Below are 57,671 nucleotides of genomic sequence, written 5' to 3' on the forward strand. Positions count from 1 at the left end.
GAAGTTGGAGCCATGGCTTTTACACAGGAGCTGAACAGACTGCGATACTCGCCGTTTATTCTGGATGTTCTGTTGTATTACAGCTACGATTCAGCCAGTGCGGAGACAATAACCCGTGATGTACTAGGAGTGAGTTCAGGGAAGGTGTAGGGAAGCCGTTGAAGATTATGAATAACAGTAATTCACTGAATGATGTAACTTACAATAGAATAAAAGAAGACATCATGAATATGACGCTCGAGCCAGGAATGGATGTCAGTGTGCAGAAGCTGTCTGAACGCTATGGCGTCAGCCGCACACCAGTGCGGGAAGCAGTGGTCCGTCTTCAACAGTCAGGACTGGTGGAAATATATCCTCAGCGCAAAACGGTAGTCTCCAAGATCGATCTGCAACGGGTCCGTGAGGAGTGGTTCATCCGCACCTCGCTTGAATCTGCGGTGATCGATGAGTTCATCCGTAAGTGCAGCGAGCTGGTAGCAGATACGATGCAGGAACTGATTAATAAGCAGAAGAAATATATGGACAAGAAATACTTCAGAGAATTCTATATTAAGGACAACCGGTTCCATCAGCTGATCTTCCAGACGGCCGGGGAAGAATTGTCCTGGTTCACCATTGAAGAGGTAGCATCCCATTACAACCGTATCCGTCTGCTCTACGGGAAGATGGAGGGGGTGCAGCCGTCTGATATCGATAAGCATGTGAAGATGGTAGCGGCTACCCGCAAGCGGGATGTGGAAGGGATGCGCAAGGTCGTGATGGAGCATTCCAATACGCTGCTGGACCGGGTCCAGAGCATGTCGAAGCAATACCCGCAATTCTTCTGATCATACAAATGACAAGCTTAAAGGCGTATACTGAAGTCTTCTCCGCATGGAGCAGAACTTCCGGTATAAGCCTTTTGTTGCGAAAGCACTAAGCTGTCTCTACTTGTGCAGGGCCTTTGCAACAATAGCTATTGCTGCTTGAGCCGCCGGTAATATAGCCAGGTTCGGCCCGCGAACGAGCCGAAGAGCAGAATGGAAAGAAACATAATTGAAGTGTTCCACGCCTGGGAAGCGGTAAATTCATCCCGCAGGATGCTATCTATGAAGGCCGACACATTCAGGCTGTAGAGCAGAATCATGGGCAGGAACAGCAGGGTATAGCTGATGGCGATTTTACGTGCGTGCTTCAGGCGGTGTAACGGATCGCTGTAGAGCTCCGGGTATTCTGCATGCTCCGGGTTCTCCCGGCTCCACAGGGTCCATTTCTGCAGAGAGAAGGGAGAACTGTAGAGTCTGGTCCAGCCTGCCTCCTGATGCAGCTCGAAATACCCTTCACCCGCAACGACCTGATAGTCAGCGTGATATTTCATACGGCGCGGACGGCCCTTGCTGAAATGGAACAACGTTCCTCCGAAGCCTACTTTATAGAGATTCCAGCCGTCCAGCTCCTTGTCCTCCAGCCATTGCTCCAGCCGGTCTGGGGCATACATCCAGCCTAACTTCATCCGCGCCATCGTAGTGCCGGCAGGCTTAGGCGTTGCGGGAGGCTTCTTCATGTCCGTGTGCCCTTGAAGAAGTTCCCTGTTGGCTGCCCGGAGCTTGATAAGCGAATAAATGGCAAGTACCAGCAGGAGTACTGCCAAGGCAGCGGCCGTCCAGGTTGCCGCCCACATTGGGCTAGGCTGAATGCGGATAGGAGTATCGTTGGAGTAGGTTAAGCCTAGAGCAAGCAGGGGAATCAGTGTAATGAGCAGCAGATACACTAGAATTCCCGTGAAAACATAGGAGATGATGCGGTTACGCCTCAGGACATCCTTACGTGAAGGATAGGCGCTAATCTGTGACGGGGACCGATCATTCTCGTACAGGCTCCACTTCCCTTGCTGTAGCCGCCTGCTCCATCCCTCTGCGGACAGATAAGGAGATATGGATGAATGCTTGGATGAATGATAAGCCAGCTGATAAGTTAGCAAGGCGGGCTCAGCCTGCCGGAAGGTAAAGCGCCTCAGCAGCAAGTTCCACTCCTCGATTAGCCATCCCTTGCCGGCCATATCGGCCAACCAGGCTTCTGTCCCCGGCAGATCGTAGCTCCAAAAGGGCCGAAATACAGTTCTCATTGAAATTCCTCCTCACTGGTGACGGCGTTGCGGTGAAGTTCCTTTAATCTGCCGATTTCTGCGCGCATGACTTCCTTCCCCAGCTCAGACACCTCGTACACCGTCTTTCTCTCTTCATCGGCAAATACGGTAATTAGCCCATCCTTATTCATCTTGGTCAAGGTTCCATACACCGTACCGGAGCCCAGCCGTAGCCGTCCTTCCGACAGATCATCCACATGCTTGATGATTCCGTATCCGTGGCGCGGCTTGGTTAAGGACAATAGAATATAGAAGGCCGTTTCGGTCATGGGGACGTACTTTTTTAGAACCTTTTGTGCTGCGGACATCGCGTTCACCTGCTTCGTCAATTCGTTGTGCCAAGTCATGGCTATAAAAGAATGTGTCATGCTGTGACTATGTCATATCATGACTATATCACGTTGCGACATATTATTCAACGATAAGTGAGCGAGCTGAGGCAGCAGAGTTACATTGGCGTAAGAAGCAGGGGCTGACACAATGGCTGCCAGAGCTGAGGTACAAGCTGGGGCTGTGAACAGTAGACCGTCTGTAGATACTGGCTGAGTGGGGCCAGCTTGTCCTGGGCCAGCACCTCCTTAATCTCGGACGGCTTGACGGGGATAGCTTGTCCGGTGGAGGACATGAATTCGGTGAGAGGGAGCAGCATGGCGCAGCTCTTGCGGTATGACATGCGGTGCGGGAACCTTGGGGAGCTGCCGGAATCGTATTTGGACAGTCTGATGCGGGTGTAGTGATCAGCCAGGACGCTGCGGGCATCGAGCTTCAGCACAGCGAAGACCTCGCCCGGCTCTCTGCGCGAATACATTGCAGCCATTGCGAGGCAATCGCGCCAGGTCGGCCACAGGAACACATGGCGGTCCAGGCAGCGGCGGAATTCCTCCGCCGTTGTGCCTGGGTCCATGGCTTCGGGGGTAATGCGCAGATGGGCATTTAGAATCGCGGCTTGCCCGGCGTAGCTTACCCGGTGCGCGACAGCCCGCCGCTCTCCGGCTGCATGGGCGGGACTTAGCACGGCAGAGGAATAGATGGTGTCAAAGGCAGCCATGGCGGGCAGATTCACTGCCCGGGTGAAATGATAGAAGGAGGTGCGGAGCGGGCTTTTGGTAATGGCGTCAATCAGTGAGGGGTTCATGGGAGCTTTTGTCCTTTGAAGGAGCTGAAGGGCATACTCTTCACCTTGCGGTTCAGCAGGACCGCATTGATCTCGCCTCCGGCCAGGATGATAAAAGAGCTGATATATAGCCAGATTAGCAGCACGGTTACACCCCCGAGACTGCCGTAGGTTTTGGAGAAATCACTGAATTGATTGACGTATACCGAGAACAGAATCGAGGTCGTAATCCAGCCGATGGTGGTGAACAACGCCCCAGGCATGACCTCCCGCAGCGCCAGTCTCCGGCTGGGAGCGATCCAGTACAGCAGGGTGAAGACGATGAACATCACGAGCAGCGGAATCGCGTATTGGAGCAGATCCCAGAGCTTTTGGAATCCATAGGGAAGATCAACCAGCAGGAAGACCTGCGTCTTGAGCCAGCTGCCAAGGACCAATAGCAGAATGCTGAGCAGTACGACGAACCCGATCGTCAAGGTAGCGAGCAGGGCGATCCCCCGGATTTTCCAGAACGCTCTGCTCTCGTCAATCTCGTAGGCACGGTTCAGCCCCTTGATGATGGCATTGATTCCTTTGGAGGCGGCCCACAGGGTAGCCAGCATCCCGAAGGACAACAGCGTCTGGCTGCGTCCGGCGGACACATCCTGCAGAATCTCTTCTATAATAGAGATGGCTTCGGCGGGCATGATCTGCTCCAGCTGCCCTATATTTTTCTCCAGGGAGATATTCGCATACCCTATCAGGGTCATGATGAAGATCAGAAAAGGAAACAAAGACAGGATTAAATAATAGGTCAGCTGCGCAGCGATGCCCTGGACATCATCGTCGTTGATTTTCACCCATAGCTGCTTGATGAACTTGAAAGTGCCTCTTGTACTGCCGGAAGTGCTGTTCATAAGACCCTCCTTCATGAATTCCCGGATAGACTGACGTGGTAGCCAAATCGTTCCATATATATGTATACCCGTTATAATATCCTTTAGTCCGCCGGGGTAGTTTTTATTGTAACATACCGGGATTAGTTGGATCTGAGGCAGGGAAAATTCAAGCAGGAAATTCCCTTGTATTATACTGGAAAACTCTTAGAATAGTATTGAAAGATAACAATATAAGAATATAAGGAGAGTGTATATGAAGCTGCTGCTGGAGGAGTATGAGGGAATCAGGCGCTGGATGTACCGCAATGCCCGTCCGCTGGACCTGGCGAGATGGAGATTTCACTTTGAGGGGGGCGGGTCTGCGCCGGTACTGGAAGCGCTATCCGCCTATCAGAATGAGGATGGGGGCTTCGGCCATGCCCTGGAAGCGGACGCGTGGAATCCGAATTCCACGCCCATCCAGACCGCTACGGCGGTAGAGAGGCTGCTGGAGCTGGAATTTGCAGATCACGGGCATCCGCTGGTGCAGGGAATTCTGAAATACCTGGATAGCGGTGTGGATATGGATGGCCGCACATGGAAGAATGTCGTAGCTTCCAATAACGATTATCCTCATGCCCCCTGGTGGCATACAAGCTCTGACAGTACTTCCCACAGTATGTATAACCCGACAGCTATTCTGGCCGGATTCATTCTGAAGGCTGCTCCCAAGGATAGCGGGCTGTATGCCAACGGACTAGGGATTGCCCGTGAGCTGACGGAGCTTTTCCTGCATGACCCTGCGATTGAGATGCATCCGTTGAAATGCGTGGACACCCTGCTGGAATGTATCGCTTGGGCAGAATTGCAGGAGGAGTTCCCTTACGCTGCACTAAGAGAAGCGCTCAAGGTGCAGAGTGTGCAGTTAATCAGCCGGGATGCGGGTGGATGGAACGGGTATAGCTGCAGGCCGTCTGTGTTCATCCATTCGCCGCATAGCCCTGAATATGCAGAGCTTGGCGGGCTGCTGCATCAGGAGCTGGATTATCTGCTGGAGACTCGGAACTCCGAAGGAATCTGGGACCTGACCTGGGGCTGGGCGGGGTATGAACGGGAATTTGCCGTCAGTGAGAACTGGTGGAAGGCGCATATTGTCATTGAGAACCAGCGGCTGTTGCAGGCTTTCGGGCGGATGGCGGAGCTGCCACAGGAACAATAGTTTACAGTTACAAAATAATGCAACGCATGTAAGCCACAGCTCTCCGGATGGCGGGCTGTGGCTTAATTTCGCACCGGATGCTTGCAATGGCAGCAGACAGTATCTGTTATAGTGCGCTGTTCGTCTGAACGAATTCCCGCTGATATATGGCCTGCACGTTCTTCAAAATGGTGCTGCCGTGCTCAGAGAATTTGAGCGGCGTGACCTGGTTCTTGTGCAGGAACACCCCAGACCTGCCGCTGTGTTCGCCAAGGGCCGCCTGATACAGTAAGCCTGCGCCGTGGGCTGGAGCCGGGAAAAACATGCGCGTAATCGGCCGCAGCCAGAAGGGGATGCCTGATTTTTTGCCGCTGCGAAGGGTGTTGTTGCCTCCGGGATCCGCGCTGCGGATAAGGATGCCTTCTGCTGCAAGCTCAGAGGCCACCGCCTCCGTCCACAAGGACATGGCCCGCTTGGTGTCGGCATAAGGGCCAGTCAGCATCTGAAATTTCGCCGGGCGCTCCAGCGAAGCCGGGTCGAAGCTGCGCTTCATCATAAAGGCGTTGGAGGACGTATTCACGACCGTGCGGAGCGTGCCTTTCAGCAAGAGCGGCTTCAGCTCCATCGTAAGGATATACGGAACCACCGTCTGCAGCTCATAATGCAGCTCGCGTCCTTGCTTAGACAAGAGTAACTCGGGGAAGCTGCCGCCGGCATTATTGAACAGGATGTCAATATGTGATTCGTGGCGGTTAATGTCCTGCAGGGCACTTCGCAATTGGCCAAAATCGCTTAAATCTGCCTTATAGATTCGTAGCTGCCTGCTGCCGAGCGCCTTATGGATGAGTGGGTCATCTTCAGCAAAAGCTGAGCGGATCAGTGCGAGCACCTCCCAGCCTTCGTCCAGCATTCGGCGGGTCAAGGCTAGCCCGATGCCGTGATTGGCTCCGGTAATCAGCGCGGTGCGCGGGGGATGTGATCGTCTCATATTGGTTACTCCTTTACATGGGAAGTGGTGAATGGTGCTCATTGTATAACTTGGAGCCAAGTCCAAGTCAAGCGATAAAATGTGTCATTGACTTGGAGCCAGCTCCAAGTTATATAATAGAACGAAGGCCCATTAGACCAGTGAAACGGAGTGATTTCTATGAGTCTGGCGGAAACAGATCTCCAGCAGGGATATTCGATTAAGGAAACGGCGGAGCGGACAGGAATGCCGGAGGATACGATACGCTATTACGAGAAGATAGGACTATTGCCCCGGGCGAAGCGTAAGGGGAACAGCCACCGCATTTATAGCGATGCGGATCTGGAGATGATGCAGATGATCTCCTGTCTCAAAAAAACAGGCATGTCACTCGACGATATGCGGCCCTATCTGAACCTGTCACTTGACACGGACTTGTCCGGCTATCCCGAGCTCCACGTGATGATTCTGAATCACCGGCAGAAGATTATCGAGCAGATCGCTTCGCTGCAGCAGATTGTAGACTTCATTGATGTCAAAATAGAGCAGGGAAATCTGGGCCCGCAGACCTGCGAGCTGACCGGAGACCGTAAGCAGATGCCAAGAGGACGTAAAGCCAAAGCTAAAGCGTGAGGGTTAATGCGAAGCAGGAGGGGATTCAGGTGCTGAAGGCTATGCTTGATGCTGACAGACGGGGAGCTAGAGGAATCGCATAGCTGACAGGCCGCCCGTGCCGTATCCGCATCCCATTGTTAATAATTGCGTAAGCGCTCCGTACATATTTACCCTTCGTGAGCCAAACAATGAGTACAATTGTTCAATCACGAAGGAGGTGTTCCAGTATGAATACAAGCAACCACAGAATAAAGCGTGTCCTTCTATATCCCTTGGCTGCAGCTGTGATTATGTCAGCGGCGCTAATCCCGTCAGCCCCGCTTGCCGTGTCTGCTGCACAGGCAGACACGGCACTTTCAGCACCCGCACCTGCGGATAGCAGAGGGAGCAGCGTATCGGGCAACCGGACAGCTGGGAATCAGCAGCAGCAGGCGCTCAGCCGTGTGGCGGTCATTATCGATGATTTCGGCAACAGCATGCGCGGGACAGAGGAAATGTTCAAGCTGCCCGTCAAAATCACCGTCGCAGTCATGCCGTTCCTGCGCTCCAGTGAGCAGGATGCCCGGCGCGCCCATGAGCTGGGCTTCGATGTGCTGGTTCATCTGCCGATGGAGCCGCGCCAGGGCAAGCCGGAATGGCTGGGACCGGGGGCCGTGCTGACCAGCATGAATGACGCCGAGGTCCGCCAGCGGGTGGAGGCAGCGCTCGATAATGTCCCTTATGCGATTGGAATCAACAATCACATGGGCTCCAAGGTGACAGGTGATGAACGGGTCATGGGTATTGTGCTGGAGGTCTGCAAGGAGCGCGGTCTATTCTTCGTAGACAGCCATACCAACTACCGTTCAGTCGCGGGACGGATAGCCCGGGAGCTGGGAATGCCGCCGGTGGAGAATCATATTTTCCTGGATGATGTACATTCGGCAAGTCATGTGGCGAAGCAGATGAAGCTGGTGCAGGAGCGGGCCTTGAGCCAAAAGTTCTGCGTTACCATCGGTCATGTCGGCATCCAGGGCAAAGAGACCGCCGCGGGTATCCGCAGCGGCATTGCCGAAATGAAGGACAAGGTGCAATTCGTCGGCATCTCCGATCTGGTCCGTGAGGAATGGAAGTGGAATTCCCGGCTTACACTTCCATAAGGTAGGCAGCGATCCCGTTCGCAATGGCTTCGGCGATCTCTTCCTGGCCCTTCGGTGTACAGAGCTTCTCCCGGTCAGCCGGACTGCTGACAAATCCCGCCTCAACGATCACCGTTGTGGCGGTTATTTTGTTGAGCAGGTAAAAGGGCTTGCCTCGGATAGGATCATTCTTCATCCCGTAGAGCTGGTTGAGCTGATCCTGAATGGTCCGGGCCAGCAGGAAGCTTCGCCCTTCCTGGCGGTACAGGACGAGCGGACCATGCTTGGACGGGGATTTCGCCCAGTTAATGTGGATGCTGACCACGACATTGGCCGGAAGCGTCTCTGCCAGTTCCTTGCGCTGGGCCAGATCGCGTAAATGCCGGGATCTGTTCCTCAGCCACAGATTCTCATCGCTGGGCGCATAATCGCCAGTCCGGTTCAGAATCGTATCGAAGCCATCTGCACGCAGCAGGAGAAAGAGGCGGCGTGAGATGGCAAGGGTGATGTCCTTTTCCAGAATGCTGCCGTAGGAGGTTCCGCCGTCAATCCCCCCATGCCCGGCATCAATCAGAATGATCCGCTGGTCATGGCCGAGCATATGCTGGCGCTGTCCGGGCTGCTCTGCCTGCGGATTAGTGCGGGGGGTAGCCGCGTGAATCACTGCGGTGTCTCCTGCCGTTAGCATGAGCAGAACGCTTGCTGCGGCTATGATCCGCTTAAGCCGCCGCCCGGATCTCAGCACAGGCTGCTCTTTTGAATGATGGGAATGTGTAGCCGTATGGGGCTTTAATGCTTCTGACTGTCTCAAGTGAATAACCTCCCTGCCGGAATAATCAACAGCTACTTGTACTTAATGACGGTTTATACAGGTGTAGTCTTGTTAGATTGTGCCTTAACGGCCTAACCTATACGAAGCTTCGGATTCCGGTTTAGAGATCGGAGGATTGGAGCACACTATAGGCATAAGGTCAAGGGGCGGGAACCCGCCCCGGCACTCACCTGGGAGGTGTATGAGATGGCATCCGGCGGAGATGATCTGGTGAAGTATATTACGGAGAAGGTAGTCGTCTACATTGAGAATCCGCGCGCTGTTCATGCCAGACGGAAGGCAGAGAAGCAGCCGTGGGCGGAAAAATGGTTCGGCACGCTGCCGCTCGCCTGGTCCGTGTGGCGCAGTAAATGGAGCCGGGGCGGGGAGAGTAAGGAGTAGGAGTAGCACTTCAGCGGAAATCGGTCGCTGTGTGAGCATGAGGTGCATAAATGCACCTGAATTCGGAGAAAGCGGACGCTGAGTAGAATTTAGGTGTATAAGCAAACAGCCTTCCCAAGTGGCGTCGTGCAGGCGGCACCCGGGAAGGCTGTTTCAATATCGAGCAGGAACTGCCAGTGCCAGTCTACCGGCTTGAACCGGGTAGAGCAGCGGAGCCCAGCGTGGCTCCCCCGGGCAGCGGCACCGGCAGCTTATGGAAGGTTCCGGCCTTCTGAAGGGCGTTAAGCGGGAGATAACGGATGCCACCGGGACCGGCAGCGGCATAGACTACGGCAGCTTCTGTGCTGCTTTGGTCCCGGGAAGCACCGGGCTTCAGCCAGCTCTGGCTGCCTGTAATCATGAATGGCGCGCCGAGCGTGTCGTTGTGCCCCGGGGACTGGAAGGCGAGACTGCCCCGCTCCTGAAGCAGAGCACTTAGGCTTGCTCCGTTCAACGTCTTCAGCCCGGGTGCGGTCAGCCACAGCAGATCGGCATACGGGTCATCCTCTCCGCCGCTCCGCAGAGCGGGCTGAGGAGCGCGCGCCTGGCCGGGGCCGGAGGAGAGCATGGCTGAGGCTTCCGGCGCAGCATTAAGAATATGCTCAGCCTGGCTCTGACTCCAGGGCAGCGTCTCCAGAACGGTAGCATTCAGATACAACGTTCTGTTCTCTGTAGTGATTTTCCAGACAGGCAGCATTGGAGCATAGAGTGCCGTAACCCCGATGGCACCTGAAGAATTAGAGGGTATCAGTCCTTGCTGCGCCAGATACTGGCGCAGTTCAGTCATACTATAAGGGAGACCATCGGTTCCGGCTCCGTATTCGCTAAGCAGATAGCCGCCCTGATCCGCAGCCGAGATAATGAGATAGCCGATCCGCTGGCCGCTGCTCATCACATTGACCAGCCAGCTCCGCGTTCCCGGACCAAGAGGGTAGACCTCCGTGCCGGCATCCTTCCATTCCTTAAAAGGAGCATCCGCCGAGAGCTGGCTAATCGTCTGCCGGGTGAAGGCCTGCAGCGTTTCCGGCGCTGGAATCGGCTTCATCTCCAGTCCCGGAAGAACTTCCTGCGTGACGGCCTGCATCACGGTCGTTCGGCTGGCTTGTGACGCTAGCGCCTGGGGAGAGGAGGCGCTAGCAGCCAGCAGAGTCAGTCCAAGAATCAGACAGAGGAGCATGCGGCCACGCCGCCGGGAGCCCTTCCGTCTTGCAGTGATATTCATAGGTTCAGTCACCTTTCCTGTTTAGAGGGAATTTACGCTTCTTACAGTTCATTGTAGGGGACAAGCCCTGAAAAGGCTGTTGCTTGCTGTCGCGGCAGGCGGCGGGAGTTTCGCTGTTTTTTTGCCTGCTTTTAGCGGACCAGGTCGCATTCTATGTGCTGCGCAGATGAAACAATCCGTACGTTACGGCAGAAACTGCAATCTGCGGCTCATACTGCCACGAGGTCTCCTGGCGGCGGCGGTTGTACTGCTCCAGGATGGCGAGGCGCTTCTCTTCTTCCGGTTCTTTCAGCAGCTCTGCGTAGTAGATGTCCACGATGCTAAGCTCCAGCTCCAATCGTTCGCGCGCTTCTTCCGCCCAGGTGTAATCCAGCAGCGCCAGCTTCGAGGTCAGATATCCCTCCAGCCGGTCGGCCCCGTCCGTAATCCCCAGCTCGAACGGCTGGACATGAATGTTCTCCGGCAGCCGGGGCGTCAGCTCCTTGCCGGCCAGCCGGGCCTCGAAGTCCGGGACGATCAGCCCGGAGGTTAACGACACCGCGATGAAATGCAGCTCCTCCCGCTTCAGGTCACAGGTCATCTCGACCTTGTAGCAGACCGCCAGCCATGGCTCGTAGGCGGCCGAGAACAGCGTGGTCCGCTGCCTGAGGCCAGGGTCCTCGAACAGCTGGAGGCACCGGCCTTCGTCCCGTGCCGCCGACCAGATCTGCCGCAGGCGCTTGCTGCCGTAGGTCACATCCTCGCGGCGGATCATGCCCGGTCCGAGGCGCGGCAGCGCCGGAACGATGCCGAAGTACCGCGCGAGGATGCTGTCCTCCGGCGCAGCAGATACCCCGGGCGGCAGCGCAGCTCCCGGCGCCTGCGCTGCGCCGAGCGGCTCCGCAGCAGCTTCGGCATCCGCCGCCCCAGCCAGCCCCGGCGGCGCTCCCGCCCCTGCCGGGCGGCTTGCCCCGCCGCGCGGGCGGGCCGCAGGCGCCGCAGCCTGCACGGCCAGTTCATCGTACTTCTGCGGGTCGAAGACGAAGCTGAAGGACAAGGTCTCGGGATCTACGCCGGTGCGCTCCACGAAGCCCCAATAATAAGGGCGGTCCGTCAGCATCCGGTCCGCGCGGGGGGAGAGCTTCACCGTCACATGCAGCGGCGAGGATTCAAGAATGGTGCATTCGGTCGCTTCCAGATAATCCATGACCTGCTTGCGCACTTCTGTAGGCGTCAGCATCAGTTAGGCACCCCGCTATCATCCAGCTTGGCGTGGGTCAATTCACTGAGCGAATCGCCGATTGTATCCAGCCCGCTGCGCAGCTCCTCGTCGCTGCCCGCTTCGAGAACGATTTTGTACAGGCTTTTCTCAAGCGAGCCCTTCTGCTCGAAGCGCTCCAGAATGACATCCAGCCCGCCGATGACCATCTCGAACATGTTGATTTTCTCATGCAGCAGGTGGAGGATATGCTCTTCAATTGTCCCTTCGGTGGAGAGGTTATAGATGACCACATCATTCTCCTGACCCAGCCGGTGGACCCGGCCGATCCGCTGCTCGACCCGCATAGGATTCCAGGGCAGATCGAAATTGATCATATGGTGGCAGAACTGCAGGTTAATCCCTTCGCCGCCGGCTTCGGTGGCAATCATCACCTGGGCGCGTCCGCGGAAGAGGTCCATCATCCAGTCCTTTTTGCCGCGGTTCATCCCGCCCGAGTACGTCACACATTGCAGTCCATGGTCACGGAAATACTGAAGCAGATACTCCTGCGTGGCCCGGTACTCCGTGAAGACGATTACCTTCTCGTTCATTTCACGGATTAACTCCATCGTCTTCTCCGCCTTGGTATTCGTCTTGACCGTACGGATCGTCTGGAGCAGCCCCATCATCCGCTCGCGCTTCGGCGAATCGGCCGGCAGCTTCTTGATCAGATTCACCAGCGTTACGAACACCGCATCCCGGCTGCTGCACACCTCACGTTGAAGCGTGACCAGGGAGAGCATACTGCTGAGATTGCCGCCTGCCTCCTGATACTGTTCCTTGACAAAAGCGGTCACGCCGTCATACAGCGCCTTCTCCTCAGCGGAGAGGGTAAGGGGGATATTGCGCACCTTGCGCTTGGTGAAATTCACCGGGCCTTCGCCCCGGCGGTTGCGGATCATGACCTTGGACAGCTCGCCCCGAAGCTGGACCTCGTTCTTGGGCTGGCGCTTATCCACTACGAAATTGGTAGCAAAATCACCCTGATTCCCCAGCTGGCCCGGCTTCAGAAGCGTGATCAGATTGAACAGCTCGCCGAGATCATTCTGCACGGGGGTGGCGGTGAGCAGCAGACAGTACTTTTTGCGGAGCTGCTGGACGAACAGATAATTCGTCGATTTCTTATTCTTCAGCTTATGGGCTTCGTCGATAATCAGCATGTCGTACTCCTGGCTCAGCAGCATTTCCTTATGCGGATCACGCTTGGCCGTATCCATCGAGGCGACGACAATGTCATTGCCCCAGGAATAGGCTTTCTTTTGCGCTACGGCAGAGATTCCGAACTTCGTATTCAGCTCCCGCACCCATTGCAGGACAAGCGAGGCCGGCACCAGAATCAGAACCTTGCCCACCAGCCCGCGCACCAGATACTCCTTCAGCACCAGCCCGGCTTCGATTGTCTTGCCAAGTCCGACTTCATCGGCCAGAATCGCCCGTCCCGACATCTCGAACAGCACCTTGTGCGCCGTATCCAGCTGATGGGGTAGCGGAGACAGCCCGGACAGATGCTTCATACACTGCAGCTCATCGAAGCTGGTAACCAGGCCCGACTGCTCTCCCTGCACAGCAAGGCGGGATAACCGCCAGTCGCCCCACGGCCCCCCTTTATCCAGTCTCGATTCCAGATCATGCAGCCAGTTACGCTCAAAAGATAGAGGAACAGGCAGCAGCGGCGCAGAAGTTACCTTCTCTTGGGGCAGGGAATTGCGGAATAATTGCGTCATGTTGCAGCCTCCTCCGTCGCAGTTTCATATCGAAATGCGTAGCAGTAGTATGCTCGTTTCAGAGAGATTTCATAACCAGAGGGGCATGGAATTGACAGAGGAACGCTGTAATCCGCCTTGAAAGCTTTCAGTTCCAGTGCCTGCAAAAAAGCGAGAAAGAGGGAGGAAATAAGCCTTTCTTTTCCTGTTTTTCCGTTATTCCTGCCTGGGGCTGCTTTTTCAAAAAAGACCTCTATCCACAACATGTGGTATAGTTTAAAAGTTAACGCACACCATATATTGTTACAAAAGCATGAAATTTAGCTGGTATGCGGATTTTTTTGGCTGTTTGTTATTGACAAGAGGAGCTTCCGCCGGACAAGCAGGCTGCGGCTGCCCGGCCGCCGGAAGCATGACCTATTATATCCTGGGAGGTTTTGCTATTGAGTACAGTGGAACACAACAAGCGTCTAGAGGGTCTGAGCGAGAAAATATTCCTGGACCGTTATGCCTGGAAGGACGCGGACAGCAATAATGCCAAGGTAGGCGATGTAGTACTTGTCCTGACGAAGGATGATCCGAAGTTCCCAACCAAGGAGGTTGGCGAGATTGTAGAGCGTACAGGCCGGATGGTTACGGTAAAAACCCGCAGCGGCGAGCTGGTGCAGTCGGATGTGGAAAAGCTGACGCTGAACATTGAGAAGACGCCGGAGGAGATGTGGGACCGTCTTGCGGCAGCGATGGCTTCCGTGGAGAAGACTCCCGGACTTCAGGAAGAATGGACAGGCAAATTCCGCTCGATTCTGGATGACTGGAAGCTGGTTCCCGGCGGACGGATTGCGGCTGGGGCCGGAGCCAGCGAGGAGCTTACACTGTTCAACTGCTATGTGATTCCATCTCCCAAAGACAGCCGGGGCGGCATCATGGAGACACTCTCCGAGATGACCGAGATTATGGCCCGCGGCGGCGGGGTAGGCATCAATCTGTCCTCGCTGCGCCCGCGCCGTGCCATTGTCAGAGGGGTGAACGGTTCCTCCAGCGGCTCCGTGTCCTGGGGCGGCCTGTTCAGCTATACCACCGGACTGATTGAACAAGGCGGGAGCCGCCGCGGCGCGCTGATGCTAATGATCAACGACTGGCACCCGGATGTGCTGGACTTCATTACCGTGAAGCAGACGATGGGCCAGGTCACGAACGCCAACCTGTCCGTATGCGTCAGCAATGGCTTCATGAAGGCCGTCAAGGAGGATCTGGACTGGGAGCTGGTCTTCCCGGATACCACTGACCCGGATTACGACGCCCTCTGGGACGGCGATCTGGATAAATGGAAGTCCGACAACCGCCGCGTCATCCCTTACCGCACCGTCAGAGCACGCGATATCTGGCATACGATTATCGAATCGGCATGGAAGTCCGCAGAGCCGGGCGTTGTTTTCATGGAGTATTATAATAAGATGTCGAATAGCTGGTATTTCAATCCAATCATTTGTACCAATCCGTGCTTCCACCCGGACACCCGGATTGCAACGGAATACGGTCTCTTAACCATTGAAGAGCTGTATAAGAAGGTCGGAACGGAATCCTTCCTGGTGGGAACCGATTCGAGACTGGTGGAGCAGGCCAAAGTGGTTGGCGGAAGAAGCTATGAAGTTCCAGGTCTACAGATGAGACGGGCGACAGTGTTCCCAACCGGCACCAGAGAAACCTTGAAGATCTCGCTGCAAAATGGGGTGGAGCTGTCCGTAACGCCTGAACACCGCTTATTTACTGACTCCGGCTGGAAAGAGGCTCAGACTCTGAGTGCAGACGATTGCGTTTATTTGCAGTCTGGTGAAGGTGCCTTTGCGGCTGAGGATGAACTTGGTGAGGGTTGGGGCTGGTTCTTGGGCTGGCTCACAGGTGACGGCTGGATTTCCAAACGTGGTGATATCGGCATGGTATTTGGTGAGGCAGACAGCGAAGTTATTCCATTGCTCATTGATGCTGCCAAGAATATCACAGGCGTAACCGCCAAAGTATTCGACAGAACCAACAATACCAAGCAAGCTTATTGGTGGCGTAAGTCGTTCCGTGAACAGCTTGAAGAACTCGGAGTGAAGGCAGTTAGAGCCGCTGAAAAAGAGGTTCCGGCTGCGCTGTATACAGCTTCACGTGCGACGGTTGTGGCATTCCTACAAGGATTATTCTCGGCAGACGGAACGGTATATGAGAATGATGAGATGCACCGTACGGTCAGATTGACCTCAGCTTCCAAAAAACTTCTTCAAGGCGTTCAATTGCTGCTGCTTAATTTCGGAATTAACAGCTCCATCTATAGCCGTCAGAAGAAGAATCAAGCTGTATTTACGTATACGACCATAGCCGGCGAGGAACGGAGCTATGAAGGCAGCGGATTCTATGAGCTTATCTTAAGCGGCAACAACATCCTGGAGTTCAAGAATAAGATCGGCTTCAAGCTGATTACCAGAAAACAAGAAGCACTGGAGCGCATTGCCCGGCCTTCCCGCAAAAATGAAAAGTTTATCTCCAAAGTCGTTGGTATCGAAGCAGGCGAGGTTGTGACGGTATACGATATTACTGAGCCTGTTACACACTCGCTGATAGCTGGTGGTGTTGTTGCTCATAACTGCGGTGAACAAGGCCTTCCCGGCTGGGGCGTGTGCAACCTGTCCGCCGTCAATCTCTCCAAGTTCTACGATGCCGAGAAGCATGATGTGGACTGGGCAGATCTGGCGAGAACGACCCGGTATTCCGTGCGTTTCCTGGATAATGTCATCGACAAGACACCGTATCATTTCCCGGAAAATGAAGCCAACCAGAAGCTCGAACGCCGCGTTGGTCTAGGCACCATGGGTCTGGCTGAGCTAATGATCAAGCTGAATATCCGCTATGGCAGCCCGGAATCGCTGGAGTTCCTGGACAAGCTCTACGGCTTCATGGCCCGCGAGGCCTATCTGGCTTCGGCTGAGATTGCCGGAGAGAAGGGCTCGTTCCAGGCCTTCGACACCGATAAATATCTGCAGAGCGGCTTCATGCGGAATATCACCGAGGTCTATCCCGAAGTGGGGGAGTCGATCCGTAAACATGGTATGCGTAACGTAACTGTGATTACCCAGGCCCCTACCGGAAGCACGGGAACTATGGTCGGCACCTCCACAGGGATCGAACCGTATTTCGCTTTTAAATATTTCCGTCAGAGCCGTCTCGGCTACGATGAGCAGTTCGTGCCTATCGCCCAGGAATGGCTGGAGGCTCATCCGGGAGAAGAACTGCCGGAATACTTCGTCACTTCGATGGACCTGTCCGCCAAGGATCATATCCGCGCGCAGGCAGCCATTCAGCGCTGGGTGGACAGCTCGATCTCCAAGACTGCGAACTGCCCGTCCGACTTCACCGTCGAAGAGACCGCCGAGCTGTATGAAATGGCCTTCGATCTGGGCTGCAAAGGCGTGACCATCTACCGTGATGGCAGCCGTGATGTACAGGTGCTGGAGACGAAGAAGAAGGAGGACAAGAAGGACGCTGCGGCAGAAGTTAAGCCAGTGGAAGCCAAGGGAGCAGAACCGGCAGCTACGGTTAATGTCACTGTAAAGCCAATGACTATGGAAGCAGCGCCGGGTCTGCCGGGGTCCGGTGGAGTAGACAAGCAATACAAGAAGCGTCCGCAGGTGCTGCGCGGCGCGACCTATAAGATCAATACGCCGTTCGGCATGGCGTATATCACGATCAACGATCTTGATGGTATCCCGGCAGAAATTTTCCTGAATGTCGGCAAGGCTGGCTCTGACGTCTTCGCCATGGCGGAAGCCCTGGGCCGCGTCTGCTCGCTGTTCCTGCGCTACGGCGACCACGGCGAGAAGGTCGGCCTGTTGATCAAGCACCTCAAGGGCATCGGCGGCTCCGGCGCCATCGGCTTCGGTGCGAACCGCGTCGAGTCCATCGCCGACGCGGTGGCGAAGGCCCTGGAGACTCATGTGCTGAACAACGCCCATGACGATCATATTCCTGCGCCAATCGCAGCCACGCTGGAGCTTGATTTCAACGAGGCGTTAAGCTCTGAGCTGAAATCTACGGTTCCAGCGGTAGCTACCGATGATGGCCATGGAGGCCATGGTGTGCACAACCACGCTACCGCTTCGCGGGATCTCTGCCCTTCCTGTGGTAGTGCCTCGCTGATTAATATTGAGGGATGCAAGACCTGCGGGAACTGCGGGTATAGCCGGTGCGGGTGAGGGGTTAAAAGGAATTGGGTTGGATTCAAAAAAGCAGCTAAAAAGCGGCTCATGAAAAACGAACATATTATGTTTATTTATTCAAATTGCAGATGGATTTTCCTTTGATTTGTAATGCGTCTTGAAAACAATTTTTGTTCTAAGAACAATGAAAGAACGTGGGAAGCCATAGTTGCTCCCACGTTCTTTCATTTTATATTTATAATGTCAAAAGCAATGTAAAGTTGTAGACTGAGTTGTACTAGTACAGCGTCAGACTTAAACTAGTGAAAACACTCACGATACGTAGAACCAGTGTAGCTGAATACCCCCGCTTTATCGCTTCGTCGGTCAGTTCGAGTTTGTCTTGTAAGCGGGGTTGGCTTTTTTTAAGAGTTAACGCAGCAGTTCGATTTCCAGATCCTTTTCACCCAATAGCTTAATGGCCGTCTCCATCTTCGTCTCTAGGTCTTGGACACGCTCCGTATCTTCAATCCGTTCTTGGACGGACGGAGTGGCCTCTTCTCCAAATCGTTCCTTGTAGAACTTCACCCAGTTGGCAATCGTGCTGGGAGAGACGGATTACTTTCGGGCCAAGAAGGAAACCTTGGACGAGTACATCTTTAAAAAGAAATGAACGTTTATGCAGTTGTTGTTAAAAAAGCAATCAATTCCCTGTCTATAGTTTCAGCATCCTTGCCCAGCCAGATCAGATGTCCCCATGACTCAAGAAGGCAAAGCTTGGAATGCGGAATGAGTGCATGGGCAACCTGAGCATGCTCTGGCACAACAGTTTGGTCATGTTTGCTATGTATAATCAGAGTGGGGCATAGTATAGCCTGTAGACCGGAAAGTGCAAAAGAAGTTGTTTGCTCAAGATCAAGCATGAATCCATGTCCAGAGCGCTGGCGTTGATTCATGGCTACGAATTGTTCAATATCTTCTTGGCTAAACTGCTGCATAACTTGGTTGACAGGAAGAGTACTGAAGGAGGGTAGCATCTGCTTCAGAATGAAGTTTGGAAAAGTGCGGCTGAAGACAGAGAGCAGTTTCCAAGTGTATTTTTCCGTGTTCGGATGGAACAATAGTTTGGCCACTTTATAAGTTGTATCTTTGCGGCTATGCCATCCTTTAGAGACAGCTGACTGAAGCGTGAGGCTGTGGACCCGATGGGGGTAGCGGGAAGCAAAGGATAGGCCACTGGGTCCGCCGGCAGATACAGCGATGACATGCACCTTTTTTAAATTCAGGTAATCCATCAATTGCTTATATGCTTCACAGGCTGCATCTAATGAGCTTCCAAGATCTTTACTGGTCATGCCATAGCCGGGCCGCGAAGGAGTGATTATGGAATACCCCTCCTCCAAGAGTCTTTTATAACCAAATTCCTCTCGACAGCTGGAATGTCCACCATGCAGGACTAAGATAGGAGTTCCTCTTCCCGCAACTGTATATTCAATAATTGCTCCGGTTTCCAGTTTTAATGTTTGAGTGATTCTCGGCATGTTCTGCTCCTCTCTTACAGGTTGCATCATATAGGCAAATCCTTTTTATTAAAAGAAATAACTCCCAAAGTATACAGCACAGCCGCCAGTTCCGCAAAAACACCCATGCCGGGACTTTTAGGCGAATGTTGTGTTGCTGTGGATTGTATCATTCTTTACTCAGCGGTTAGCCGGATTCTTACATATTCCCTGGATTGAAAAGGAATACTTACTGGAATTGGATCAGCAAAATTATAGGAATGCAAAAGGGATTCATTGGATGGAAAAACGGTGGCTTGCTTTCCGGGTGTTAGGAATATCATAGATTGTTCCATTATCCAGCCCAGTAGCAACATAGCAGCGAACAGGGAAGTGCAGCATATTATTTTACGTATTAGCATAAGGAATTCCTCCTTTTTACACAGGCTCCCCTGAGGCTTCCATGATTATTCACCGCAAAATGCCTTTACATTCTCCTTCGGTGACTATATAATTGCAATAATTGTATACGGAGTTACCGGAGGAGCCTGCCAACAGCGGGCTCTTTTTGTGTTTTTTACCTGGAATAAATTTACTGCTGTGGAGGGTTTGAAATGGAAATGGAAATGAACAATGAGAGCATCATGGTGTGTGTGCATTATGGGCCGCACGGGCAGCGGTTGATACAGCGGGGAGGACAATTGGCCAGATTGCTCAATGCCCCGCTGATGGTACTCACTGTAGATGCATCCGGGGACAATGAATACAACAGGGAGAAGCAGCAGTACTTGTCTGGCTGGGAGAATCAGACCAAGGAGGCTGGCGGACAATTTGTGATCCGCAAATGTAACGGCAAAAAAACGGTTGATGTGATTGTGGAGACTGCAAAGGATAACAAAATTACACAAATTGTACTCGGACAGTCAAGCCAAACGCTGTGGCAGGAGATTACACGGGGAAGCTTCATTAATGAGCTGCTGGAGCGGATGGGTCCGATTGATCTTCATATCGTTGCGGTCCAGCGGTATCCGGAGCTGCTCGAGCAGTCCCATGAGCAAGGGTTCTCTGCTTATTTGGTCAAAGAAGGCGACCGCCATATCCTTATGGATGAACCGGATGGGAATGAAGCCATGAAGGGGGTTTTCTTTCGTGAGCTCGATACAGATTTCAATACCGGCCTGTTCAAATTCGTCAGCAACGGTGAAGCGCAATATTTGAGAATTGTACAGAACGAATGGGTGAAGCCCCGTTAAGAGGATTATACCAAAACTAGAAAGGGGGCTTAAGCCTTGCTGCATATGATTATCCTGCTTCCGTTTTTGCTGGCTGCGCTAATGCTGCTGCTGAAGCAAAATAAACGGTTTCACTTGGGCTGGATCGCTCTGCCCCTTCCCGTAGCTCTCTTTATTTATTTCCTGACGAGAATTCCGGCCATCCGGGCGGGAGAGCCTATTGAGAACAGTATCACCTGGATGCCATCCTTTGGGGTGAATATCTCGCTGGTACTGGATGGGCTCAGCTTGCTCTTTGTCCTGCTGATTACCGGAATGGGTGCCTTGGTTGTGCTTTATTCGATTTATTATCTCGATAAGCTCATGGAGGGGATCCGCCAGTTTTATATATACCTGCTCCTGTTTATGGGAGCAATGTTAGGAGTGGTGCTGTCAGATAATCTGATGGTGTTGTATGGGTTCTGGGAACTGACGAGCATATCTTCGTTCCTGCTTATTGCCTTCTGGCACCGCCGGGAAAGATCCTCCTATGGAGCAATGAAGTCCATGCTGATCACGGTGTTCGGCGGTCTGGCGATGCTTGCCGGATTCAATCTGCTATATGTAATGACCGGCACCTATAGTATCCGCGAGATTATTGCACAGGCAGGGACCTTGACAGAAAGTGGAATGTTTATCCCGTCCATGCTGCTTATTCTCCTGGGAGCCTTTACGAAATCTGCCCAATTTCCGTTCCATATCTGGCTGCCTGATGCCATGGAAGCGCCGACTCCGGTCAGTGCGTATCTTCACTCGGCGACCATGGTTAAGGCGGGGATCTATCTGGTAGCGCGGCTCACCCCGCTGTATGCCGGACAATCCGAGTGGTTCTGGCTGGTTTCTGTCACAGGACTGGTAACTCTGATCTATGGGTCGTTCAAAGCCATCCGGCAAACCGATCTCAAGGCCTTACTTGCATACTCCACGATCAGTCAACTCGGCTTGATCATGTCTTTGCTAGGACTCGGGTCGGCGGCAGCCTTCTTTACCGGTACGGGGGATGCGGTTTTCTATACGATGGCTACTACAGCTGCGCTCTTTCATCTCATTAACCATGCTGTATTTAAAGGCAGTCTGTTTATGGTTGTGGGCATCATTGACCATGAGACGGGTACCCGTGATCTGCGCAAGCTTGGAGGGCTTATGTCTCTCATGCCGGTCACCTTCTCTATCGCATTGATCGGGACATTCTCTATGGCCGGATTGCCGCCATTCAGCGGATTCCTTAGTAAAGAAATGTTCTTCACTTCTGTACTCAATATCCGGGAGTTTGACATCCTGAGCTCAGGATACTGGACACAGCTCTTTCCGGTGATTGCTTGGATTGCCAGTGTATTTACCTTTGTATACAGCATGATCTTTGTCTTCAAGACCTTCCGCGGCAAGCTGAGGGAAGACAAACTGGATAAGGTTCCGCATGAAGCTCCACTGGGTCTCTTACTGTCACCCGTGATTCTGATTTCACTTGCAGTAGTGTTCGCTTTCTTCCCTGATCTGGTCTCTGCCACGCTGATTGAACCGGCAATGTCTTCCATTCATTCGGGGCTGCTCGCACCGGAAGAAGCCTTTGAGGTTTCTATTCATTTCTGGCATGGATGGACACCAGAAATCTTCATGACCCTCGGTGTTATAGCAGCAGGTACGCTGTTGTTTAGAATCTATACCCGGTTACGTGTTCTAGACCGTGAAGCCGGCGGAACCAATGCACTGAGCCGTATGTATGACTTCTCGTTAAGACTGCTCGAGAATGGTTCAAGACGCTTAACCGATGCTTATATGACTGGTTCGGGTCGCCATTACCTGCTCTATATTTTCAGCTTTTTCATCATTTCCTTACTCACAGTTCTGTTGCGGCAGCAGGGCATTAGCTTTGGTATGGATCAGTATGCCTCATTGTCTTTTTATGAATTGGCTGTTGTAGCAGCCATGCTGCTGGCTGCCTTTGCAGTTCCATTTGCCAAGTCACGTGTCAACGCGATTCTTTTCACCGGTGGTGTGGGGTATATGGTGACGCTGCTCTTCGTTCTTTTCCGGGCACCGGATCTTGCACTCACACAGATGATTATAGAGACCGTATCGGTCATTCTGTTCCTTCTTTGTTTCCGGTATTTACCGAAGCTGAAGAAGCAGAAGGAGCCTCTGCGCTTTAAGCTGCCCAATCTGATTATTGCGGCTGGAGCTGGTATCACGATGACGTTGATTGCTCTGGCGGCTATGGGTACCAGTCCTTTTGAACCTATCTCCGAGTATTTCTTGAAGGAAAGCTACAACCGGGCTGGCGGAAAGAATGTGGTCAACGTCATCCTGGTAGATTTCCGCGGGTTTGATACTTTGTTTGAAATCATGGTGCTTGGCATCGCCTCACTGGCCATTTATGGTCTGATTCATCTGAGAATGGAGACGGAATTGCCGCCGCTGGAGCCCGCCAAGACAGAACTATTGCCGCTGCGCAGCAATGATGTGATTCTACAGACGATCTCCAAGGGGATTGTCCTTGTCATTCTGATATTCTCCCTGTATCTGTTCTTTGCCGGGCATAATCATCCCGGGGGAGGTTTTATCGGGGCTTTGATGGCATCTGCTGCACTTATGCTTATTGCAATCGCATTTGGAATGGATCAGGTACGTAAGGTGCTCCCAGTGAATTACCGGCTGCTTACAGCTTCCGGGCTCATGCTGGCTATTCTGACAGCGTCAGGTTCATTCCTGTTTGACGCTCCTTTTCTAAGTCACACGTTCGGCCACTTCCATCTGCCTGTACTTGGCGATACGGAGCTGGCGACTGCCGTCCTGTTTGACCTTGGTGTATTCCTGGCTGTAGTCGGCGTGACGATGACCATCATTTTATCGATCGGAGGGGAGAAGAAATGGAACTCGTAATGGCGGTAGCGGTCGGAATTCTTTTCATGATCGGTGTTTACCTGATTCTCTCCAAAAGCCTGCTGCGCATTGTGCTGGGAACCTCCTTGCTGACGCATGGAGTCCATCTGCTGCTGCTCACGATGGCCGGGCTCAAAAGGGGGGCAGCCCCTGTACTAGGCAAGGCGGATACCTATGTTGATCCGCTGCCGCAGGCGCTGATTCTAACCTCCATTGTCATCAGCTTTGGGGTCACAGCCTTCTTTTTCGTACTCGCATACCGGTCTTATCAGACGCGGGGTACTGATGAAATGGACAGCATTAAGGAGGACAACGAATGAGCAATCTATTGGTGCTCCCGATTCTCATTCCGCTGGCTACGGCTGTCATCCTGATTTTTCTCAAAGAGAAAATCCGGCTTCAGCGCGTGATTAGTGCGCTCAGCGGTCTGCTTAACATTCTGATTGCGGTGCTGCTGGTTACACGTGTCCACTCCGAGGGCATACTGACCCTGCAGATGGGGGGCTGGGCTCCTCCGTATGGCATTGTATTTGTAGGTGATATGTTTGCTGTATTGCTGGTAACGATGGCTTCGATCGTCAGTTTTGCGATTCTGTGCTACTCCTTCAGCAGTATTGGAGAGCAGCGGGAGCGGTTCTATTACTATACGTTCTTTCAGTTTTTGCTGGTCGGGGTATACGGCTCGTTTCTTACGGGGGATATTTTCAACCTGTTTGTCTTTTTTGAGGTCATGCTGATTTCTTCTTATGCGCTCATCTCACTCGGTGGGACCAAGCTTCAGCTAAGAGAAACGTCGAAATACCTGCTTATTAATATCGTATCCTCGACACTGTTCGTAGCTGCGGTAGCTTATCTCTATGCAGCGGTAGGAACGCTCAACATGGCGCACCTGTCCCAGCGTATCGCTGAAGCGGGACAAGGCGGCGTGCTTAATGTGATTGCTGTTTTGTTCTTGATTGTATTCTCCCTGAAGGCAGGACTATTCCTGTTCTTCTGGCTTCCAGGATCCTACAGTGCACCTCCGGCGGCTGTCAGAGCGTTGTTCGGTGCCCTGCTGACCAAAGTAGGACTCTATGCAATCATCCGCACCTTCACGTTGTTGTTCGTGAACGATCCCGGCTTCACTCATGACTGGATCGTCTGGATGGCTGCTGCTACCATGATCCTGGGCAGCCTGGGGGCAGTGGCTTATAGGGATATCCCGCGGATTCTGAATTATAACGTCATTATCAGCGTTGGATTTGTAGCCTTTGGGCTCGCTGCAGGGACTGCAGATTCAATGAATGGGGCAGTCTTCTATCTGCTGCACGATATGCTGGCCAAGGGACTTATGTTTATTCTGGGCGGGATGATTATATCCGCAGCCGGAACTGACCGGCTAGGCAGTATGGGCGGGATGATCCGAAAGTATCCGCTCCTCGGCTGGATGTTTTTTATTCTGGCGCTCGCCCTGGTGGGGATTCCGCCGCTTAGCGGTTTTGCCGGCAAAATTATGATCCTCCGTGGAGCGTTGTCCGAGGGGATGCTGACGCTGTCCCTCATCGGTCTGGGATCAAGCTTTCTGGTGCTGTTCTCCCTGATGAAGGTGTTCAGGCTGGCCTTCTGGGGAAATGAACCCAAGGAAGAGCAGCCTAAGGTGAGCTTGAAGGCTGCTTCGGCTGTGGCTGCCGGCCTGCTGCTGCTTGTGATTGCCATGGGGATCGGAGCGGAGTATGTGTATACTTATGTATCGCAGGCTGGCGAGGTTCTGGCTTCACCTGCGCTATATATTGAAGCCATAATGAAGGAGTAGTGAATATGGCCTTACAATTCCTGTTTAATCTGTTGATTGCCTTTCTGTGGATGGCGATAAATAACAATGGCTCTGGCTCAAGCTTCTTAGTAGGTTATCTGCTGGGCATCGGACTTTTACTGTTATTTAGGAAATCCAGGTCCCAGCCCCGGACCTTCTATCTCATACGTATATGGGCTGTACTGAAGCTTCTGCTGATCTTTGCCCGTGAACTTACGGTCTCGAATTTCGTGGTCATTGGCCATATCATCCGTCCAAAACTGGCTATACGTCCCGGTATCTTTGCTTATGAGACTGCCTTGGCCACGCCCTGGGAGGTCACACTGCTCTCGTGCCTGATTTGTCTGACACCGGGAACCCTGACTCTTGATGTGTCGAAGGATGGCAAGACGCTGTACATTCATGCTATTGATATTAAAGATGCTCAGTTGCTGGTCACGCAGATTAGAGGCACCTTCGAACGAGCGATCAGGGAGGTGACCCGTTAATGATCCCAGTTATGCTAACCGTGGCCATGATCATTCTGGCTCTGGCGATGCTGGCCTGCCTGTTCCGTCTCCTGAAAGGGCCAACCCGCTCCGACAGGGTTGCCGCACTCGATACGATCGGCATTCATGTACTCGCTATGATAACCGTCTTCAGTATGCTGCTGGATACCCAGGATTTTATAGAAGTCATTCTGGTTATCGGAATTCTGACGTTTATTGGTACTACGGCACTGGCCAGATATATTGAACGGGGAGCCGTTATAGAGGATGGAGGGAACCCCAATGACAGGTGAACTGATTAGCTCTATTCTTGTGGTAATGGGTGCAGTCTTCTGCGGCTTAAGTGCCTTCGGCTTAGTCCGGCTGCCCGATGTCTATCTGCGTTCACATGCGGCTACCAAAAGTGCAACCTTCGGGGTATTGTGTTTGCTGACAGGAGGTTTCCTGTACTTTTGGTTCAAAGACGGAACGGTTAATGTCAAGCTTCTGCTGGCGATTGTATTTGTATTCATCACTTCACCGGTAGCAGGTCACTTAAATGGCCGGGCTGCCTACCGTTCCGGAGTGCCCTTATGGAAGGGAAGCGTTCAGGATGACCTGAAGGTGCTGGGGGAAGAAAGCAAGGAAACGTCTGTAAAATAATAGTTAATCGCTGAATTCCTTATAGGAAGCGGGGGAACCAGGTTACATGGGGTGAATCTCGGGAAAAACGAGTAGGGCTACTTTCAGGCCCGAATCCGGCAGCTAACCCCGCAAGCGTTCATGAGAGGATGCACTGTATATGCCGCATATTGAAGTGAATGGAACGTCGCTGTATTATGAGATGTCGGGCAGCGGTCTGCCTATTGTTTTTATTCATGATTATTCGACCTCTCATCATCTGTTTGAGCCGCAAGCGGATTATTTCAGCAAGCGTGCCAAAGTGATCGTATTCGATTTGAGAGGGAACGGGCAATCGGGTAAAATGGATGTGGAGATCAGCCGGATCGTAGACACACAATGTGAAGATTTGAAGCTGTTATTGGACGCTTTATCTGTAGAGAAGGCTGTTATCGTAGCTTGTTCCAGTGGTGCTGTGCTCGCCCAGAAATTCGCCTATCTGTACCCTGAACGGATAATAAATATGGTATTGGTGGACAGTTATTTTCAGGAGGATTACACGGCGAGAGGCAGTAAAATGAAAGGAATCTTTGAGGTCTGCGCATGGGCGGCCCATTATCTTCCTGCCGAAATGTTCGTCCGTTCCTTGCGCATCACCTACAATAAGTGGCTCTCGGCTTATCATATTCTCAGGAAAGAGCTTGTGCATGAACGGACAACGGAATTAATTAAGCAGCGGCTGGCACTTAGACAAACGGACAGCTACGGGTTCGCATTACGGCTGCAGATTCCTGTTCTTGTTGTATCCGGGAATCAGAATGAATGGGCGCTGGAGCAGGTGAAAAGAACAGCCAGCAAGTATCCGTCTGCCCGTCTGGCGATCCTTGAGGATGCGATGTATCCGACTCATCTGTGTCAACCCCAGCTCTTCAACCGTATATTACTGGATTATCTTAGGGAACAGCATAGTTTTCAGCGGGCGGCAGCTGGCAACTAACTTGAATTATAATGGGAGCCAATGATATGTTCTTTAACAAAATCTCATCCTTTATCACAAATCTCAAACTGACCTCATCCAGAATCATTTTACTCGGTTTTGCAGTCCCTATATTTCTTGGTACAGTGCTGCTGGCCTTGCCGATATCTTCGTCCAGCGGACTTAGTATAGGGTGGCTGGCAGCACTGTTTACTTCGACTTCAGCCGTATGTGTAACGGGCCTCGTTGTACTTGATACCGGTACCGATTTTTCTCATTTTGGACAGGTCATTATCCTACTTCTGATTCAAATTGGCGGTTTGGGATTTATGACATTCAGTGTTTTGATCGCCGTGATCATGGGGAAAAAGATTGGATTAAAAGAACGTCTGCTTATCCAGCAATCATCTAATTCTGTAACAACACAAGGAGTCGTGCGGTTATCACTCAGTATCTTTCTCATTTCATTTATAGTGGAGACAACTGGAGCTATAGTGTTGGCCCTTCGATGGGCAAATGAACTAGGAACAACAAGGTCCATTTATTATGGAATATTCCATTCAGTGTCTGCCTTCAATAACGCCGGATTTGGATTATGGCCAGACAGTCTGAGCCGCTATGTGGGTGACCCTTTAGTTAATATTGTTATCTCTTTTTTGTTTATCATCGGCGGGATTGGATTCACGGTGATTCTGGATCTGTACCGGAAAAGAAGATGGAGAGATCTTTCCTTTCATACAAAAATAGTTTTAATTACCTCTGGACTCCTTTGTATGGCAGGGTTTTTGGTGATTTTTGCGATTGAACTTTTTAACACAAAAACATTCAGTACTCTCTCATGGAGTGAAAGAACTTGGGCGGCATATTTTCAGGGTGTTGTTACCCGGACAGCCGGCTTTAATTCCATCGATATTGGTGCAATGCTCCCGGCCTCACAATTTTTTATGATTTTCCTGATGTTTGTTGGGGCTTCGTCCGGATCGACTGGAGGAGGTATAAAAACGACCACTTTTGCTGTACTTATGTTAAGTATCGTCTCAACGATTAAGGGGAAAACAGATGTGCAACTGCTTAAAAAACGCATCTCCCAGGATATCATATTCAGGGCACTGGCAGTAATGACCATATCCCTGGGTGTAGTTCTTACAGCCACCTTTCTTCTATCCATTACAGAATATGCTCATCCTAAAGATTTCCTGGCGCTTCTCTTTGAAGCAACCTCTGCATTTGGAACTGTAGGAATGTCTATGGGAATAACATCAGAACTTTCGCCACTGGGAAAATGCATCATCATAATTACAATGTACATCGGGAGACTAGGGCCTTTGACTTTAGCTTTAGCACTGGCACAAAAAAATGTGAAGCAAAAATATCGGTATCCGGAGGATAAGCTGCTTATCGGCTAAAGTTTACTGAGCTGCGCTAATTCTAATGATTTTCAACGTTATTGTGCTATCTTCTTTTGTTATTGGGTTGAAGATGTTTTTACCTCATAACTTAGTTATAAATAACTTGATTGCAGTTTGCAAGTATTGTATAAAATGCAGGGTCCGATTCGAAGGAAGCAGGAATTGATATTTGCTTTTGAGACTCATGGTATCTAATATATAAGTACATAATTATGTACCACGTATTTAAGAATTCTAAGAGGACAGTGCATATGTTCAACCAAGCAATTCGCTGATACAGGTGAATAAGACAGAGATACAGCCGGGGCTTCCCGGCTGTATCTCTAAGGAGGACGCGGAGTTCAATTTCCAGGGTTCGTTCGAAAAGCCGCGTGTAATAGACACAACAAGCTCTCCATACAATTTCTCAATAAATCCTGCTCATATACTCTGAGGGGGAGCAGCCCTTCACTTTGCGGAATACCCGGCTAAAGTAAAAGGGGGAGTTGAAGCCGAGCCGCTCGCTGATCTCGGAGACATTCAGATTTGTGTTGCGCATCATTCCTGCTGCTTTGTCCATGAAGAATTGGGCATTGTACATTTGGATGGTGCTCCCTGTTTTATGTTTGAAGACTTCACACAAGTAACTGTAATTCATCTCCAGAGAAGCGGAAAGCTCCTGTGAATTGAGGGTGTAGCTGTCCTTTTGTTCAAGAAATCCGATAATTCTGCTTACCGTCCGTTCCGACTTGCTCAGCGAGGACTGGTGAAGAGACTGCCTGAAGAGAGTGATGAACAGCTCCATCGTTTGCAGGCATAGCGTGATGGTGCGGAGCGGATCTGTTGTATTGTACAGTTGAACGGCGGCTTTCAGCTGCTTCTCCAGCTTCTCGGGGTGTGAGATCCTTCCGTGCTTGGGAAGTGTAATGCACTTACGGAATTCTTCTAATAATGGTTTTCCTTTTAATGGATTACCGTTCTGCTCCGCTTCTCCCTCGGAATTACAGAAGAAATGAATCCAGTACCATGAAGTGCCCGCAGGTGTGCGGGGTTCTCCCCAGTGATGCAGACCGCTTTTCAGGAACAGAAATTCTCCCTTGCGGATGAGATACTCCGTTTCTTCCTCCCAGACCTCCATTTGCCCATCGGCCAAATAGAGGAAAACTTCCCACTCCAGCCTCCTGTCAGGATGCGTATATAAGCTTTCAGTCCTATGGGAACCCAAATCTTGTACGTTCAATACTTTATCGAAGTGTAATATCACGTTGTTGTGCATGCCTTATCCTCCTTACATAAACAGATACAAAATCTGAAAATAGTATAGGTTAACCAAAGGTGATGAATTCAATTATAGATGTCCGGCATTATAAAATATAGATGCAGAGTTCTCCGCTGCACTATTATTTTATAGAAACTGAGGTGTCCGAGCTTGTATGCTAACTTTGGTCTGGATGAAGTAAGGCTGACTGACGGGGATTTTGCGTGCCGCAGAGCGCTCGTTAAAAAGTATATTACTGAGTTTGATACGAACCGGCTTATGCACACATTTAGAATCAATGCGGGAATGGTGTCTTCTGCAGAGCCCCTGGGCGGATGGGAAGCCGTGGAGGTTGGCCTCCGGGGACATTTAGCCGGGCATTTTCTGTCGGCTTGTGCCAAATTCGGATTTGGGGACCGGGATGAGGTTTTGAAGGCAAAAGCACTTGAGATTATTGATATTATGGAGTTATGTGCGAAGCCAAACGGGTATTTGAGTGCCTTCGAAGAAGATACACTCGATATTCTGGAGTTCGAAGAGAACAGGAATGTATGGGCGCCCTATTATACTCTGCACAAAATCATACAGGGACTGGTGGACTGTCACATCTGTCTCGGCAGCTCCAAAGCCCTGACCCTGGCCCTGAACCTGGCGCATTATATACGCAGACGATTCGAGAAGTTATCTTTCTGGAAAATTGACGGGATACTCCGTTGTACAAAGCTGAATCCGGTGAACGAATTCGGGGGGATTGGCGACGCCTTGTACACCCTGCATGAGATCACAGGAGATCCCCAGCTCCTTGAGCTGGCCAAGCTGTTCGACCGGGATTATTTCCTGGAGCCCCTGGCAGCCGGTGAGGATGTACTTGATAACCTGCATGCCAACACTCACTTACCCATGATTCTTGCTGCGATGCACCGTTATAACCTTATGGGGGAGGAGAAGTACAAGTCGGCGTCTTTGAATTTCTATGATTTTTTGAAGGGAAGAACATTTGCGAATGGCAATAACAGCTCGAAAGCAACGGCTTTTATCAAAGATAAAGTATCGGAGAAGTCAGAACATTGGGGGGAATATAACAAGCTGGAAGATGCATTGACCGGCGGCGAAAGCGAGAGCTGCTGTGCACACAATACCGAAAGGATCCTGGAACAGTTGTTGAAGTGGTCTGCTTCTATAGAATATCTGGATCATCTGGAATCGCTGAAATATAACGCGATCCTAAACAGTTCGAGCAGCCAAACCGGGTTATCCCAGTATCATCAGCCTATGGGGAGCTCCGTCGTCAAAAATTTCAGCACGCCGTACGATTCCTTCTGGTGCTGTACGGCATCTGGAATTGAAGCTATGAGTGAGCTCCAAAGAAATATATGGTTTAAAAACGGTGATGCCTTGCTGCTGAATGCTTTCATTTCTTCAAGTGTAATCTGGAAGGAAAAGAATGCTGCAATTACTCAGCAAACTGCTTTCCCTGATGGGTCAACCTCTACAATTACCATTCAAGTTGCCGAACCTGTTGAATTTCGGATGATATTCAAGGAGCATGCAGTCAAAGCTGTTAAAATCAACTCGGTTCCCTGCTCCCCTAAGAAGGAGAATAACTACTTCATTATTGAGCGTGTATTCTATGATCAGGATACGATTGAAATTGACATCAATGCCTCCCTGCATTTAGTTCCGCTAAAAGGCTCTGAGAATCGTGCGGCAGTGATGTATGGCAGCATCTTGCTCGCTCAGATGGGTCAAGCTGCGCATTTGCAGGACCTTTCAGCGGTTACTATGAATAGTAAATTCACCAGACTTCCAAGTGAGCTGCTGGAATTTGAGGTGGTTGACCTACTTGGCCATCCGGTAAAATTCATCCCGTTATATCGTATCGAGGAAGAGGTGTATACAGTTTATCTGGACTTGAAAGGGGAACTGAATCCTGACAGCCTGTTTTCAGCGGCCAAGGATGGAAGCACGGCGTATACAGAAGGATGCCGCGTTAAATATAACGGCTAAGGCGCGGCTGCAATAGCTGTGTTGGAAGCTTCCCAATCATCACTTCTTATCAGAAGCCTTAAAGGCCATTAAAGCATGATCATTCAAAGCGCAAATGAGCTGAGCCAGCTCATGGCTTGATACTGTGAATTTTGTCCGTATCCATTCCTTAATGATGGCTAAGCTTCCATTCACTAAATAAGCGTAAGTAAAAGGCTTCATATCTTCAGGAATCTTAAGCTGAAGGTGATTGTCAATGCTCATAAGTATTTCATTAAGCAAACGCTTTGGGAAGAACACATCATCATTTGTTTTGAACAGCATAACGGTGAAGAGTTCTTCATTTCTTTTGATGTAATCTAGAAAAGCTAAGATATATGTGACTGCACTTTCACTGGCTTCTATTTTGATCAGGTACTCATTAGTGTTGTCAATAATCTCTTGCTCAACATTATCAAGCAACTCGTATGCATTAGCATAATGCAAATAGAAGGTGGACCGATTGATGCCCGCAGAAGTGCATAATTCCTTCACACTGATCTGACTTATCTCTTTGTCTTGTAGCAGGCGAATCAGACTTTGCTTCAAGAGCAACTTGGTTAATCGTTCCCGTTGATTCATTGCGGTATCGCCTCCATGAAAAATTTATTTATGACAATAGACACAATCCACGCAAGTGTCCAGATTACAGCAAATTGACGATAGACTGATGGTTGTTAAATAGACACTGTGTCTGTATTCTGAAGGTAGACGAATGAATTGTCAATACAATGATGATGAAGGTGAATGAGGATGGAGAAAAAACGGGTCATGATCACAGGTGCAGCGGGTAACATGGGGAATGAAACGCTGAAGCTGCTGATAAACGATTTGGGAAAATGCGAGTTAATACTCTTCGATTTAGATCATCCTAACAGCCGTCAGAACCTGAAAGCATATGAGGGAATACAAGGTGTTAAGGTTGTCTACGGTGATTTACTCGATAGGGACCTGGTCTACGAATGTGTAAAGGAAGCAGATATTGTACTCCACATTGCTGCTTTTGTATCTCCAGCGGCTGACGAATTCCCCGAACGGGCTATGCGGATAAATTATGGTTCAACGAGAAACATCATCGATGCCATTAAGCAAAGCGGCCGTGCCGGGATCACCCGCTTGGTAAGTATAGGTACAGTTGCACAAACAGGTGACCGTATGCCGCCAATTCATTGGGGGCGTGTGGGAGACCCGCTTAAGCCAAGTGTCTATGATTACTATGCGGTATCGAAGATTGCTGCCGAGCGTATGGTCATTGAATCAGGACTAAGCTATTGGGTGAGTCTCCGGCAGACGGGGATTATGGGTCCGAAGATGAGCAAGATTCAAGATCCGATTATGTTCCATAATTGTCTGGACAATGTACTGGAATACGTGTCTGACCGGGATTCAGGACGCTTAATGCGGAATCTGTGCATTCAGGATATTGACGGAGAATTGGATCAAGGCTTCTGGCAGCATATTTACAACATTGGCGGGGGTGAAAGCTGCCGGGTCAGTACACTGGACATGTACCGGGTGCTCTATGGCAAGCTTGGTATAACGAATCTCGATCATGTGATCGACCCTAAATGGTATGCAACGAGGAACTTTCATGGACAATACTATCTGGACTCCGATAAGCTGGAGAATTATTTGCACTTCCGCCGTGACTCCATGGAGTATTTCTATCAATGCTACCTCGATAATCTTGGGGCACTTGTACCCGTCGCGAAGGTCATCACAAAGCTGCCCGGCGGGCAGAAATTCATGGGGGCAATGATTAAGCGGACGATGAAAAAGCAGGCTTTGAAGAAGCGCGGAACTCTGCGTTTTATTGAAGACAATGCCATTGAGGAAATTGACGCTTTTTGGGGCAACAAACAGAACTGGGAGGCTATTCCTGCCAAGCTGTCTGAAATGAAGGGCTTCTCCCAGTGGGACCAAGCCATCAAGCTTGACCATGGTTACGATGAGGATCAGCCGGCTTCGCAATTAAATATTGAAGATATAAGGGGGGCAGCGGAATTCCGCGGTGGTGAATGTCTCTCTACGGACATGACAACGGGAGATTGGACGGGGCAGCTTGATTTCAAATGTGCGTTTGGACATACCTTCAGCGCCAGTCCCAAGCTGGTCCTAGAGGGCGGACATTTCTGCCCGCAGTGCGAACAGGAGAGCTGGAATTACAAAGAGCGTGCGAAGCGGGAACCGTTCTTTGCCCAAGTGTGGAACCCGATTCAAGGTAAGGAGGATGGACGCGAGTATAAAAAAATTGTATCAGAATTAGATGTCGCAGTTAAATAAAAATGCTGTAAGTGAAGCCCATGAAGTCGCCCGGGCAATCTAGCAGATTACTGATGAACCCAAAAAACAACCTCCATCCCGGGGTTGTTTTTTTGTTTGCTATTTACAGCTGGACCTTGCTCTGCGTTCGGTACTTCGATGGTGAAAGACCATAATGAGTCTTAAATGTGCGGCTAAAATGGGAGACATCGGAGAAACCTGTGTAATCCGCAATATCTTCGAGTTTCAGATTGGATTCCATTAAATACTGGACCGCTTTTTTTAATTTTACATCCATTAACAGCTTGGAAAAGCTAGTGCCGGATACCTGTTGTATAATCCTGCAGATGTACTGTTTGCTTAGATGCATGTATTCGGCTACTGACGATAGAGTTGCTGATCTGAAGTCTTTTCTTATATAATTCATAATTTCATTGAAATGCAGTTCAATATTTGAAAATGAAGTTGGGGTTTCAATGTCAGACTGCTTGTGGCGAAACAAGAAGCTAAACAATAACTTCAAGTAGCATTCCATAATCTGGTTTCGGAATTCATCTCCCCATAAGTATTCACTAAATAAGCGTAGCATGGTTTCTCTTACATCATCGTTATCGCCAGTATGAAAGAGGATATAGTTTGATTCCTGCTTGGTTTCTTCGAAAAGTACTTTGTTAAAGAAACTAATCAGGGGAGGATTATGGTGGAATAATTCAAAAAAAACAGAATCAATATATTTACGTCTTATCATCACATAAATACAAATACTTCCATCTAACATTTTTATGGAATGCATTGTATCGGGGGGCATAACAAACAGGTCTCCCTCTGACAACTGAAATGTCTTATTTGACAGTGTAAGAATCCCGCTGCCTTTATGAATATAGATGCACTGAAAGTAGTTATTGGAGTGCATGAGATCAAGAGAGAAATTGATATGTTTGGTTATGGCCATGTTGAGGTCTGCCAAAATAAGCATATTTTCATCCAGTTCCGTTAAACCGGTAATGTATTTAGGGGTTGGTTCAGAATATTGGGGCCAATATACGCGGATTAATTTATTTTTCTTAATATAATTACTGGATAGAAATTTGGTGTAAGTTGAATATTCCTGTAAGGATAGCTTACCGTCGGAGTTTTCTTTGTAGAACTCCTCTAAATTTGTTAATACCTGAAGTATGTGATCCATCTTTTCTGTAAGCACGGTAACCTCCTGTGTCACATTTCGACCTAAATCTAGTCTAGTCTATTGTTTCATCCTATTCAAGATTACTGGCTAATCCTATCCATTAACCCATTAGATAAATAAAGGTAAGATGAATTGGGGAATACAGAAGCATTCCCTAATTGATTTCCTTCTCAGTATCGGGATGAAGCCATTTATGGAGGTTTGCATTACATTTAAGGGTGATTTAACAGGGAAACAAGCAACAATTCGGTTTATCGATGAGTTTCATGCCAATCCAAAAGCAAAATGGCTGGAGCAAGGCAGTCCGGTATATCCTACACAGCATCAGCTGCAGGAATTGTTCCGGGCTGCTGACATGATTAGTACCCCTTTTGAACTGAAGTCCCTTCCGGGCGGGGAATGGATCCTGGAGCTTGCTGTTGAACCCCACAGTGTAACAGCTATTGATATTTGGTAATCAAAGGAGAGCCTAATGAACAAACAACTTTTTGATAGCGGCTGGGAGTATCATGAGTATGGTTTTATGCCATTGGAGATGGCTGCTCTAGTGCCTTGGCAACCGGTGAATTTACCGCATGATGCATGCATAGCAAAGCCTAGAAATGCCAACAACCCTTCAGGAAGTGGAGAAGGTTTTGTTTCCGGAGGTGTTGTCTACTACAAGAAGATTATCAGCTTCACTGATGAATTAGTCGGTAAGCACATTCTCCTGGAATTCGAAGGCGTGTGTGGCATAGCGGAAGTGATTTTAAACAAGGATTTGATAGCTACCCACCATTATGCCTATACGGGATTCATAGTTGATCTAACAACGAAGCTCCAGCCTGGTGAGAATACAATAATCATTATCGTAAATGACAGTGCCAAGCCAAGTGCCAGATGGTATCAAGGGACCGGGATGTATAGACATGTATGGCTGCATACGGGAGAGAAGGTTCATGTGAAGCCTTGGGACTTACAGGTGTCTACTCCAGAGGTTAGTGCTGAACTCGCGATAGTGGATGCCAGCGTGAAGATTACGAATGCGGAAGACCGTGATGTAGAGGCAACAGCTGTCTTCAAATTATACTATGGTTCTGACCAAGTAGCAGAAGGTACCGCAAAGGTTACACTGGCTCAAAGTGAAGAGAAAACAGCGGATACCCTGATTCCAGTAGATCATCCGAAGCTATGGAGCACCGATGTCCCCAATCTGTATAAGATGATTTGTGAAGTGTCTGTAGGCGGGGAAGTTGTTGATACTATGCAAAGTAACATGGGTATCCGTAGCATATCCTTTGATCCGAAGAATGGCTTCAGCTTAAATGGAGTAAGTATGAAGCTTAAGGGAGGGAGCGTCCATCATGACCATGGCCCCCTGGGTGCGGCCAGTTATGACAGGGCAGAGGAACGCAAAGCTGAATTGCTGAAGGCTTCAGGATTTAATGCAGTGCGGCTGGCCCATAATCCTTTTTCACCCGCATTTCTGGATGCCTGTGACAGGCTTGGATTATTGGTCATTGACGAGGCTTTCGATGTGTGGCGAGTGGGCATGAGCGCTAATGACTACCACCTGTGGTTTGAGAAGGATTGGCAGGAGGATTTGGCTTCCATGATCTTAAGGGATTATAATCACCCGTCTGTTATCATGTGGTGTGTCGGAAATGAGATCATGGAACGGGATGGTCAGTCAGAGGGCTACGCTTGGGCAAAGAAGCTTATTCAATATGCCAGAGAACTAGATTCCACCAGACCTGTAAGTTTAGCAGTTTGCGGACTTATGGAAGATGTTGCCATTAATATGGCTATGGGGAATTTAGGGGCGAATCTTGCGGGAAACGGTGTCGATCCTGACAATGACAGATGGGGCGATAGAACGGAGGAATTTCTGGAAGACGCAGATGTCGTTGGTTACAACTATCTCAATTCAAGATATGAATACGATGCTATCCGTTTCCCTAATAGAATAATTGTGGGTACGGAATCTTATCCTCACACACAATATGATAATTGGATTTCCACAATGAATAATCCGAACGTAGCCGGAGATTTTGTGTGGACAGCCATAGACTATCTCGGCGAGGTTGGTATAGGCAGAGTGGAAATCGATAAGGAAGCTGGTTTTCTTGGGGCTAGTTATCCGTGGTTTTACGCTAATGTCGGTGACATGGATGTATGCGGATTCAAGCGTCCCCAGTCCTATTTCCGGGATATTATGTGGGGGAACCGAAATAAACCATACATTGGCGTTTTGCCGCCTGAACTGTATGGAAAGCAAATTAATCACCTTCCCTGGGGCTGGGAACCCGTTGAGAATCACTGGAGTTATCCGGAATACGAAGGCAAGCCGACTAGTGTGAATGTATACTCCGATGCTGATGAAGTAGAGTTAGTGATTAATGGCATCTCACAAGGGAGAAAACCTGCGGGTGCTGCAGTGAAGCTGAAAACAAGCTTTGACGTTGTTTACAGCGGAGGTAGAATCGAGGCGATTGCTTATACCGGTGGGGTTGAATCGGAAAGAGAAATCCTGAAGACTACCGGAGCTCCTGTAGCTATAAGGCTTACTGTGGATCGGGAGAATATTAAAGCTGAGTATGGGGAGTTAGCTTATATTACTGCGGAAGTAGTAGACGGGAACGGTGATTTAGTAAGTTATGCAGAAAATGATATCTATTTTAATGTATCAGGGACTGGTGACTTAATAGCTCTGGGTTCTGGTAATCCAGTAACTGAAGAGTCTTTCTCAGCTAATCATAGACAATTATTCAAAGGCAAGGCACTGGCGGTCATCCGCAGCAATGGGTGCGCTGGAGAAATTACAGTCGAAGCAACAACTGACGGATTAACGGCAGCCAGATGCTTTATTCATACAATTTAAAGCACGTACTGTAAATAGGGAATCGGTGCAAATTGATTCCTGTTTTACTTTATACATTATTAAAAGAATTTTATAAGATTTGGGGTAGGGGGAAGCCATGAAAAAGCAAGCGTACAATCCATTTATTCCAAGCTATGAGTACATTCCCGATCCTGAGCCGTATGTTTTTGACGGTAGAATATATGTCTTCGGGTCACATGACAAATTTAACGGCACAACTTACTGTATGAACAACTATGTAGGCTGGTCCGCATCCGTTAACGATCTTGGAGATTGGAAGTATGAAGGTGTAATTTATGACAAAGTCCAAGATCCATTGAGCAAACAAACAGGGGATCATTATCTTTACGCTCCCGATGTCGCAAGAGGTGTAGATGGGAGGTACTATCTATATTACAGTTTGAGCGGCACACATATTTTATCAGTAGCAGTATGTGATACACCTGCAGGCAAATATGAGTTTTATGGTCATGTGCAGGATAAAGCCGGTCATGTCCTTGGTTCTGATAAGGGAGAATATATTCAGTTTGACCCTGCTGTTCTGGTAGATGACGATGAAAGGGTTTACTTATATTCCGGATATAATCCTCCAGTTGTCAACAGTTACTCAGGCAGAAAAGTAGTGGGAGCCTTTGTAATGGAATTGGAAAGTGACATGCTGACGGTGAAAGAGGGGCCAAAGGTAGTTCTGGACAGGAAGGAAGAGGGCTTCGGGTCCCATCATTTCTTTGAGGCATCCTCAATCCGCAAGATCAAGGGTACGTATTACTTTATTTATTCATCAAGGCATAGTCATGAGCTTTGTTATGCTACTAGCCAGTACCCGGACAGAGACTTCAAGTATGGCGGCACAATTATATCCAATGCGGATATTTACTTGAATGGCAGACAGAAGAAAGAAGCGTTAAACTACTTCGGTAATAATCATGGAAGTTTAGTGGAGATTAATGGTACGTGGTATATATTCCATCATAGGCACACCAATAAAAATCCGTATTCCCGGCAAGCCTGTGCAGAGAAAATTGTAATTGAAGAGGATGGATCAATAAAGCAGGTTGAAATGACATCTTGCGGATTAAATGGAAAGCCATTAAAGGGTGAAGGGACTTATGAAGCAGGAATTGCCTGTAACCTTATGAGCAAGAAAGGCGCCAGAGGATCGTTTCTCTTATTCTTGACAGGAAAAGGGCACCCATATCTTACTCAGGAAGGCGAAGACAGAGAGGGGAATTCCAATCAATATATATCAAATTTCAGGAATGGTGCAACTGCCGGGTTTAAGTATTTTGAATTTGAAGGCACGAACCGGATCGGGATTGTAACACGCGGAAATGCGACTGGAAAAGTAAAGGTCTCAACCGAACTGGGCGGAAAGGCCGTAGCGGAGATAGAGGTCTCCTCATCTGAGCAATGGAAGCATTTTGAAGGGGAAATGACTTCGCTTAACAGCGTATATCCGCTTTATTTTACTTTTGAAGGAAAGGGTAAACTAGATCTGATCAGTTTTGATTTAATCAAAACTACTCCACATTATAAAGATAAGGGGAAGTTAGTATGATTGCAGAAAACGAGGTTAAGGGAGGGCAGCTTGTCCAGCCTGTTGATCATGCAAATGAAATCCCTTTGCAACTCCGTAAAGGACAGATGATTGGTGATAGTCTGGGGATGGCTGGTAATTCGCTGATTGCAGTTATATTTAGTTCGTTTACAATGTTTTACTTAACAACAGTTGCACATTTAGACGGTATTATGCTAGGTAATCTCGTATTAATTGGGTCTATCCTCGGCGCGGTAACAAGTTTTGCTACAGGAGTAATGATTGATAAATTCGACTCCAGACATGGCAAGGTAAGACCCTGGTTAGCGGGATCTATCCTGCCTCTGGCATTGCCCCTCATGCTGCTGTTTTCCATTCCGGAAGGTCTTGAGCTGTCCAGCAAAATGTTATGGGCGGGTGCCTGCATAATCCTGTTCAATGTAGGAACCTCCATGTTCACTTCGGCTTCAGGTTCATTAATACCAATGGCAACCCGAAACCCGCTGGAACTGACAAAGATGAGCTCAGGGCGAGCATTAGGCACCATTGGTGGGGCTATGGTTGTAACTTTAGGCTATGTGCCAGTTGTTGAGCTAATGGGGGGAGATCAACGGGCATATTTTATCGTCACCACTGTCTTGATAGTCGTAGCTTCCTTGCTTATGTTCAATCAATTCAGGACTTCACATGAGAATGTAAAGACGATTAACCGTGATGAGAAAGGCGTTGAAAAGAAGGTTCCCTTTAAGGATGCAATGAAATCCATTTTGAGAAATCCATATTTCCTTGTTTCTTGCCTCGTCCTTTTCGTAGTAACCGCTACTCTTTCTTTGAATAATGCAACTAGTGTTTATTATGCCCGCTATATTCTCGGAGATATAAAGCTGCAGAGTGTGCTGGCAATGGTTGGTGCGGCTCCAGCAATACTAGTCTTTGTGTTTCTTCCGGCTCTGGTCAAAAAGATAGGTGTTCGATGGATCGTGGCTTGTGGGGGGATATTTGGAATAGTAGGCGGATTCATTCGTCTAATGGATACAAGCAGCGTACCCCTTGCCTTCTTAGGGTTTATGATCTCCGGAATAGGGTCTATACCATTAGCAGCGGTAATTACAGTTCTTGTAAACAGCACTATAGATTATGGGGAGTGGAAAAGCGGTATCCGTGTACCTGGGATGATGATGAGTCTGGTTGGTATAGCTACGCTTTTAGCAAATTCTCTGAGCATTTCCGGCATTGGGTGGATACTGGGTGCGACCGGTTTTGATGGAGCGGCAGCTCAGCAGTCCAGTTCGGCAATCGGTGGAGTCTTAATGATTAGCATTTATCTGCCAATTATTTTAGCAGCTATTTCTTTTGTGTGTATGCTCTTTTGGAAGCTGGAGAAGAGACACCCTCAAATTTTAAGCGAGCTCAGAGAAAGAAATGGAGAATAGTATGTAAGGAAAAGGAGTTAATATCATGATTCATGCAGTGAATTTAAAGACTGAATATCTGTTGAACCCTATTGGAATCGATATCACTTCACCGCGTTTGATGTGGAATGTTGCAGACGGAATTAAACAATCTGCCTATGTCATTCAATTGGAAATTAACGGAGATTTGATATCTACAAGTGACAAGATAGAAACGGGTGAAATGTCGGCCAGGATAACGACTGCACTGAATAGCCGGGATATCGTATCATGGCGAGTGAAGCTTTATGATGAATCAGGGGAAGAAGGACCTTGGAGTGAACCGGCGTTTTTTGAAATGGGTCTGCTGCAGCCTGCGGACTGGAAGGCCAAGTGGATCATGGGGAATTACGTTCACAGTAAAAAAAAGAAAGTCCGTTATCCGGTGGATTGCTTTAAAAAAGAGTTTCAGATCCCCGGAGGAATTGCAAAAGCCAGATTATACATTACTGCGAATGGAGTTTATGAAGCGAAGCTGAACGGAAAACGTGTTGGAAATCAATATTTCACGCCAGGCTCCACCAATTATGATGTCCGTACACATTATCAGTCCTTTGATGTTAAGGATTTGCTATCCGCTCAGAACACGATGGAGATTGAATTGGGGGATGGATGGTACGCCAGTAAGGCAGGGGTCTTTGGGGGGAGTAAAGTGTTTGGGTACGAACCGAAACTCCTGGCACAGCTGGAAATCACAGATGATGAAGGAAATAGGATGATCATTACTTCTGATAACAGCTTCACTTGGAGTAATGATGGACCCATCTGCTATGCTGACATGAAGGATGGAGAGATTGTTGAAGCATGGAGGAAGCCTACTTATTCTTCTGTTGCCTTGGAAACCTCATATAACGGTGTGGTTTGTTGTTCTAATAATGTTCCTGTTGTAGAAAAGGAGCGACTTCGGCCTGAAGTGATCAGAACACCAGATGGACAGACTGTTCTTGATTTTAAACAGAATATAGCAGGTTTTGTTGAATTTTTTGTGAAAGCGCCTAAGGGTCTTAAAATAACAATGGTTATGGGAGAAAAGTTAAATGATGAAGGAAATTTTACGATAAAAAATATCTCCTATGATGGAGAATATACGAAATCACACCTGCAAAAAATCGAATATATCTGTAGTGGCAATGGTGAAGAATATTATAAACCAAAGTTTAGCATCCAGGGATTTCAATACGCTTTGGTGCAAAATTGGCCGGGTGAGGTTAAGCCTGACGCTTTTACGGCAATTGCCGTATATTCGGATATGGAGGTTACGGCTGAGTTTAATTGCTCCAATGAGGGAATCAACAAAATTGTGGAGAACACTTTATGGAGTGTGAAAGGGAATTTTATGGATGTGCCAACCGACTGCCCTACCCGTGAGAGGGCTGCATGGACCGGGGATGCACAGCTATTCTTTGATACAGGCACGATATTTATGGATCAGGCTGCATTTTATAGAAAATGGATGCGGGATGTATGTGACGAACAGGCCGAGAACGGGTTGGTGTATAACATTACTCCGAGAGTCAGCAACTTCCGTAATTCATTGTCCGTGGAGGGGTCCAGCGGGTGGGGGGATGCTATCGTATTGATACCCTATCGTTATTGGAAGCGCTATGGGGATGACAGTGTTATGAAAGAACATTACGATTCTATGGTACGCTGGATTGAATTCTTCATGGCAAGGTTAGGAAAATATAATATATTCTCCTTTTTAAAGTTTCCGGCTTCTAATAAACACAGAGCCTACATTGTAGGAAAAGGCAGGCATTTCGGAGAATGGAGTGAGCCCAAAGGCACGGAAGGCAAGATGGCGCTACTGTATCCAAGACCGGAAGAGGCGTCAGCCTATCTGGCCTACTCCCTGAAATGCCTTGCTGAGATGGCCGAGCATCTGGGAAAGCACAAGGAAGCGGGAGAATACGCGGAGATTTCACAGAAGATTAAAGAGGCGTATCAGCACTATTTTATAAGCAAAGAAGCTCTGGAAACTGAAAGAATGGCCAAGCTGGTCAGACCGGTTGCACTGGATCTGGTGAATGATAAAGACAAGGGAATGTTGGTGGAAAAACTTGTTGAATTAACAAGAAGACGGAAACATAAAATCGGCACCGGTTTTTTATCCACTCCATTTGTATTGGGAATCCTAAGTGAGTATGGATATACAGAGGATGCCTGGAGGATGTTAACCCAGCCGGACAATCCGGGCTGGATGTATCAGGTAATCAACGGAGCAACAACCATGTGGGAGAACTGGACACCGGATGCCTCGCTTAACCATTATTCAAAGGGGGCTTGCTGTGAATGGTTGTTTAGTGGTCTTTGCGGTATAAATACTTCTGGTCAAAAGAACCATTTTGTCATTAAACCCACACCATGCAGCGAGTTGAACCATGCCAAGCTTACTTATTCAAGTGTATATGGAAAAGTAACAAGCGGGTGGGAAATAAAAGGCAATGAAGTAACCTATATCATTAAAGTTCCTGGAAACTGTACAGCTGACATTAGACTGCCTGACGGTAATCAATATAGAGTGGGTAGCGGGACATACGAATATGTTACTACAAAGGTGGTATGGAGCACCAGCATGTTAGAATAGATCAATTATGGCCCTGCTTAGATCATTGTTTTGGGGCAAGGGGTCTATTAGAATTTGGGGGTAAGCAACGATGTGGATGTAAAGGAGACGGTAATATGCTTAGAATGGTCAATGTGGAGAATGGCACGGTAAAAGGCTTGCCCGCAGCCGATCCCCGGATTACGAGCTTCAAGGGAATACCGTTTGCAGCACCGCCTGTAGGGGAGAACCGCTGGCGGGCACCGCAGCCTGCCGAAGACTGGGAGGGTGTACTTCAGGCCCACGAGTTCGCACCGGTCTCCATGCAGGTCAGACAGGAGCTGGATGATAACAATATCTATACCCGTGAATGGGCGGTAGAGCCGGATATCGCGATGAGCGAGGATTGCCTGTACCTGAACGTATGGACCCCGGCCAAGCAGGCGGACGAGAAGCTACCCGTCTATGTATGGTATTTCGGCGGCGGGCTGCAGGTGGGCCATCCGGCAGAGATGGAATTCGACGGCGAACGGATTGCCCGCAGAGGGATTGTGGTGGTGACGATTAACTACCGGCTGAATATCTTCGGCTTCCTCTGCCACCCCGAGATTACGGCGGAATCGCCGGAGGCGCCCGCCAACTTCGGCAACCTTGACCAGCAGGCCGCTACCCGCTGGGTGAAGCGCAATATTGCCGCCTTTGGCGGTGACCCGGACAACATCACCATCGGCGGGCAGTCAGCGGGCGGCGGCAGTGTCATGAGCCAGCTTACCTCTCCGCAGAACGAAGGATTGTTTCAGCGGGCGATTGTTGAAAGCGGTATCTTCACCGACCTGTATCCGGGAACGCTGCTGCCGCCGCTACGGGGGACGTTGCAGGAAGCGGAGCAGGACGGCATCGAGTTCTTTAACTATCTGGGTGTATCCTCCCTCGCGGAAGCGCGGAAGCTGGATGCGGTCTATCTGCGGGACAAGGCAGTTGCGCTTGGCGGCTTCTGGGGGAGCGTTGCCGACCAGAAGTTCCAGGTGGGCAACCCGTTCGATCTGTTCGTGCAGAACAGACGCTTGAAGGTGCCGATTATGCTAGGCCATACCTCCTCCGAGTTCTTCAGCACCCCGAATGTGCAGTCCTACGGGGAGTTCAAGCAGCTTGCGGCAGACATGTTCGGGGAGGATGCGGAGACCTTCCTGAAGCTTAGCGGCGCTAGGCCGGATGCTGTTCAGGAAGCGGCGGAGCGGGCAGCGGTAAGCGGGGTCGAATACGCCATCCGGATCGCCGGGCAGGCGAATGCGGATACCGGAAGCGAAACCCCGCTCTATTACTATAATTTCGATGCGGAGATTCCGGGATGGGATAACCCGGGCACCTTCCACTCGGTGGATCTGTGGTTCTTCTTTGAGACGCTGGCCAAGTGCTGGCGGCCGTTTGTCGGCAAGCATTATGATCTGGCCCGCCAGATGTGCAATTATACCGCTCACTTCATCCGTACCGGCGACCCGAACGGACAAGATTCCACAGGCGAAGCATTGCCGCACTGGGAGCCGTACACCCCGGAAGCACCTTACGGGATGCTGTTCGCAGACAAGGCGGAGTTCTCCAGAGAACAACCGGGCGAGATCATGAATTTTCTGGTGCAGCAGTACTTCAAGAAGAGTGGCAGTCCGGTCTGAGGGGATTCTGCTCTTGATAGAATCAGCGGCAGTTTAAGACTTTATTTATTGAGTCTTAGATTGCCGCTGTTTTTATTACTGGAACAGTCCTGTACCATGTTATTCCCTATCTATCAATAGCCCGATAGAGTAGTTTCGGCGGTATTCACTAAGATGTAAGAAAGAGTTGATGCTTCCATGAACGTTTGAAGGCAAAAAGGTGACCGGAGCCGATTTACTTAAAATTAAAGATATAATAATTCAAAATATCTACGATTTTTATAAGGAGGCACTAACGTAATGGGCATCGATACCGTGCTGTGGAGCAGACTGGTGACTGGCTTGACACTGGGGTTCCACGTTATATTCGCAACAATTGGCGTTGGGGTTCCGCTGATGATCGCCATTGCTGAATTCATGGGCATACGCAAAAAAGACGCTCACTACACGCTAATGGCGAAGAGATGGGCCCGGGGGTTTGTCATTTCTGTGGCGGTGGGTGTGGTGACAGGTACAGCGATTTCATTGCAGCTGGCCTTGGTCTGGCCGAATTTCATGAAGCTGGCCGGTAACGTGATTGCGCTCCCGTTATTTATGGAAGTGTTTGCTTTCTTTTTTGAGGCCATCTTCCTGGGCATTTACCTCTATACCTGGGACCGGTTCAAAAAACCGTATATCCACTGGCTCCTTACGATTCCGATTGTTGCCGGTGCAGGAATGTCCGCTGTTTTTATCACGACCGTAAACGGGTTCATGAATCAGCCCGAGGGCTTTGCTATGGCGGGAGGGCAATTCATCGCAGTGAATCCGGTGGAGGCGATGTTGAATACAGCGACGTTCTCCAAGGTGTTCCATGTCTTAAGCTCAGCCTATCTGACCGGAGCTGCACTGCTGGCAGGCATTGCCGCGTTCGCACTCCTGAAGAAGGGTGCCTCCGAATACCATAAAAAAGCGCTGAAGCTGATGATGGCCGTGGTGATGGTGTTTGGACTGCTGAATGCACTTGCTGGAGATACGTCTGCAAAATTTTTGGCGGAGCATCAGCCGGAGAAGCTGGCTGCGGCAGAGTGGCATTTTGAAACGGAAAGCGGGGCAGATCTGATTCTGTTAGGGTGGCTTAACGCAGAGCATGAAGTTCTGGGCGCACTGCACATTCCCAAATTTCTCAGCTTCCTCGCCTTTGGAGATTTTAATGCAGAAGTGACAGGTCTGAATGAATTCCCTGCGGATGAGCGGCCGCCGCTCCTGGTTCATTATTTGTTTGATCTGATGGTCGGTGTAGGGTTCGCACTACTAGGCATTTCGTTCCTGTATTTCCTGTTTGTCTTCTGGAAAAAACGCAATGAGCATAACAAATGGCTGCTTCGCGCGATCGCGTTAGGCGCACCTCTTGCTTTTTTGGGAGTCGAGCTAGGCTGGTTTTACGCTGAAATCGGTCGGCAGCCCTGGATTTTAAGGGGATACATGCGTGTAGAAGACGGGGCTACGACATCACCAAGCGTGAGAATCCTATTTTTTGTGTTCCTGTTGCTGTACATCCTGTTAGGTACTGTCTGTGTGCTTGTGCTGCGGCGCATGTTCAAGGACAATCCGGCGGAAACCGAGATGGAGAAGTGGAATCAGCCTCCCGGCGACAAATCAACAGGAAAGGGTGAGCACGCAAAATGAGTTACGAGCTAATTGGGATTTCAGTGCTCTGGCTGTTTTTATACGGATATTTAATTGTGGCCTCCATTGATTTTGGAGCCGGCTTCTTTGCCTTTTATGCCCGGCTGACGAAGCAGGATCATCTGATTAACCGTCTGATCTCCCGCTACTTATCGCCGGTCTGGGAGATTACGAATGTCTTTTTCGTCTTTTTTTACATTGGACTTGTCGGCTTCTTCCCGGATACCGCTTATTATTACGGCTCGGCGTTGCTTGTTCCGGGAAGCATTGCGCTTATCCTCATCGCGATCCGTGGTTCGTTCTATGCGTTCGAGAATTACGGCTCCAAAAATAACATCGTATATCTGTTCCTGTACGGCGCTTCGGGCCTGCTGATTCCCGCATCCTTGTCCGTGGCGCTCACCCTGTCGGAAGGCGGCTTTATCTTTAAGCAGGGGGAGAACGTGTCGCTGGATTACTGGGCCTTGTTCACCAATCCGTTATCCTGGAGCATTGTAGGCTTGGCGATTGTATCGGTGCTGTTCATCAGCGCCTCCTTTTTGGCCTTTTATGCTTCCCGGGCAGAGGATCAACCCGCGCTGAAGCTGATGCGGACCTATGCGCTGTTTTGGAGCACGCCGACCATTGTTACCGCATTGACGGCCTTTATCTATTTGGGCCAGCACAATGAGCGGCATTTTCAAAATATGATGGATCTATGGTGGCTGCTTGCGCTGTCCGTGGCTTTCTTCATGCTTGCCATGTGGCTGCTGTACAGCGGACGCCGTTACGGGTTGGCGTTCATAAGCATCATGCTGCAATTTCTCTGCGCCTTCTTCGCATACGGCATCGGGCAGTATCCTTATATTCTGGACCCGTTCATTACGCTTGAGAACAGCATCACTTCACCGGCTATGGGCCTGGCGCTGGTCATTGTGTTCATCGGGGGCATGTGCTTGCTCATTCCTTCCCTGATTCTGGTGTTCAAGCTGTTCCTCTTTGACGCAGACTATGTGAAAGGAAAGAAATAAATGAAGAGCAAAACAAGTCTGATCGCTGAGCAAATGTCGGGGCAACGAAAACGGCTGGTTATGCTGACCCTCCTGTCGCTCATGCTCGGCATTGCGATTGTAAGTCAGGCCGGGCTGCTGGCGGAAGCGGTCCAGCGGGTGTTCGTGGAGAAGGCTTCCTTATCCTCGGTTGCTCTGCTGCTCGCTCTTCTGCTGTCAGTGATGGCTATCCGCACTTTGCTGCTATACGGAAACGGAAGAATAGGCTTGGCTATGGCAGCCGCCGCTAAGGCAAATATGCGTTCAGCCGTGCTGCAAAAGCTTACCCATGCCTCCATGCCTTCAACGCTGCGGGGGCAGACGGGAGGAAAGGTCAGTGTGGCTCTGGATGCAGTGGACGAGGCGGACAGCTACTTCAGTCAATACATGCCGCGGATGGCCGAAGCTGCTATCATCCCGGTTCTGATTCTGGCGGTTACGTTTGTTTTACATGCGAATACCGGCTTCATTCTGCTGTTTACGGCACCGTTCATCCCGCTGTTTATGATTCTGGTGGGACTGCAAACGAAGAACAAATCCGAAGAGAAATATGCGCAGCTTGCAGAGTTCTCCGGTACGTTCCTGGATTCGCTTCAAGGGCTCGTGACGTTGAAAATATTTGGACAATCCCGCCGCCAGCAGCAGCAAATTGAGCGCAGCAGCCTGGGTTACCGTGACGCGACCATGGATATTTTGAAGGTTGCCTTTACGAATACGTTTATGCTGGAATCCATCGTCATGCTGAGCATCGGGATTGTTGCCCTTGAATTGGCTATTCAACTGCTCGTATTCAAATCGATGCCGTTCCACACGGCCTTTCTTGTACTGCTGCTTGTTCCCGAGTTTTTTAACCTGCTCAAAAATACAGGCACCGCTTTTCACAGCGGGCGGACCAGTATGGGGGCGGTCCGTAAGGTGGAGCAGATGCTTGCGGAAATAGGCGGCGGCACCGGTGCACAGCCGGAAGGGGGCGGGCAGTCCTCAGCCAAGCTTCTCAAGATGCCGCCCTCCATTGCGCTGGATGATGTGCATTTCCATTATGCCCCCGGTTCATTCGAGCTTAAAGCTGGGCCTGTCTCCATAGGACCGGGAGAGCATGTTGCGATTGTCGGGCACAGCGGCTCGGGCAAAACAACCTTGCTCCATCTCATTGCCGGACTGCTGAAGCCGGTATCCGGGACAGTGCTGGTGAACGGAAGCCCGTTGTCGGTGTGGGAGGAAGACTCATGGTTTGAGCAGGTCAGCTATATTACACAGCATCCTTATATTTTTGCCGGCACATTTGCTGAGAATATCGCAATCGGTGCTGGGCGTAAGGTCTCCAGAGAAGAAATCAGGCAGGCCGCTGAGGATGCGGGACTTGCACAGCTTGTTGCCGGGCTGGAACAGGGACTCGACACCAATGTCGGAGAAGGCGGCAGGGGATTGTCGGGCGGGGAAAAGCAGCGCCTTGCTTTAGCGCGGGCCTTTTTGAAACGGCCGGCTCTGATCCTGTTCGATGAGCCTACGGTGGGCCTCGACTTGCAGACCGAACAAATCCTGCAAAGCTCCATAACCGCGCTGGCTCGAAATGCAACGATGATCACAGTCGCACACCGGTTGTATACGATCCGGCAAGCGGATCACATTTTGTTTATGGACCATGGCGTATTAGCGGCGGCAGGACCTCACGACGAGCTCCTTGAACGAGTGCCTCAATATGCCGAGATGGCCCATATTCAGCGAAAAGGAGGGTCAGCATGAACGAGCTGGCGATTTTGTCCAAGGCCATGATAGCAGAGCGGAAGGATATACTCCTGTCGATTCTGGGAGGGTTTATTGCCGGCGCTGCCGGTGTGGCCCTGTTCTCCGCAAGCGGGTATCTGATTTCACAGACGGTCTTTATGCCGCCGCTCTATACCTTGATTGTTCTTACCGCGCTGGTCAAGCTGCTGGGTCTGCTCCGGGCGGCAAGCCGTTACGGGGAACGCCTGTATTCGCACAGAGCAACCTTTTCCATGCTTAGCCGTTTGCGTACAGACTTTTTTGCCCGGCTGATCCCGTTAACGCCCGGTATATTGAACAAGAACCGCAGCGGAGATCTGCTGGCGCGGATTGTCGGCGATGTAGAGAGCCTGCAGAATTATTTTTTGCGTGTCGCTTATCCGCCGGTGATCGTCATCACGGTGTTTCTGGCAACCATGGTGTTCAGTGCCTCTTATTCATTCTGGATGGCCTGCTTGTTCGTAATAGGGATGCTGCTGACCGCAGTGGTTGTACCGGGAATCGTATTGGTGGGCCAGCGGGCGATACACGGCCGCGTCCGTAAGCAGCGGGCGCTGCTGTCAACGGAAGTCACCGAGGTCTTGTACGGCTTCCGCGATCTGAAGGTGTACGGGCAATTGCCGCAGCGGGAGCAGCAGCTCCAGGCGGCTTCGGCAGCACTGACAGCAGATCAGCAGCGTGCAGCAGGTCATCTGCTGCGCGGACAGGCGATGCACACCTTTGTAACCTTTTTTATTTCCTGGGGTGTACTGACGCTTGGGGCCTATCTAATTATGGAGGGTGCGCTGGCTGGCGTGTTTTTAGCGATGCTTGTGATGGCCGCACAGACGGTGTTTGAAGAAGCTGGAGCCATGGCCACTTTGCCAGCCTATAAGCAAGACAGTGAGCATGCGGCCAAAAGGCTGACTGAAACCGTATTGACTGCCACTGATTTACCTGTGCAGCCGGACCGCACTCTGCCCGCGGGAAATCCGGTTTCGGTGGAGCTGTCCGGTGTTACGTTCCAATATGATGACGAGTGGCGGCCCGCGCTGACGGAGGTGTCGCTGCACCTCCCGGCCGGCTCCAGAACAGCCGTGGTCGGACCGAGCGGGTCCGGCAAATCAACGCTGATCGAGCTGCTGCTCAAGCTGCGCACGCCTGTTTCCGGGGACATACGTTTGAACGGCATTCCGGTACAAGAGCTGGATGAGTCAGGCATTTGGGAAGCCTCAAATGTCGTCTTACAGCAAGGTCATTTTTTCCGTGGAACAGTCCGTGACAACCTGCTGCTGAATGGAGAAGAAGCATCTGACGAAGTATTGTTAGAAGCTCTCGCTAAGGCCCAACTGCCGGATGTGGCATTACATGATGTGGTATTCGAAAAAGGAGAGAACCTGTCCGACGGGGAGAAGCAGCGTCTGGCGCTGGCCCGGGTCATGCTCCGCAAAGGGCGGTTATGGCTGCTGGATGAACCGACCTCTTCGCTGGACTATGTAACAGAAGAGCGCGTGTTAACCCGTCTCTACGAACAGTCCGCCGGAGATACCTTACTGCTCATTTGCCACCGGCTTACCGGCCTGGAAGGTATGGACAGGATCATCGTCATGGAGCAGGGCAGGGTCATCGAAACAGGTTCATATGCGGAGCTAATGGAGCAACAGGGCTACTTGTACCGTATGAAGCAAATAGAGCTGCAAATGATTGGAGAGCTATAGGCAAAAGGTCTCTACCGCGAGGCGATTATTCGTGAATTGATTAACAATGCGACCATCGATATGGTTATGCTGCTCACCTTAAGGTGAGCCTTTTTTTGGTGAAGAAAGTCACATTTTAATTTTGGGATATATGCTATTTTTATCTTGTTAAATGTAAATATTACCTCTTATACTAATTCTCCCTACTTTATACCTATTCATCCCCTTTAATGGTAATAGTTAATTATCACTACTCTGAAGTCTACCAATCCGTTGTAAAATGCATATTTATGCAAAATAATACATAGTTAGTCGATGGAATTTTTTTGTGATTTACAGATGTGAATGATAAGCATAGTAAAAGGAGCGAGAGGTATGAATAAGCAGACGGACAAGCTAGTGGCGATTGTGGGGATGGGCTGCAGGTTCCCGGGAAGCGCAAATAATGTAGAACAGTTCTGGGACATCTTGAAGTCAGGCAAGGATACGATTACGGATATTCCCGAGGATAGATGGAGTATTGAAGAATATTATCATCCTAACAAACAGGTAAAAGGAAAAAGCCACGCCAGGCGCGGAGGATTTATCGATAAGTTTGATCAATTTGATGCAAAGTTCTTTGGGATTAATGCCAGAGAGGCAGATCAAATCGATCCGCAACAGAGGCAAATGCTGGAGATTGTCTGGGAGGCTCTAGAAGACGCAGGAATTAAGCCCGGCAGTCTGAGCGGTTCCCGCACCGGTGTGTTTATCGGCGGATTTACGCTCGATTATAAAATTCTGCAATTTGCTGACGCTGCACAAATTGGAACCCATGCTGCAGTAGGAAGCATGATGACGATGTTATCGAATAGAATCTCGTACATATACAATTTAATGGGTCCCTCTCTATCCATAGACACAGCCTGCTCGTCCTCCGTGGTTTCTGTTCATGAGGCCTGCAAAAGTCTGCACAATGGTGAATGCGATCTGGCCTTGGCAGGCGGCATGGAACTGATCTATGCCCCGGAATATTTCATAGCAGAATCCAAAGGCGGATTCTTGTCGGTGGACGGAAGCTGCAAGACCTTCGACGCTGCTGCGAACGGTTATGTCAGGGGAGAAGGGGGCGGAATCCTTGTTCTTAAAAGTCTGGAAAAAGCGCTCGAAGACGGCGACTATGTGTATGCCGTGATCAGAGAGAGCCTTGTGAACCAGGACGGAAAAACGAATGGTATTACGGTTCCTAACGGCGAATCCCAAAAGATGTTGCTGCAGGATGTATATGCGAGAGCAGGGATTGCCTCCGATGAAGTTCAGTATGTCGAATTGCATGGAACCGGAACAGCACTGGGTGATCCCATTGAAGTCAATGCGGTCGGTGAGTTCTTTGGAGAGCACAGGACGGAAGATAACAGATGTATCATGGCCTCGGTCAAACCGAACATCGGTCATCTGGAGGCAGCTTCCGGCGTAGCATCGGTAATCAAGGCGGCGTGCATTCTTGATCACAGACAGATTGTGCCGCATATCGGAATGAAAGAGCTTAATCCTGAGCTTGATCTGGACAAGCTGAGGCTAAGAATTCCCTTAACCAATGAAAGCTGGCCGCAGGATGGTAAAGATGCCATCGTCGGTGTCAATTCGTTCGGATTTGGCGGAACCAATGCGCACGTGATTTTACAGGGAATAACCGGTGACAGACAGTACGATGGAACAGTCAACGAAGAACTGCCTCAAGTATTAACCATCTCCGCAAAAACAGAACAATCCTTAAAGGCTCTTGCCGCAGAATACACTGAATTTTTGAATCAAACCGCCGAAAGCTTACCGGATATTTGTTATTCCGCACTTACCAAACGTGAGAAATTCCCGAAATCCCTTGTGTTATTCGGAGGGAATATACAGGAGATCATTCAGGGGCTGACAGATTATCAGCAGGATACTTTGCCGCAGAATGTGGTTGTGGGCAATGAAGGTAAAGACAAGAGACTGGTGTTTATTTTCACCGGCATGGGTCCCCAATGGTACGCGATGGGACGCGAGCTCTATCATGTGAATACGGTATTTCGCAATACGGTCGAGAAGTGCCACGCTGAGTTCTCCCGATACTTGTCCTGGTCATTGATGGATGAATTCCTGATTCATGAGGAACAATCCAGCATGCAGTTCACCGAAGTCTCCCAGCCGTTGAATTTTACGGTGCAGGTGGCCTTGGTTGAGATGTGGAAGAGCATGGGGGTCGTCCCGGATCTGATTATCGGACACAGTGTGGGTGAAGTGGCAGGATTGTATGCTGCCGGTGTCTACAGTTTTGAAGATGCGGTCCGGATTTCGTATTACCGCAGTATGCTCCAGCAGCGGCTGACGGGTAAAGGCGGTATGCTTGCGGTTGGCTTGAATGAAGAACAGGCCAAGGAGCTGATTGCTGACAATAACGACAAAGTATCCATTGCGGCAATCAACAGCAACACAAGCGTAACCCTGTCCGGAGATATGGCCTGTCTTACAGAGATCAGCAGCAAGCTTGAAGTTGACGGTGTTTTTAACAAGTTCTTAAGAGTAACGGTACCTTATCATAGTGTGTTTATGAATGAGATTAAATCGGAGCTGCTGGAAGCCCTGCGCGATATTCATCCGCAACCAACCAAAATCAGAACGTATACCACCGGAAATGGCCAGCTGGCGGAAGGGCCGGAGCTGGATAATGAATACTGGTGGCTGAATGTATCCGGTTCCGTGTACTTTGCCAAGGCCATGGAACAGATTTTGGAGGAAGGCTATTCCTGTTTTGTTGAGATTGGCCCTCATCCGGTACTGGCGAATTCAGTCAGTGAGCTTGCGAGCGAGAAGGATATAGAAGTTCAGATCTCGCCCTCCCTCCGCAGAAATGATCCGGAAATACCAAGAATGGTTAGAACCTTGTCTGAGCTATTCTGTGCAGGATATGAAATTGACTGGTCCCGGATCTACAGAGGAACCTTTAAGTATGTGAAGCTGCCGCATTATCAATGGGAGCATGAGAGGTTCTGGAAGGAATCCAAAGAGCATATGAAGAGACGTCTTGGACAGAAAGAGCATCCTTTTATCGGATACCGCAAGAACAGCGTGGTTCCGGCATGGGAAGCGGAAATCAATGATTATATGATGCCGTTCGTCTCAGACCATTGTGTAAATGGCAGTGTACTGCTGGCCGGTGCCCATTTCATTGAAGCCGCGTTCCAAATGCTCCGTGATTACAGCAAATTAAGCATGGATGAGGTGTATGGTTTATATCATATTCACTTTAAAAGAGCGCTGTTCCTTGATGAGAACAATGCCGGCCATATGTCTATTAACTATGATCCGCAGCATGGTGTGGTGAAGATCGGAAGCCTGGCAGATGGCGATGTATCCAGAACTACCGAGAATTTCTGTGGGGAATTTGTCAGAAAACAGACCTGGAGTGTGAGCCGGACAGCCGATCTGGAGGCTCTTAAGCACAGTGCCAAGGAAATTCTGAATCAGGCGGAATGCTACGGGCTGCTGGAGAAAATGAATTTCACCTACGGCCCTATGTTCCAGGGACTTAAGAAGGTATGGATTAATCATAATGAAGTTCTGGCTGATATCTGCACGCTGGACGAGTTAGGCATCCAGGACATGGATAATATTCTGCATCCGGTTATTCTTGATGCTGCCTTTCAGTCGCTTCTCGTTAATCAATTTGATGAGCTGAGAGATCACGGACAAGTTGATATTAAGCTGCCGGATACGGTGGACTCAGTCGTCGTATACGGTAACACGTCCGGTCCATTGCGGGTCCGTTCTATAGTGAAGGAATCGGGTAAGGAGTTCATTGCCGGAGATATTGAAATCTATGATGAGCAAGGAAACATTGTTGTCATTGTAGACAACTTTGTGGCCAGATCCGTAGAGAAAAGTCCGGAAGCTGCCGTGCTTAGCGAGAAGAATCTGAAAGAATGGTTCTATGGCATTGAATGGAAGGCTCAGGAGGTAGAGAACGATGAGCAGCTGATCGCAGCCCGACATTCGTATACGAACTGGGTTGTGCTGTGTGATGCTTCCGGCATGGGTGACAGGATTGCCCAGAACCTAAGCGGCAGAGGCTATAACTGCAAACGGTTCTACGCGGATTATCAGAATCCCGGCAACCAGGATGCAGGCAGTGTTATTGTCAGCAATAATCAAGCGGATTATATCAAGCTGATTCAGCACATGGATCAAGAGCAGGAATACGGCATTATCCACCTGTGGGGTATGGACATTACAAGTCATGATCAGATGGACACGGATGCTATTGAGGCTTCCAAGCAGAAGGCTGTCAACAGTATCCGCCATGTTATGAATACTTTGAATGAGCACTCCGTGAAATATCGTACTTGGGCAGTTACCCAAGGGGCAGTCAGTGTTGACGGCAAGGAGCCAGTTGATGTCCTGCAGGGAGCGGCTATCGGTATGTGCAGAGTAATCAGCCACTCCGAGTGCATTGGAAGCTGGGGAGCAAGTATGGATATCGATCATCACCCCGCCTCTGTCGAGCTTTTGATCAATGATCTGGAGAACTATACACGTGAAGATCAGCTGGCGTATAGAAACGGTGTCCGTTATGTTGCCAGACTGGAGCATATCTACGATCTGGACGGGAACATCCCGGTAACTATGGCGGACAATAAGATTTATCTGGTCACAGGTGCCATGGGCTCACTCGGGCAAATCACTGTGAATTGGATGTACGAGAAGGGAGCCAGACATTTTGTATTGGTGGGACGTACTCCGTTCCCTGGTAAAAAAGAAAGAAAAGTGATGGCTTCATCCCATAAGCTGTACAGCCAGGTGCAATTTATCAATGAGCTTGAACGGAAAGGCTGTACCGTTGAAGTAGCCGCGCTGGACATCGCTAATGAAGCAGCAGTCGGGGAGCTTACGCATAGATTGATTCATGAAGAAACCATGCCGGTCGGCGGTGTAGTCCATATTGCCGGTGTAGTCAAAGACAAATTAATGATGCAGATGGAGCAACATGAGTTCGATGAGGTCTATGACACCAAAGTTAAAGGCGCCTGGTTATTGCATAAATATCTTGAAGAGGTTGAACTGGACTTTTTCATCATGTATTCATCCACCGGCTCGGTTGTAACGGCGGTTGGACAAGTGAATTATGCCGCAGCGAATTCCTTTATGGATTCACTGGCCTGCTACCGCCGCAGTAAAGGCAAATCCGCTTTGAGTCTGGGCTGGGGACCATGGGGTGTGGGGATGGTTAAAGAAAAGAATTTGATTGATCATTATAAATATCAAAGAGGCATGAACCCGATCTACGCAGTGAATGGCATGCAGGCCCTGGAAAGAGTGTTCGGACAACAGCTATGCCATGCGGTAATCGGTGAAGCGGACTGGCCGCTTGCGCTTAATAATTATCCGGGCAAGCCTGCATTGTACAATCACCTCGCCGTGCAAAGCGAAGATACCGCAGGGGACGCGCAGGAGACGGACTTGTTCAGCATTCTGGCCAAAGCCTCCGGCATGGAAGAAAAAAGTGCAGTTATTATGGATTTCTTCGCTGAGATCATCGCTGAGACCATTCATGCCAAGAAGGAAGCACTTGTGCTTGATGAGCCGATCAGTTCGGTTGGAGTGGACTCCATTATCGCTGCAGAGATCAGAAATAAAATAAATAAGAAATGCAGTATTAACATTTCCATTGTTGACCTTCTGGGCGGAATCAGCATTGCTGACTTGGCCGGAAAACACTTCAATGACATTAACGACTTAATTATTGAAGACGAATCCGAAGCAGACCTGGAAGCATTATTGGACCAGTTAGAGAATCTGACAGAAGAAGAGGCTGCACTTCTATTATCTAAATAAAAACGGAAAGGAGGATACAGAAGCATGGAAATATCCGCTCAGAATGATGATCTTAGAGACCTCGATATTGCCATTATCGGAATGGACTGCCAGGTTCCGGGAGCAGATGACGTAATGCAGTATTGGGAGAATCTGTGCAACGGGACGGAGTCGCTTACCTTCTTCACCGATGAGGAGCTTCGGGCAGCGGGGGTACCGGAAGAACTGCTCAGCAATCCCGAGTACAGGAAGTGCGGCTTCAAAATAAATAATATTGAGCAATTTGATGCGGCGTTCTTTGGCTTCACGCCCAGGGAAGCGGCACTGATGGACCCGCAGCAAAGAATTCTGCTTGAGAGCTCATGGCGGCTGATGGAAAGTGCCGGATACCAATCGGACCAGTATGCAGGGAAGGTGGGCGTTTTCGTCGGAACGGGAACCAGCAAGTATTTA

44 protein-coding genes and 1 riboswitch (2 of these 45 cut by a window edge) are annotated in these 57,671 nt (G+C 49.8%); of the genes, 30 read left to right on the forward strand and 14 right to left on the reverse strand.

What is annotated here, in order from left to right:
- Both NST69_RS09860 and NST69_RS09865 read left to right on the forward strand, forming a co-directional pair.
- Positions 1-150, forward strand: partial view of a hypothetical protein gene (locus NST69_RS09860; RefSeq protein WP_342549112.1) — the final stretch only. 534 nt of this gene lie to the left of the window's left edge; only the last 150 of its 684 coding nucleotides appear in the window; its start codon lies off the left edge, out of view; the stop codon is at positions 148-150.
- Positions 151-167: 17 nt separating this feature from the next.
- Entirely contained in the window at positions 168-827 is a 660-nt protein-coding gene (locus tag NST69_RS09865; protein ID WP_076157574.1) for a GntR family transcriptional regulator, read from the forward strand.
- Positions 828-955: 128 nt separating this feature from the next.
- On the opposite strand, the gene NST69_RS09870 is transcribed toward NST69_RS09865, so the two are convergent.
- The 4 genes from NST69_RS09870 to NST69_RS09885 form a co-directional block, all read right to left on the reverse strand.
- Positions 956-2,104, reverse strand: a complete 1,149-nt coding sequence (locus NST69_RS09870) for a DUF2812 domain-containing protein (protein WP_342549113.1) — start codon at positions 2,102-2,104, stop codon at positions 956-958.
- Positions 2,101-2,433, reverse strand: coding sequence for a PadR family transcriptional regulator (locus tag NST69_RS09875; protein ID WP_036725065.1), 333 nt, complete (start codon positions 2,431-2,433; stop codon positions 2,101-2,103). The genes NST69_RS09870 and NST69_RS09875 overlap by 4 nt, the downstream gene beginning before the upstream one ends.
- Before the next feature lie 140 nt (positions 2,434-2,573).
- Positions 2,574-3,260: a hypothetical protein gene (locus NST69_RS09880; RefSeq protein ID WP_342549114.1), complete on the reverse strand. Its 687-nt coding sequence runs from the start codon at positions 3,258-3,260 to the stop codon at positions 2,574-2,576.
- Positions 3,257-4,135 (reverse strand): YihY/virulence factor BrkB family protein, encoded by an 879-nt coding sequence (locus NST69_RS09885; RefSeq protein WP_342549115.1) that lies wholly within the window; start codon positions 4,133-4,135, stop codon positions 3,257-3,259. Before NST69_RS09885 ends, NST69_RS09880 begins: the two co-directional genes overlap by 4 nt.
- A 235-nt stretch (positions 4,136-4,370) precedes the next feature.
- Here NST69_RS09885 and NST69_RS09890 point away from each other — a divergent pair, with 235 nt between their 5' ends.
- Positions 4,371-5,315 carry a hypothetical protein gene (locus NST69_RS09890; protein WP_342549116.1) on the forward strand — a complete coding sequence of 315 codons (945 nt, stop codon included), beginning with the start codon at positions 4,371-4,373 and terminating at the stop codon, positions 5,313-5,315.
- Positions 5,316-5,421: 106 nt separating this feature from the next.
- Here the strand turns inward: NST69_RS09890 and NST69_RS09895 are convergent, their stop codons facing one another.
- Positions 5,422-6,282 (reverse strand): SDR family NAD(P)-dependent oxidoreductase, encoded by an 861-nt coding sequence (locus NST69_RS09895; protein WP_342549117.1) that lies wholly within the window; start codon positions 6,280-6,282, stop codon positions 5,422-5,424.
- Positions 6,283-6,441: 159 nt separating this feature from the next.
- On the opposite strand from NST69_RS09895, the gene NST69_RS09900 reads away from it, so the two are divergent.
- Both NST69_RS09900 and NST69_RS09905 read left to right on the forward strand, forming a co-directional pair.
- A complete protein-coding gene (locus NST69_RS09900) occupies positions 6,442-6,894 on the forward strand; it encodes a MerR family transcriptional regulator (protein WP_342549118.1) in 453 nt (150 codons plus the stop codon).
- Between the two features lie 209 nt (positions 6,895-7,103).
- Positions 7,104-8,015, forward strand: coding sequence for a divergent polysaccharide deacetylase family protein (locus NST69_RS09905; protein WP_036725055.1), 912 nt, complete (start codon positions 7,104-7,106; stop codon positions 8,013-8,015).
- On the opposite strand, the gene NST69_RS09910 is transcribed toward NST69_RS09905, so the two are convergent.
- Positions 8,002-8,805 carry an N-acetylmuramoyl-L-alanine amidase gene (locus tag NST69_RS09910; protein ID WP_051477995.1) on the reverse strand — a complete coding sequence of 268 codons (804 nt, stop codon included), beginning with the start codon at positions 8,803-8,805 and terminating at the stop codon, positions 8,002-8,004. The genes NST69_RS09905 and NST69_RS09910 overlap by 14 nt on opposite strands.
- Positions 8,806-9,012: 207 nt before the next feature.
- Between NST69_RS09910 and NST69_RS09915 the strand changes: the two genes are divergently transcribed.
- A complete protein-coding gene (locus NST69_RS09915) occupies positions 9,013-9,207 on the forward strand; it encodes a YqzE family protein (protein WP_036725054.1) in 195 nt (64 codons plus the stop codon).
- A 184-nt stretch (positions 9,208-9,391) separates the two neighbouring features.
- Here the strand turns inward: NST69_RS09915 and NST69_RS09920 are convergent, their stop codons facing one another.
- The 3 genes from NST69_RS09920 to NST69_RS09930 form a co-directional block, all read right to left on the reverse strand.
- Entirely contained in the window at positions 9,392-10,468 is a 1,077-nt protein-coding gene (locus tag NST69_RS09920; protein ID WP_051477994.1) for a hypothetical protein, read from the reverse strand.
- A gap of 151 nt (positions 10,469-10,619) precedes the next feature.
- Complete coding sequence (locus tag NST69_RS09925) at positions 10,620-11,690, reverse strand: YqhG family protein (RefSeq protein ID WP_342550129.1); 1,071 nt, start codon at positions 11,688-11,690, stop codon at positions 10,620-10,622.
- Positions 11,687-13,432, reverse strand: a complete 1,746-nt coding sequence (locus NST69_RS09930; protein ID WP_342549119.1) for an SNF2-related protein — start codon at positions 13,430-13,432, stop codon at positions 11,687-11,689. The genes NST69_RS09925 and NST69_RS09930 overlap by 4 nt, the downstream gene beginning before the upstream one ends.
- A gap of 422 nt (positions 13,433-13,854) precedes the next feature.
- Between NST69_RS09930 and NST69_RS09935 the strand changes: the two genes are divergently transcribed.
- Positions 13,855-17,643, forward strand: coding sequence for an LAGLIDADG family homing endonuclease (locus NST69_RS09935; protein ID WP_342549120.1), 3,789 nt, complete (start codon positions 13,855-13,857; stop codon positions 17,641-17,643).
- Positions 17,644-18,018: 375 nt separating this feature from the next.
- Here the strand turns inward: NST69_RS09935 and NST69_RS09940 are convergent, their stop codons facing one another.
- Together NST69_RS09940 and NST69_RS09945 are read right to left on the reverse strand one after the other, a co-directional pair.
- A complete protein-coding gene (locus NST69_RS09940) occupies positions 18,019-18,174 on the reverse strand; it encodes a hypothetical protein (protein WP_342549121.1) in 156 nt (51 codons plus the stop codon).
- A gap of 89 nt (positions 18,175-18,263) precedes the next feature.
- Positions 18,264-19,127, reverse strand: coding sequence for an alpha/beta hydrolase (locus tag NST69_RS09945; protein WP_342550131.1), 864 nt, complete (start codon positions 19,125-19,127; stop codon positions 18,264-18,266).
- Positions 19,128-19,699: 572 nt separating this feature from the next.
- Here NST69_RS09945 and NST69_RS09950 point away from each other — a divergent pair.
- The 9 genes from NST69_RS09950 to NST69_RS09990 all read left to right on the forward strand — a co-directional run bounded on the left by NST69_RS09950 (position 19,700) and on the right by NST69_RS09990 (position 28,498).
- Positions 19,700-20,338, forward strand: a complete 639-nt coding sequence (locus tag NST69_RS09950; RefSeq protein ID WP_342549122.1) for a universal stress protein — start codon at positions 19,700-19,702, stop codon at positions 20,336-20,338.
- Between the two features lie 45 nt (positions 20,339-20,383).
- Entirely contained in the window at positions 20,384-23,236 is a 2,853-nt protein-coding gene (locus NST69_RS09955) for a Na+/H+ antiporter subunit A (protein ID WP_342550133.1), read from the forward strand.
- Entirely contained in the window at positions 23,224-23,556 is a 333-nt protein-coding gene (locus NST69_RS09960; RefSeq protein WP_036725033.1) for a Na(+)/H(+) antiporter subunit C, read from the forward strand. The genes NST69_RS09955 and NST69_RS09960 overlap by 13 nt, the downstream gene beginning before the upstream one ends.
- On the forward strand, positions 23,553-25,028 hold the full coding sequence (locus NST69_RS09965) for a Na+/H+ antiporter subunit D (protein ID WP_342549123.1): 1,476 nt from the start codon (positions 23,553-23,555) through the stop codon (positions 25,026-25,028). Before NST69_RS09960 ends, NST69_RS09965 begins: the two co-directional genes overlap by 4 nt.
- A gap of 5 nt (positions 25,029-25,033) precedes the next feature.
- Positions 25,034-25,516: a Na+/H+ antiporter subunit E gene (locus NST69_RS09970; protein ID WP_036725030.1), complete on the forward strand. Its 483-nt coding sequence runs from the start codon at positions 25,034-25,036 to the stop codon at positions 25,514-25,516.
- Entirely contained in the window at positions 25,516-25,809 is a 294-nt protein-coding gene (locus NST69_RS09975; protein WP_036725027.1) for a Na(+)/H(+) antiporter subunit F1, read from the forward strand. The genes NST69_RS09970 and NST69_RS09975 overlap by 1 nt, the downstream gene beginning before the upstream one ends.
- A complete protein-coding gene (gene mnhG / locus NST69_RS09980) occupies positions 25,799-26,158 on the forward strand; it encodes a monovalent cation/H(+) antiporter subunit G (RefSeq protein ID WP_081751132.1) in 360 nt (119 codons plus the stop codon). The genes NST69_RS09975 and mnhG overlap by 11 nt, the downstream gene beginning before the upstream one ends.
- Positions 26,157-26,290, forward strand: a riboswitch (cyclic di-AMP (ydaO/yuaA leader). It overlaps the preceding gene by 2 nt.
- A gap of 7 nt (positions 26,291-26,297) precedes the next feature.
- Positions 26,298-27,113 carry an alpha/beta hydrolase gene (locus NST69_RS09985; RefSeq protein WP_340954065.1) on the forward strand — a complete coding sequence of 272 codons (816 nt, stop codon included), beginning with the start codon at positions 26,298-26,300 and terminating at the stop codon, positions 27,111-27,113.
- Between the two features lie 26 nt (positions 27,114-27,139).
- Positions 27,140-28,498 (forward strand): TrkH family potassium uptake protein, encoded by a 1,359-nt coding sequence (locus tag NST69_RS09990; protein WP_342549124.1) that lies wholly within the window; start codon positions 27,140-27,142, stop codon positions 28,496-28,498.
- Between the two features lie 409 nt (positions 28,499-28,907).
- On the opposite strand, the gene NST69_RS09995 is transcribed toward NST69_RS09990, so the two are convergent.
- Complete coding sequence (locus NST69_RS09995; RefSeq protein WP_342549125.1) at positions 28,908-29,756, reverse strand: helix-turn-helix domain-containing protein; 849 nt, start codon at positions 29,754-29,756, stop codon at positions 28,908-28,910.
- A 153-nt stretch (positions 29,757-29,909) separates the two neighbouring features.
- Here NST69_RS09995 and NST69_RS10000 point away from each other — a divergent pair, with 153 nt between their 5' ends.
- Positions 29,910-31,745 carry a beta-L-arabinofuranosidase domain-containing protein gene (locus tag NST69_RS10000; RefSeq protein ID WP_342549126.1) on the forward strand — a complete coding sequence of 612 codons (1,836 nt, stop codon included), beginning with the start codon at positions 29,910-29,912 and terminating at the stop codon, positions 31,743-31,745.
- Between the two features lie 39 nt (positions 31,746-31,784).
- Here NST69_RS10000 and NST69_RS10005 read toward each other — a convergent pair whose 3' ends face one another.
- Positions 31,785-32,345, reverse strand: a complete 561-nt coding sequence (locus NST69_RS10005; RefSeq protein WP_036725022.1) for a TetR-like C-terminal domain-containing protein — start codon at positions 32,343-32,345, stop codon at positions 31,785-31,787.
- A 171-nt stretch (positions 32,346-32,516) separates the two neighbouring features.
- On the opposite strand from NST69_RS10005, the gene NST69_RS10010 reads away from it, so the two are divergent.
- Entirely contained in the window at positions 32,517-34,046 is a 1,530-nt protein-coding gene (locus tag NST69_RS10010; protein ID WP_342549127.1) for an NAD(P)-dependent oxidoreductase, read from the forward strand.
- Positions 34,047-34,149: 103 nt separating this feature from the next.
- Here the strand turns inward: NST69_RS10010 and NST69_RS10015 are convergent, their stop codons facing one another.
- The gene (locus NST69_RS10015) at positions 34,150-35,226 is read right to left on the reverse strand and encodes an AraC family transcriptional regulator (protein WP_036725020.1); all 1,077 of its coding nucleotides are present in this window, start codon (positions 35,224-35,226) and stop codon (positions 34,150-34,152) included.
- A gap of 178 nt (positions 35,227-35,404) precedes the next feature.
- Here NST69_RS10015 and NST69_RS10020 point away from each other — a divergent pair, with 178 nt between their 5' ends.
- The 12 genes from NST69_RS10020 to NST69_RS10075 form a co-directional block, all read left to right on the forward strand.
- Positions 35,405-35,668 (forward strand): hypothetical protein, encoded by a 264-nt coding sequence (locus NST69_RS10020; protein WP_342549128.1) that lies wholly within the window; start codon positions 35,405-35,407, stop codon positions 35,666-35,668.
- Between the two features lie 15 nt (positions 35,669-35,683).
- On the forward strand, positions 35,684-38,071 hold the full coding sequence (locus NST69_RS10025; protein ID WP_342549129.1) for a glycoside hydrolase family 2 TIM barrel-domain containing protein: 2,388 nt from the start codon (positions 35,684-35,686) through the stop codon (positions 38,069-38,071).
- A gap of 97 nt (positions 38,072-38,168) precedes the next feature.
- Positions 38,169-39,629: a family 43 glycosylhydrolase gene (locus tag NST69_RS10030; RefSeq protein ID WP_342549130.1), complete on the forward strand. Its 1,461-nt coding sequence runs from the start codon at positions 38,169-38,171 to the stop codon at positions 39,627-39,629.
- Entirely contained in the window at positions 39,626-41,041 is a 1,416-nt protein-coding gene (locus NST69_RS10035) for a glycoside-pentoside-hexuronide (GPH):cation symporter (RefSeq protein ID WP_342549131.1), read from the forward strand. Before NST69_RS10030 ends, NST69_RS10035 begins: the two co-directional genes overlap by 4 nt.
- Before the next feature lie 25 nt (positions 41,042-41,066).
- Positions 41,067-43,646, forward strand: coding sequence for a family 78 glycoside hydrolase catalytic domain (locus NST69_RS10040; RefSeq protein WP_342549133.1), 2,580 nt, complete (start codon positions 41,067-41,069; stop codon positions 43,644-43,646).
- A 95-nt stretch (positions 43,647-43,741) separates the two neighbouring features.
- On the forward strand, positions 43,742-45,274 hold the full coding sequence (locus tag NST69_RS10045) for a carboxylesterase family protein (protein WP_342549134.1): 1,533 nt from the start codon (positions 43,742-43,744) through the stop codon (positions 45,272-45,274).
- A 279-nt stretch (positions 45,275-45,553) separates the two neighbouring features.
- The gene (locus NST69_RS10050) at positions 45,554-46,921 is read left to right on the forward strand and encodes a cytochrome ubiquinol oxidase subunit I (RefSeq protein WP_342549135.1); all 1,368 of its coding nucleotides are present in this window, start codon (positions 45,554-45,556) and stop codon (positions 46,919-46,921) included.
- Positions 46,918-47,931: a cytochrome d ubiquinol oxidase subunit II gene (locus tag NST69_RS10055; protein ID WP_342549136.1), complete on the forward strand. Its 1,014-nt coding sequence runs from the start codon at positions 46,918-46,920 to the stop codon at positions 47,929-47,931. Before NST69_RS10050 ends, NST69_RS10055 begins: the two co-directional genes overlap by 4 nt.
- Positions 47,932-49,692, forward strand: coding sequence for a thiol reductant ABC exporter subunit CydD (cydD, locus tag NST69_RS10060; RefSeq protein WP_342549137.1), 1,761 nt, complete (start codon positions 47,932-47,934; stop codon positions 49,690-49,692).
- Positions 49,689-51,410, forward strand: coding sequence for a thiol reductant ABC exporter subunit CydC (gene cydC, locus NST69_RS10065; protein ID WP_036725010.1), 1,722 nt, complete (start codon positions 49,689-49,691; stop codon positions 51,408-51,410). Before cydD ends, cydC begins: the two co-directional genes overlap by 4 nt.
- A gap of 354 nt (positions 51,411-51,764) precedes the next feature.
- Positions 51,765-57,239: a type I polyketide synthase gene (locus NST69_RS10070; protein ID WP_342549139.1), complete on the forward strand. Its 5,475-nt coding sequence runs from the start codon at positions 51,765-51,767 to the stop codon at positions 57,237-57,239.
- A 24-nt stretch (positions 57,240-57,263) separates the two neighbouring features.
- Positions 57,264-57,671, forward strand: the 5' portion of a protein-coding gene (locus tag NST69_RS10075; protein WP_036725008.1) for a type I polyketide synthase. The gene runs 2,628 nt beyond the window's last position; only the first 408 of its 3,036 coding nucleotides appear in the window; the start codon lies at positions 57,264-57,266; its stop codon lies off the right edge, out of view.

The organism is Paenibacillus sp. FSL P2-0089, assembly GCF_038595095.1.
GTDB classification, from domain to species: Bacteria; Bacillota; Bacilli; order Paenibacillales; family Paenibacillaceae; genus Paenibacillus_AQ; species Paenibacillus_AQ silagei.

What these genes read in the sequence shown, in the direction of transcription:
- cydD (WP_342549137.1), top strand. Translation starts at nt 47,932, where the DNA reads ATGAAGAGCAAAACAAGTCTGATCGCTGAGCAAATGTCGGGGCAACGA.
- NST69_RS09875 (WP_036725065.1), bottom strand. Translation starts at nt 2,433, where the DNA reads ATGTCCGCAGCACAAAAGGTTCTAAAAAAGTACGTCCCCATGACCGAA.
- NST69_RS09945 (WP_342550131.1), bottom strand. Translation starts at nt 19,127, where the DNA reads ATGCCGAGAATCACTCAAACATTAAAACTGGAAACCGGAGCAATTATT.
- NST69_RS10010 (WP_342549127.1), top strand. Translation starts at nt 32,517, where the DNA reads ATGGAGAAAAAACGGGTCATGATCACAGGTGCAGCGGGTAACATGGGG.
- NST69_RS10050 (WP_342549135.1), top strand. Translation starts at nt 45,554, where the DNA reads ATGGGCATCGATACCGTGCTGTGGAGCAGACTGGTGACTGGCTTGACA.
- NST69_RS10020 (WP_342549128.1), top strand. Translation starts at nt 35,405, where the DNA reads ATGGAGGTTTGCATTACATTTAAGGGTGATTTAACAGGGAAACAAGCA.
- NST69_RS09915 (WP_036725054.1), top strand. Translation starts at nt 9,013, where the DNA reads ATGGCATCCGGCGGAGATGATCTGGTGAAGTATATTACGGAGAAGGTA.
- NST69_RS10035 (WP_342549131.1), top strand. Translation starts at nt 39,626, where the DNA reads ATGATTGCAGAAAACGAGGTTAAGGGAGGGCAGCTTGTCCAGCCTGTT.
- NST69_RS10055 (WP_342549136.1), top strand. Translation starts at nt 46,918, where the DNA reads ATGAGTTACGAGCTAATTGGGATTTCAGTGCTCTGGCTGTTTTTATAC.
- NST69_RS09890 (WP_342549116.1), top strand. Translation starts at nt 4,371, where the DNA reads ATGAAGCTGCTGCTGGAGGAGTATGAGGGAATCAGGCGCTGGATGTAC.
- NST69_RS10045 (WP_342549134.1), top strand. Translation starts at nt 43,742, where the DNA reads ATGCTTAGAATGGTCAATGTGGAGAATGGCACGGTAAAAGGCTTGCCC.
- NST69_RS09905 (WP_036725055.1), top strand. Translation starts at nt 7,104, where the DNA reads ATGAATACAAGCAACCACAGAATAAAGCGTGTCCTTCTATATCCCTTG.
- NST69_RS10005 (WP_036725022.1), bottom strand. Translation starts at nt 32,345, where the DNA reads ATGAATCAACGGGAACGATTAACCAAGTTGCTCTTGAAGCAAAGTCTG.
- NST69_RS09955 (WP_342550133.1), top strand. Translation starts at nt 20,384, where the DNA reads ATGATTATCCTGCTTCCGTTTTTGCTGGCTGCGCTAATGCTGCTGCTG.
- NST69_RS09885 (WP_342549115.1), bottom strand. Translation starts at nt 4,135, where the DNA reads ATGAACAGCACTTCCGGCAGTACAAGAGGCACTTTCAAGTTCATCAAG.
- NST69_RS10040 (WP_342549133.1), top strand. Translation starts at nt 41,067, where the DNA reads ATGATTCATGCAGTGAATTTAAAGACTGAATATCTGTTGAACCCTATT.
- NST69_RS09970 (WP_036725030.1), top strand. Translation starts at nt 25,034, where the DNA reads ATGGCCTTACAATTCCTGTTTAATCTGTTGATTGCCTTTCTGTGGATG.
- NST69_RS09880 (WP_342549114.1), bottom strand. Translation starts at nt 3,260, where the DNA reads ATGAACCCCTCACTGATTGACGCCATTACCAAAAGCCCGCTCCGCACC.
- NST69_RS09960 (WP_036725033.1), top strand. Translation starts at nt 23,224, where the DNA reads ATGGAACTCGTAATGGCGGTAGCGGTCGGAATTCTTTTCATGATCGGT.
- NST69_RS09900 (WP_342549118.1), top strand. Translation starts at nt 6,442, where the DNA reads ATGAGTCTGGCGGAAACAGATCTCCAGCAGGGATATTCGATTAAGGAA.
- NST69_RS09895 (WP_342549117.1), bottom strand. Translation starts at nt 6,282, where the DNA reads ATGAGACGATCACATCCCCCGCGCACCGCGCTGATTACCGGAGCCAAT.
- cydC (WP_036725010.1), top strand. Translation starts at nt 49,689, where the DNA reads ATGAACGAGCTGGCGATTTTGTCCAAGGCCATGATAGCAGAGCGGAAG.
- NST69_RS09920 (WP_051477994.1), bottom strand. Translation starts at nt 10,468, where the DNA reads ATGAATATCACTGCAAGACGGAAGGGCTCCCGGCGGCGTGGCCGCATG.
- NST69_RS09950 (WP_342549122.1), top strand. Translation starts at nt 19,700, where the DNA reads ATGGAAATGGAAATGAACAATGAGAGCATCATGGTGTGTGTGCATTAT.
- NST69_RS09985 (WP_340954065.1), top strand. Translation starts at nt 26,298, where the DNA reads ATGCCGCATATTGAAGTGAATGGAACGTCGCTGTATTATGAGATGTCG.
- NST69_RS10070 (WP_342549139.1), top strand. Translation starts at nt 51,765, where the DNA reads ATGAATAAGCAGACGGACAAGCTAGTGGCGATTGTGGGGATGGGCTGC.
- NST69_RS09995 (WP_342549125.1), bottom strand. Translation starts at nt 29,756, where the DNA reads ATGCACAACAACGTGATATTACACTTCGATAAAGTATTGAACGTACAA.
- NST69_RS09975 (WP_036725027.1), top strand. Translation starts at nt 25,516, where the DNA reads ATGATCCCAGTTATGCTAACCGTGGCCATGATCATTCTGGCTCTGGCG.
- NST69_RS10025 (WP_342549129.1), top strand. Translation starts at nt 35,684, where the DNA reads ATGAACAAACAACTTTTTGATAGCGGCTGGGAGTATCATGAGTATGGT.
- NST69_RS09990 (WP_342549124.1), top strand. Translation starts at nt 27,140, where the DNA reads ATGTTCTTTAACAAAATCTCATCCTTTATCACAAATCTCAAACTGACC.
- NST69_RS09865 (WP_076157574.1), top strand. Translation starts at nt 168, where the DNA reads ATGAATAACAGTAATTCACTGAATGATGTAACTTACAATAGAATAAAA.
- NST69_RS09930 (WP_342549119.1), bottom strand. Translation starts at nt 13,432, where the DNA reads ATGACGCAATTATTCCGCAATTCCCTGCCCCAAGAGAAGGTAACTTCT.
- NST69_RS10030 (WP_342549130.1), top strand. Translation starts at nt 38,169, where the DNA reads ATGAAAAAGCAAGCGTACAATCCATTTATTCCAAGCTATGAGTACATT.
- NST69_RS09965 (WP_342549123.1), top strand. Translation starts at nt 23,553, where the DNA reads ATGAGCAATCTATTGGTGCTCCCGATTCTCATTCCGCTGGCTACGGCT.
- NST69_RS09870 (WP_342549113.1), bottom strand. Translation starts at nt 2,104, where the DNA reads ATGAGAACTGTATTTCGGCCCTTTTGGAGCTACGATCTGCCGGGGACA.
- mnhG (WP_081751132.1), top strand. Translation starts at nt 25,799, where the DNA reads ATGACAGGTGAACTGATTAGCTCTATTCTTGTGGTAATGGGTGCAGTC.